We start from the raw sequence: 54,623 nt of genomic DNA, 5'->3' as shown, positions 1-54,623 counted from the left end.
GAGGGCGACGTCGCCGACGTGCACCCAGTCGCGCACGCACGTGCCGTCGGGCGTCGGGTAGTCGTCGCCGTTGATCTGCGGCGCCTCGCCGCGGGCGAGCGCGTCGAGCACCTTCGGCACGAGGTTGTGCGGGCTCGTGTCGCGGATGCGGTCGGTCGCCGAGCCGATGACGTTGAAGTAGCGCAGGGCCACGGCCTGCATCGTCGAGCCCTCGAGCTCGGCGCGGCGGCGCTCGTCGGCGAGCAGCAGCTCGCCCGCGAGCTTCGTCTCGCCGTACGGCGACTCGGGCGCGGGCGGCGTGGCCTCGGTGACGCGGTCGACGTCGGGCGTGCCGTAGACGCCGGCGCTCGACGAGAAGACGATGCGGTGCACGCCGTGCGCGCGCATCGCCTCGAGCAGCTCGATCGTGCCGCTGACGTTCTGCCGCCACGTGTGGAGCGGCCGGCGCACCGACTCCCCCGCGTACTTGTAGCCCGCGAGGTGCACGACGCCGTCGACGCCCGCGAGCGCCGCGTCGAGGTCGCCGCGGTCGAGGATCGAGCCGACGACGAGCCGCGCGCCGGCCGGCGCGAAGCCGCGCTGCCCGCTCGAGAGGTCGTCGAGCACCGTCACCTCGCGGCCGCTCGCGAGCAGCGCCTCGGCGACGTGGGCGCCGATGTACCCGGCGCCGCCGGTGACGAGCCAGTGCGTCATGCGTCCCTCCTCGCCCCGTCGGAGGGGTGCACGGTGAAGACGATGGGCCGGGCGTGGCCCGCGGCCTCGACGGCGTCCGCCGTGCTCGTCGCGATGCGCGCCGTCTCGGCGCGGTCGACGAGCGCGATGGCGGCGCCGCCGAAGCCGCCGCCGGTGAGCCTCGCGCCGAGCGCGCCGGCGGCGACCGCCGCGTCGACGGCCGCGTCGATCGCGGGCACGGAGTCCTCGAAGTCGTCGCGCTGGGAGGCGTGCCCCTCGGTGAGCACGGGGCCGATCTCGCGCGGCCGCCCGGCGCGCACGAGGTCGGCGACGCGGCGGGCGCGATCGGTGTCGGTGACGATGTGCTTGAGCCGCCGGTGCACGTGCGCGGGCATGCGGCCGGCCCACCGCTCGATGTCGTCGACGGCGATCTCGCGCAGCGTCGGCACGCCGGCGATGCGGGCGGCCTCCTCGCACTCGCGGCGGCGCTCGCCGTAGCCGCCGGTGGCGTGGTCGTGGCGCACGAGGGAGTCGATCACCAGGATCTCGAGCCCGGCCGCCTCAAAGCCGAGCGGCACCTGCTCGGCGGTGCCGTCGCGGAAGTCGAGCAGCACCGCGTGGTCGCGCTGCGCGAGCAGCACGGCCGACTGGTCGAGCGTGCCCGTGGGGGCTCCGACCACCTCGTTCTCGACCAGCTGCCCGAGCCGCACCATCTCGCGGCGGTCGAGGCCGAGGCCCCACAGCTCGTCGAGCGCGACGATCGTCGCCGACTCGAGCGCGGCCGACGACGAGACCCCGACGCCCACCGGCACGGTGCTCGACACGAGCGCCTCGAAGCCGCGGCCGGGCACGCCGAGCTCCCGTCGCAGCACGTGCGCCGCGCCGAGCACATAGCGGCTCCAGCCGGTCGAGGCGTGCGCGGTCTCGAGCGTCGACTCGATGACGCCCGGCACGACGCCGCGGTCGACGAAGTCGGTCGCGACGCGGATGCGGTCGTCGTCGCGCAGCCGCACGGCCACGCTCGTGCGGCGGTCGATCGCGAACGGCAGCGCGAGCCCGCCGTTGTAGTCGGTGTGCTCGCCGATGAGGTTGACGCGGCCCGGCGCCGACCAGATGCCGTCGGGCCCCGCGGTGCCGCCGAAGACCGCCTGCAGCTCGTCACGCATCCGTCGTCTCCTCCTGCGTGCGCGCGAGCGGCTCCACCGGGTGCTGCTCGTCGGCACGCGCGATCGCGTCGCGCAGGCGAGCCGCGCCGTCCTCCGGGCTGATGTCGCCCACCCACGCGCCCATCGCGGCCTCGCTGCCGGCGAGGAACTTCAGCTTGTCGGCCGCCCGGCGCGGGCTCGTCACGTGCCAGTGCAGCCGCACGTCGTCGCGGTGCTCGTGGACCGGCGCCTGCACCCAGGCGGCGATGTAGGGCAGCGGGGCGTCGTAGAGCGCGTCGAGCGCGCGCGCGATGCGCAGCGTCAGCGTCGCGAGCTCGTCGCGCTCCGCGCTGGTGGTCGCGGCGAGGTCGGGCACGTGGCGGTGCGCCATGAGCTGCACCTCGACCGGCCAGCGTGCCGCGAAGGGCACGAAGGCGGTGAAGCGCTCGCCGGCGATGAGCACGCGCGGGCCCTCACGCTCGGCGTCGAGCAGCTCGGCGAAGAGGCCGGGCCCGTGCTCGTCGACGGCGGCGCAGATGCGGCGGATGCGCGGGGGCACGAAGGGATAGGCGTAGACCTGGCCGTGCGGGTGCGGCAGCGTCACGCCGATCTCGACGCCGCGGTTCTCGAACGGGAAGACGTGCTCGACGCCCGGCACGACGCTGAGCGCGGCGGTGCGCGACGCCCACGCCTCGACGACCGTGCGGGCGCGGAGCGTCGGCTGGGTGCCGAACGAGCCCGCGTGGTCGGGGCTGAAGCTCACGACCTCGCAGCGGCCGACGGCGGGGCGGGTGGCGCCGATCGCGGTGAGCGCCTCGCGCTCGCCCTCGGTGGGCGCGGAGGCGCCGGGGAGGTCGAATGCGGTGCCGGGCCCGAACGAGGGCGACCGGTTCTCGAAGACGGCGACGTCGTAGTCGTCGGGGATCTCGCTCGGGTTGCCGGGCGACTGCGGCGCGAGCGGGTCGGCGTCGGCGGGCGGCAGGTGCACGCGGCCCTGCCGGGCGGTGGCGACGGTGATCCAGTCGCCGGCGAGCGCGTCGTACCGCATCGTCGGCGTCGCGGGGCGGGGGTCGAGCGCGCGCACGTCGAGGCGGCGCTCGCGGGCCGGCGTGCCCGGGTCGTCGAAGTAGACGATCTCGCGCCCGTCGGCGAGGCGCGCGCTGGTCTGTCGGATGCCGGTCACGCCTCGATCATGCCCGAACGCGTGCGCTCATGCGCGCTCCTGTGCGAAAGTGTTCGCATGGTCGAGGAACGCACACCCCGGCTGGCGCGCGGCGAGCGGCCCGAGTCCGGCCCGCTCGAGGCCGGGCTGCTCGACGTCGAGCGGCGCGAGCGCATCCTCGCCCACCTGGCCGGCGCCGGCACCGCCCGCGTCGCCGACCTCGCCTCGGCGCTCGGCGTCTCGCCCATGACCGTGCGGCGCGACGCCGACCGCCTCGACGCCGACGGCCGCATCGAGCGCGTGCGCGGCGGCGTGCGGCTGCGCAGGCCGCCCGTCACCGACGAGCCCGCGCCGCTCGCGAAGGCGGCGCTGCACCGCGACGAGAAGCAGCGCATCGCCCAGGCGGCGCTCGCGCTCGTGCGGCCCGGCACCGCGATCGGCATCGGCGGCGGCACGACCGCGCTCGCCCTCGCGCGGCTCGCCGCCGCGGTGCCCGGCGTCACGATCGTCACCAACTCGCTGCCCGTCGCGCTCGCGCTGCCCGACCGCGACGGCGTCGTGCTCACCGGCGGCGAGCGCACCCGCTCCGACGCGCTCGTCGGCCCGGTCGCCAACCGCGCCGCGGCGATGATCGGGCTCGACGCGCTCTTCCTCGGCGCGCACGGCATCGACGCCGAACGGGGCTGCACCTCCCCCACCCTCGCCGAGGCCGAGACGAACCGCGCCCTCATGGCCGCCGCCCGCACGACGGTCGCGCTCGTCGACGCCTCGAAGTGGGGCGTGCAGGCGCTCGCCTCGTTCGCGACCCTCGACGAGCTCGACGTGCTCGTCACCGACCGTGCCGTGCCCGAGGCATCCGCCCGCGCCGCCCGCCGCGCGGTCGGCCGCCTGATCGTCGCCTAGAGGCGCCCGAGCGCCTGCTGCAGGTCGGCGATCAGGTCGTCGGCCTCCTCGAGGCCCACCGAGAGCCGCAGGAGGTCGGCCGGCACCTCGAGCTCGGTGCCCCGCACCGACGCGTGCGTCATCTCGGAGGGGTAGCAGACGAGCGACTCGACGCCGCCGAGCGACTCCGCGAGCTGGAACAGCCGCGTGTGCCGCACGAGCTCGAGCGCCGCTTGCGCGCCGCCTGCGAGCTGCAGCGACACCATGCCGCCGAAGCCGCGCATCTGCCGCGCCGCGAGCGCGTGCTGCGGGTGGTCGGGCAGGCCCGGGTAGTGCACGGCCGAGACCGCCGGGTGGCCGACGAGCGACTCGGCGACGGCCTGCGCGTTGGTGCAGTGCCGCTCGACGCGCACCGCGAGCGTCTTGAGCGACCGCGAGGTGAGCCACGCGTCGAAGGGGCTGTTGACCGCGCCGACCGCGAACTGCTGGAAGCCGATGCGCTCGGCCAGCTCGGCGTCGCCCGTGATCGCGGCGCCGCCGACGAGGTCGGAGTGGCCGCCGATGTACTTCGTCGTCGAGTGCACGACGACGTCGGCGCCGAGCCCGAGCGGCTGCTGCAGGTAGGGCGTGGCGAACGTGTTGTCGGCGACGACGAGCGCGCCCGCGTCGTGGCCGAGCTCGGCGAGCGCCGGGAGGTCGGCCACCTTCATGAGCGGGTTCGACGGCGTCTCGACCCACAGCATCCGCGTGCTGGGCCGCATCGCGGCGCGCACCGCGTCGAGGTCGGAGGCGTCGGCGGTCGACAGCTCGATGCCCCAGCGCTCCCAGATCTTCGAGACGAGCCGGTGGGTGCCGCCGTAGACGTCGTTGCCCATGAGCACGTGGTCGCCGGGCTGCAGGGCGGCGCGCAGCACCGCGTCCTCGGCGGCGAGGCCTGAGCCGAACGCGAAGGCGTGCGTGCCGCCCTCGAGGCTCGCGAGCTGCAGCTGCAGCGCGTCGCGGCTGGGGTTGCCGCCGCGCGAGTACTCGTAGCCGTCGCGGAACCCGCCCACGCCGTCCTGCACGAACGTCGAGGTCATGAAGATGGGCGGGATGACGGCGCCCGTGCGCGGGTCGAAGTCCTGCCCGTCGTGGATGGCCCGGGTCGAGAACCCGTCGGTCGTCGATGCGGTCATCGTCATGCCTCCTTCGCGAGGTGGGTCAGCAGGTCGGTGCGCGTCACGACGCCCACCGGCTTCGCGCGGTCGAGCACGAGCAGCGCGTCGGCCTCCCGCAGGGCCGAGCGCAGCGCATCCACCGACTCCGTGATGCCGATGTGCGGCAGGCGCGGGCCGAGGTGCTGCGCGACGGTGTCGGCGAGCTCGGCGCGGTCGGCGAAGACGGCGTCGAGCAGCGAGCGCTCGTCGACCGAGCCCGCGACCTCGCCGACCACGACGGGCGGCTCGGCGGTGAGCACCGGCAGCTGGCTCACGCCGTACTCGCGCATGATCTCGATCGCGTCGTGCACGGTGTCGGCGGGGTGCGCGTGCACGAGGTCGGGCACGCCGCCCGCCTTGCCGGTGAGCACGTCGCCGACCGTCGTGCCGGCCTCGGGCGCGGCGAAGCCGTAGGAGCGCATCCAGGCGTCGGAGTAGACCTTCTGCAGGTAGCCGCGGCCCGAGTCGGGCAGCAGCACGACGACGACAGCGTCGGCGGGCAGCTCGCGGGCGACGCGCAGCGCGGCGACGACCGCCATGCCGCTCGAGCCGCCGACGAGCAGGCCCTCCTCGCGGGCGAGCCTGCGGGTCATCGCGAACGACTCGGCGTCGTTCACCGCGAGCACCCGGTCGACGACGCTCGGGTCGTAGTTGCCGGGCCACATGTCCTCGCCGACGCCCTCGACGAGGTACGGCCGGCCGGTGCCGCCGGAGTAGATCGAGCCCTCCGGGTCGGCGCCGATGGCCTCGACGCGGCCGTCGGAGGCGCGCTTGAGGTACCGGGCGGTGCCGGTGATCGTGCCGCCGGTGCCGACGCCGGCCACGAAGTGCGTGATGCGGCCGTCGGTGTCGCGCCAGATCTCGGGCCCGGTCGACGCCTCGTGGGCCGCGGGCGCGGCGGGGTTGAAGAACTGGTTGGGCTGGTAGGCGCCCTCGATCTCGTCGGTCAGGCGGTTCGCGACGCCGTAGTAGGACTCGGGGCTGTCGGGCGCGACGGCGGTGGGCGTCACGACGACCTCGGCGCCGTACGCGCGCAGCGTCGCGCGCTTGTCCTCGGACACCTTGTCGGGGCAGACGAAGACGCAGCGGTAGCCCTTCTGCTGCGCGACGAGCGCGAGCCCGACCCCGGTGTTGCCGCTCGTCGGCTCGACGATCGTGCCGCCGGGCCCGATGAGCCCCCGGCGCTCGGCGTCCTCGATCATCGCGAGCGCGATGCGGTCCTTCACCGACCCGCCCGGGTTGAGGAACTCGACCTTCGCGAGCACCGTCGCCGCGACGCCCTCGGTGACCTTCGAGAGCCTCACGAGCGGCGTGTCGCCGATCGTCTCGAGGATCGACTCCGCGTAGCGCATCCTGCCTCCTGCCTGACGCTCGAGCCTACCGTCGAGCGGGCGGGCGCCCGGTGGGCGAGGATGGGGCGGTGGACGCCAGACGGGAGCTCGTGATCGAGCGCGTGCTGCGCTGCGTCGAGCTCGTGCCGCCCGGCCGCGTCGCCTCGTACGGCGCCGTCGCCCGCATCTGCGGCATCGGTCCGCGGCAGGTCGGCTCGATCCTCCGCCACTACAGCGACGGCCTGCCGTGGTGGCGCATCACGAGCCACGCCGGCGACTTCGGCGGCGACCTGCTGCAGCGCGCGCTCCCCCACTGGCGCGAGGAGGGCATCCGCGTGAAGCCCAACGGGCTCGGCTGCCGCTACAGCGACTACGCGGCCGACATGGAGGAGCTCGAGCGGCGGTGGCGCGAGGCGACCGCCGACCTGCCGGGCCTCGACGAGGTCGACGCCGACGCATCCGCCTGACGTCGCCGGCACCGCCGGCGCGGCGCGTCAGACCCGCGAGGCCTGCTGCGCGAAGAGCGTCGCATAGGTGCCGCCGAGCGCGAGCAGCTCGTCGTGCGCGCCCTGCTCGACGATGCGGCCGGCGTCGATGACGAAGATGACGTCGGCGTGCCGGATGGTCGAGAGCCGGTGCGCGATCGCGAGCGTCGTGCGGCCGCGCGCCGCCTCGTCGAGCGCGCCCTGCACGACGCGCTCCGAGACGGTGTCGAGCGCGCTCGTGGCCTCGTCGAGCACGAGCACCGCCGGGTCCTTCAGCAGCACCCGCGCGATCGCGATGCGCTGCTTCTCGCCGCCCGAGAGCCGGTAGCCGCGCTCGCCCACGATCGTGTCGTAGCCGTCGGGGAACCGGTGGATGGTGTCGTAGATGCTCGCGGCGCGCGTGGCGGCGTCGAGCTCGACGTCGGTCGCGTCGGGCTTGGCGTAGCGCAGGTTCTCGGCGATGGACGCGTGGAACAGGTACGGCTCCTGGCTCACGATGCCGATGTGGTCGGTGAGGGCCGCCGGGTCGAGCTCGCGCACGTCGGTGCCCGCGAAGCGCACCGCTCCGCCGCTCGCCTCGTGCAGGCGCGGCAGCAGGTACCCGATCGTCGTCTTGCCCGCGCCCGAGGGACCGACGAAGGCCGCGAAGGTGCTCGGCTCGAGCCGGAACGAGACGCCGTCGAGCGTCGCCCGCTCGCCCTCGCGCGCATCCGGGTAGTGGAAGCGCACGTCGTCGAACTCCACCTCGCCGAGGCGCGAGCGGTCGAGCGGGCGCGGCGACGTCGGCGGCTCGATCGCCGGCTGCAGGTCGAGGTACTCGAAGATGCGGGCGAAGAGCGCGCCGGAGGTCTGCAGGTCGAGCCCCACGCGCAGCAGGCCCATGAGCGGCATGAGCAGCCGCGCCTGCACGGTCGTGAACGCGACGAGCGTGCCGGCCGTGACGCCGGTGTCGCCGCCGGCGATCAGGTAGCCGGCGAGCACGTAGACGACGGCGGGCAGGATCGAGATGAAGACCGACACGAGCGCGAAGAAAGTCTGGCCGCTCATCGTCAGCCGCACCTGCAGGTCGACCTGGCGCTCGTTCTCGGCGGCGTAGCGGCGCGACTCGTCGGCCTGCCGGCCGAACGCCTTCGCGAGCAGGATGCCTGACACCGACAGCGACTCCTGCGTGATCGCCGTCATCTCGCTCAGCGACTCCTGCGTCTGCGTCGCGATGCGGGCGCGCACCTGGCCGACGCGGCGCTGCAGCAGCACGAGCACGGGCGTGAGCAGCACCGCCATGACCGTCAGCTGCCACGAGAGGATGAGCATCGTCACGAGGCTCGCGATCACCGTGACGGTGTTGCCGACGACCGACGAGACGGTGTTGGAGAGCACGTTCGCGACGCCGCCGACGTCGTTCTGCAGCCGCGACTGGATGACGCCCGTCTTCGTGCGGGTGAAGAACGCGAGCTCCATGCTCTGCAGCCGGTCGAACAGCGAGTCGCGCAGCTGCCCCATGACGCGGTTGCCGACCTTCGACGTGATGAGCGTCTGCCAGATGCCGAGCAGGCTCGACGAGATCCACAGCGCCACCATCGTGCCGACGAGCATCCAGAGCAGCCGCAGATCGGGGCCGCCCTCGGGCGGGAACAGCGCCTCGTCGAAGACGCGCTGGGTCAGCAGCGGCGGGAACACCGCGATCGTCGCGACGATCAGCACGAGCACGATCGTCAGCACGATCTGCGGCCGGTGGGGGCGGAAGAGGCCCAGGATGCGCTTGCCGAGGTCGGGCACGCGGGGAGCGCTCGCGTTGGCGGCGCGCTGCGCCGACTCGTCGCGCATGCCGACCCCGCCCCGGCGACCGCCGCCCATGCCCATGCTCACGTGGCCACGGTATCCCGTCGCGCCTGCGCGGCAGCGCGCCGCAGGCGCATGACGAAGGGCCGCCCCCTCACGGGAGCGGCCCTTCGCGATGGTGCGGGGAACGCTACTTGAGCGTGACCGTCGCGCCGGCCTCCTCGAGGTCGGCCTTGGCCTTCTCGGCGTCCTCCTTCTTGGCGCCCTCGAGCACGGGGGCGGGAGCGCCGTCGACGAGCGCCTTGGCCTCGCCGAGGCCGAGGGACGTCAGCGAACGGACGACCTTGATGACCTGGATCTTCGCCGAGCCGGCGGACTCGAGGATGACGTCGAAGTCCGTCTTCTCCTCGACCTCCTCCGCAGCAGCAGCGGCAGCGGGGGCTGCAGCGGCGGCGACGGGAGCGGCGGCGGTGACCTCGAAGGTCTCCTCGAACTTCTTCACGAACTCGCTGAGCTCGATGAGGGTGAGCTCCTTGAACTGCTCGAGCAGCTCGTCAGTCGACAGCTTTGCCATCGTCTTCTCCTTGTTTCTGGTACCGACCGCTGCCTACTCGGCCGCGGACTCCTGCTTGACCCGCAGCGCGTCGACCGCGCGAGCGGCCTGGGCGAGCGGGGCGTTGAACATGTATGCAGCGCCGAACAGCGAGGCCTTGAAGGCACCTGCCAGCTTGGCCAGCAGCACCTCCCGCGACTCGAGGTCGGCGAGCTTGTTGACGTCGTCGGCCGTGAGCGGGTTCCCGTCGAAGAAACCGTTCTTGACCACGAGCGCCGGGTTCGCCTTGGCGAAGGCACGCAGCTCCTTCGCGACGGCGACAGGGTCGCCGTGCACGAATGCGATCGCGGACGGGCCGGCAAGCGACTCGTCGAACGCCGTGATGCCGGCGTTGTTGGCTGCGATCTTGGTGAGCGTGTTCTTCACCACGGCGTACGTCGCGTGCTCACTGATCGATCGGCGCAGCGTCTTCAGCTGGCCGACGGTGAGACCGCGGTACTCGGTCAGCAGAACGGCGTTCGAGGTCTCGAAGAGGTTCGAGAGCTCGGCGACCGCAGCTTCCTTGTTCGCCATGGTGCTCCTTGCGTCGTTGCCGGCTTCCCTGGCCCACTCATGCAAAAGAGCTCCGGCGCACGCGCACGGAGCTCTGGGATCTCGACGGATCTTTCAGCACCTGCGCGGGACGACGCTCCTCGAGCGAGCCTTCGGTCGGCACATCCCCTTGCGGGCACACGCCGACGACCAGCGGTCTTTGGTATGCGGCAAGACTACGGCACGACGGATGCGCGGCGCAAGCCGGCCCCGTCGGTCACGACGGCTGCCGGAGCTCCGCGCCCTCGGCGTCCGGCGCATCCGACCCCGCCGCCCGTCCCCACAGCGGCAGGCGCACGGTGAACGCTGTGCGCCCCGGCTCGCTCTCGAGCGCGATGGTGCCCCCGTGCGCGTCGACGAGCGCCTCGACGATCGCGAGCCCGAGCCCCGACGAGCCCGTCGCGCGCGAGCGCGAGGTGTCGCCGCGCGCGAAGCGCTGGAAGACCGTCTGCTGCAGCTCGTCGGGGATGCCGGGGCCCGCGTCGACGATCTCGACCACGGCCTCCTCCCCCTCGGTGCGCAGCGACACGTCGACGGGCGTGCCCTCGGGCGTGTGCACGCGGGCGTTCGCGAGCAGGTTCGCCACGACCTGCTGCAGCCGCAGCGGGTCGCCGGCGACCACCACGGGCTCCTCGGGCAGCTCGAGCGCGATCGGGTGGGAGCGGCCCGCGGCCTGCGCGTCGGCGACCGCCTCGATGACGAGCAGCGACAGGTCGACCTCGCCCCGCTCGAGCTCGCGGCCCTCGTCGAGCCGCGCCAGCAGCAGCAGGTCGTCGACGAGCGCCTGCATGCGCTGCGCGGCAGCCTCGATGCGCTCGAGCGACTCTCGGGTGTCGGGGCGCAGGTCGCCGTCGTGCTTGCGCGTGATCTCGGCGTAGCCGCGCACCGCGGCGAGCGGCGTGCGCAGCTCGTGCGAGGCGTCGGCGACGAACTGGCGCACGCGGCGCTCGCTCGCCGAGCGCGCCTCGAACGCCTGCTCGATGTGGTTGAGCATGCGGTTCATGCTCTCCTGCACGCGGCCGACCTCCGAGGCCGGCTCCTCGATGCGCACCCGGTTGGTCAGCTGCGCGGTGCCCGAGGCGAGCGGCAGCTGCGAGATGCGCTCGGTGGTGGCGATGACGGAGGTGAGCGGCCGCAGCGCGCGCCGGATGATCATGTCGCCGAGCAGCAGCACGATCGTGACCGCGGCGAACGCCGCGACCGCGATCACGAAGGCGAGCGCCGCGAGCGTCTGGTTGGTCTCGGACATCGACAGCCCGACGATCACCCGCGCCCCGCCGCCGACGTCGTGCGCGATCACGCGGTAGGAGCCGTAGGTCGGCAGCGACTCGTTGACGATGCCGTCGGAGCCGGTGCCGAGCACGACCCGCTCGTCGGCGGCCGAGAGCGCGAGCTGCTGCCCGATGCTCGTGAGGATGAACGCCTGGCGCAGGTCGCCGCCCTGCTCGATGGCGATGAGCGTGGCGGTCGGCGCCGTGCGCGGGTCGAGCGGCGCCTGCGTGCCGGTCGCGAGCGCGCGCTCGACGTCGGTCGCGGTGCGGCTCGCGATCTCGGTCAGCTGCTCGTCGACGCGCGTCTCGAGCACGACGCGCATCGTCATGACGCTCGCGATCGCCACCGCCGCGGTGAGCAGGGCGAACAGCGCCACGACGACCACCAGCAGCCGTCGGCGCAGCGACCACGACGACGGGTTCTGGATGCGTCGGGTCTGGGGCGTCGCGGCTGCGGGCTGGGTCACGGGTGCAGGAGGCGGGTGCGCTGCGGGCGCCGGCTCACTCAGCCGCGCGCAGCTGGTAGCCGACGCCGCGCACGGTGTGGATCATGGGCGGGCCGAGCGTGTCGATCTTCTTGCGCAGGTAGGAGATGTACAGCTCGACGACGCTCGCGCGCCCGCCGAAGTCGTACGACCAGACGCGGTCGAGGATCTGCGCCTTCGAGAGCACGCGGCGCGGGTTGCGCATGAGGTAGCGCAGCAGCTCGAACTCGGTGGCGGTGAGGTCGACCTGCTGGCCGCCGCGGCGCACCTCGTAGGAGTCCTCGTCCATCATGAGGTCGCCGACCCAGAGCACGCTCGACTCCTCGGCGGTCTGGGCGGTGCGGCGGATCAGGCCGCGGAGGCGCGCGACGACCTCCTCGAGCCCGAAGGGCTTCGTGACGTAGTCGTCGCCGCCGGCGGTGAGCCCGGCGACGCGGTCGTCGAGCGAGTCCTTGGCCGTGAGGAAGAGCACCGGCACGTCGAAGCCGGCCGAGCGCAGGCGCTGCAGCACGGTGAGGCCGTCGATGTCGGGGAGCATGATGTCGAGCACCACCGCGTCGGGGCGGAACTCGCGCACCGCCTGCAGCGCCTGCTGGCCGTTGGCGGCGGTCTTCACGTCCCAGCCCTCGTACTTGAGGCCCATGGCGACGAGGTCAGCGAGGCTCTGCTCGTCGTCGACGACGACGACGCGGATGGGCGAGCCATCCGGGCGGGTGAGGCGGGGCTGTGCCCGCAGCTGCTGCTGAGCGGTGTCGGTCATGCCATCCATTCCGCCAGAGTCTCCTGTGGGTCGATCCGACCTTATCCTTTGCGCTTCCTGTGCGCTTGCCCTCACGCGATCACGCCGCGTCGGGCAGCGCTCTCGTGAACACCCCGGTCTCGAGCCAGTGCCGGAGCCTCGCGACGGAGACGCGGGTGTACTCGCCCGACTGCGCGCGGAGGTCTGCGGTCGTGGTGACGAGCAGGCTGTTGGCGAGCAGCAGCTGGCGCGCGGCGACGAGCGCCTCGAAGTCGGCCCGCAGGATGTCCGGCAGCGGCGCCACCTCGGCGTAGCCCTCGAGCATCGCCTCCTCCTGCACCGGCTCGTCGGCGCGCAGGTAGAAGGCCGAGATCGCGAGGTCGAGCACGGGCAGCCCGAGGCCGGCATCGTCGAAGTCGAACACGGCGAGCCGCCCGCGATGCCACTTGAGGTTGCCGCCATGGAGGTCGGCGTGCAGCGGTCGCAGCTCGGCGCCCCGGTGCAGGCGCTCGAACACCTCCTCCGCGCGAGCCCGGGCATCGGCGAGCACGGCGCGGTCGACCGCGGAGAGCCCCGGCGCACGATCCAGCGCGTCCTCATCGCCGAAGAGCGGCCGGTCGAAGCGTGGCAGCTCGCCGCCGGGCGGCAGCGTCCATCCTCCGGCGTGCGCATGGAGCGCCGCCATCGTCCGCCCGAGCGCACGAGCGGCGTCCGCGGTGAGCGCGTCGGCGTCGTCGCCCTCGAGCCAGCTCGCGATCGTGACGAGCACCGGGCGGCCCAGCACCTGCGCATCCGACTCGACGAACCATGCGCCGTCCCGGGTGCGCAGCGGCACCGGCACCACGACGTCGGTCTGCTCGGCGATCGCGCGCACCCACGCCTGCTGCGCGATGGCGTTCGCCGGCGTGCTGCCGGAGTTCGTGCCGACCCGCACGGCGAACCGGCGCCCGCCGGCGTCGTCGACCGCGAAGGTGGTGTTGTAGGCGTGCAGCACCACCTCCATGCGCGCCACGTCGAGCCCGAACGCCTCCGCGGCCCGCAGCGCGATCGGCCGCAGCGCCTCGACCTGCTCGGCCTCGTCGCGCTCGTCGTAGCGGTCTGCCATGGGGTCATCCCACCACGTCGGGAGCCGGGCGCGCGGACGCGGCATGGCGGCGAGCCGGGTGGGCCCCGCGTGGGACGATGGAGCCATGCAGCTCCAGCTCGACATCTTCGGCGACGAGCCGTCGCTGTTGGGGCACACGAGCCGCATCGTCGCCCGCTCGAGCGACCGCATCGCGTGGCTGCGCGCCCGCTCGCGCGGCGTCACCGCGACCGACGCGGCGAGGCTCAGCACCTCGGCCGCCGTCGCCGCCGTCGCGCGCGAGAAGCTCGGCCTCCGCGGCTTCTCCGGCAACGCCTTCACCGACCACGGCCGCGCCCGCGAGCCGCACATCGCCCGCTGGGTGCACGACCACTTCTCGCTCGTGCCGTCGGATGCGCTCTTCCACTCCGTGCGCCAGCGCGACCACCTCGCGACGCCCGACTGCGTGAGCGACGACGGCACGGTGCTCGCCGAGATCAAGACGACCTCGAAGGCGTTCGACCGGGTGCCGAAGCAGTACCTGCGCCAGATCTGGTGGCAGCAGTACGTGCTCGGCGCCGAGCGCACCCTCTTCGTCTGGGAGCAGCACAGCCACTTCGTGCCCGTCGGCCCGCCCAGGCACGTCTGGGTCGAGCGCGACGAGGACGAGATCGCGATGCTCGTCGACCGCGCGGATCGGCTGCTCGAGCTCCTGCGCGGCTGATGCTGCTCGCGATCCACGGCCTCGGCTCCGACGCCGGCGCGATGCGCGCCTACCTCGAGGGAGCCGTGCCCGCGGGCGTGCGCGTGCTCGCGCCCGACCTGCGCGCGCACGGCGCGAGCACGCTGATCGGCGAGCCGGATCGCTTCGCGCTCGAGGCGCTCGCCGCGGAGGTGGCCGACGAGCTCGTGCGCGTCGGCGACGGCTCCCCCGTGACGATCGTCGGCGTCTCGCTCGGCGCGGCGCTCGCCGCGAGCATCGCGCGCTCCGGGCGGTTCCCGCTCGACCGCGTCGCGCTCATCCGCCCCGCCTTCACGACCGAGCCGCTGCCGCCGAACCTCGCGATCTTCCCGCTGCTCGGGCGGCTGCTCGAGGAGCACCGGCCGCAGCGGGCGCTCGACGAGCTGCACCGCTCGGGCGCCTGGCGCGCGGTCGCGCACGAGTCGCTCGCGCACGCGCGCGGCCTCGAGGCGCAGCTGACGCAGCCGCTCGCGGCCGAGCGGCGCATCCGCCTGCTCGAGATCCCGCGGAACATCGCCTACCGCCCGGGCGAGCTGCGCATCCCCGCGCCGACGGTCGTGCTCGCGAGCCCCCGCGACCCCGTGCATCCGCTGCACGTCGCCGAGGCGTGGCGCGACGAGCTGGGATGCCGGATGCTCGTCTCGCCCGCGCGGGACGACGGCGAGGCCGCGATGTACGCGTGGTTCCGGCAGCAGCTGGCGAGCTTCCTGGTGGGGATCGGCTAGTCCTCGAGGCGCGCGGCCGCCCCCACCGGCACCGCGCCGCCGCGGGACCGCGCGCGCACCGGCTCCGACGCATCCGCCGCCGCGTGCGGCAGCGTGTGCACGACCGTCACCGCGATCATCCACAGCACCCCGAGCCCCGCCGCGACGAACTCCATGGCCGAGCCGATGTCGGTGTTGCCGCGCGCGAGCGAGATGATGCCGCCGGTCGCGGCGATCACGCCGACCGCGAGCCCGCCCGCCGTCGAGAGCCGGGCGACCCAGCGGTCGCGCGCGGTGGCGAACTGCAGCATCGCGAGGCAGCCCGCGACGAACCCGAGCACCGCCGCGACGATGTGCACCCAGTCGCGCGGCTCGGCCTCCGAGCCGAGCAGCGACGGGCAGCCGGGCGAGCACGGCACGGCCGCGGCGACGAGGAAGAGCGTCGCCGCGACCACGAGCGCCGCCGACGGCGCCCACAGCCGCAGCACCGGCAGCCGGGTGCGCACGTCGCGCACCGACACGGCCACGAGCAGGATGCCGGCGATGACGAGCACGAACCCGGCCTGGAACTGCGCGGCCGAGCGCATGTGTTCGGCGCCGAGCTCGGAGATGTAGAGGTGGCGCTCGTAGATCGCGCGCGCGTCGCCGATGACGACCGCGCCCGCGACGAGGCTCGCGACGGCGAGGGCGGCGACGGCGACGTCGGCGGTCCGGGGGCGCTGGAGCACACGAGCACTGTAGCCGCGGCGGCCCTGCGGTCACATGTCGTCATCTCGACATCTGGGCGTCACACGCGTGCGCTAGCGTCGAGGCGACGTGGAGGGAAGTGCGATGCGCGCAGTGCTGGTGCGGGAGTTCGGGCCGACGGACCAGGTGGAGATCGGCGACATCGACGCTCCGCTCAAGCTCGGGACCGAGGTGCTCGTCGACGTCCACGCGGCCGGCATGAACCCGATCGACTACAAGACGGTCATCGGCAAGGGCGCCGCGAAGGCCGTCGAGCCGCTGCTGCCGTGGGTGCCGGGCGGCGACGTCGCCGGCATCGTCGCCGAGTCGCCCTACGAGGCGCACGACGTGCAGCCCGGCGACGCCGTGTACGGCATCGTCAACCACTGGCGCACCCGCGGGTCGTACGCCGAGCAGGCGATCGTGCCGAGCCTCGCGCTCGCCCCGAAGCCCGAGTCGCTCACCTTCGAGGAGGCGGCGGCGGTGCCGTGCGCGGCGCTCACCGCGTGGGACGCGGTCGTGCGCGTCGCGAAGGCGCGCGCGGGCCAGCGCATCCTCATCCACGCCGGCGCCGGCGGCGTCGGCCACTTCGCCGTGCAGTTCGCGAAGTACTTCGGCGCCCACGTCGCCACGACGGTCTCGACCCGCAACGTCGACTTCGCCAGGTCGCTCGGCGCCGACGAGGTCATCGACTACACGAGCGAGCGCTTCGAGGACGTGCTGCAGAAGGTCGACGTGGTCGTCGACCTCGTCGGCAACGTGGCCGACGAGACGGGCACGCGCTCGCTCGACGCGCTGAAGCACGGCGGGCTCTACCTCAACGTGCCGACCGGCTCCTGGCCCGACTACGCATCCGCCGCCGCCGAGCGCGGGATGCGCGCGTCGTCGGTGAAGGTCGAGGCAGACGGCTCGAACCTCGGCATCATCGGCCGCCTCATCGACGCCGGCGACGTGCGCGTCGAGGTGCAGCGCGTCTACCCGCTCGACCGCGTGCACGAGGCCTTCGGCGTGCTGCAGGGCGGGCACGTGCGGGGCAAGCTCGTGCTGCGGGTGCGCTGATCCAGCGAAGTTCCCGGCGGCAGTGCAAGATGGTCGGATGAGCGACGCGAAGAAGCCGCTGCTGGAGGTCTCCGGACTCAAGGTGGAGTTCACGACCCAGGACGGCACGGTCACGGCAGTGCACGAGGCGAGCCTCTCGCTCGCCGCGGGCGAGACGCTCGCGATCGTGGGCGAGTCGGGCTCGGGCAAGTCGACCACCGCGATGGCCGTGATCGGCCTGCTGTCGGGCAACGGCCGCGTCACGGCGGGCAGCATCCGGCTCGACGGCGAGGAGCTCGTCGGCGCGAGCGAGAGCGCCATGCGCAAGGTGCGCGGCCGCCGCATCGGGCTCGTGCCGCAGGACCCGATGTCGAACCTCAACCCGGTCGCGCGCATCGGCACGCAGGTCGCCGAGACGCTGCTCGCGCACGGGCTCGCCGACCGCCGCACCGTCGACCAGAAGGTCGTCGAGACGCTCGAGGCGGCCGGGCTGCCCGATGCCGCCGAGCGCGCGAAGTCGTACCCGCACGAGTTCTCGGGCGGCATGCGCCAGCGCGCGCTCATCGCCATCGGCCTCGCGTGCCGCCCGCAGCTGCTCATCGCCGACGAGCCCACGAGCGCGCTCGACGTGACCGTGCAGCGCACCATCCTCGACCAGCTGCAGCAGATGACCGAGGAGCTCGGCACCGCGGTGCTCCTCATCACGCACGACCTGGGGCTCGCCGCCGAGCGCGCCCAGCGCGTCGTCGTCATGCACCGCGGCCGCGTCGTCGAGCAGGGCCCGGCGAAGCAGATCCTCGAGGCGCCGCAGCACCCGTACACGCAGTCGCTCGTGAAGGCGGCGCCGTCGGTCGCGATGGCGCGGCTGCGGCCCGAGGACTTCGCGAGCCACGGCGGGGCGGATGCCTCGGAGGCGCCCGACACGATCGTCGAGTTCGAGCACGTGACCAAGGAGTTCCACGTGCGCGGCCGGCGCGAGCCCTTCAAGGCCGTCGACGACGTGTCGCTCTCGGTGCCGCGCGGGAAGACCGTCTCCATCGTCGGCGAGTCCGGCTCCGGCAAGACGACGACGGCGCGGATGCTGCTGAAGGCGTTCGAGCCGACGAGCGGCACGGTGCGCTTCGAGGGCAAGGACGTCTTCGCGCTCTCCCGCGACGAGCAGAAGGAGTTCCGCCAGCGCGTGCAGCCGGTGTTCCAGGACCCGTACTCGTCGCTCAACCCGATGTTCACGATCGAGCGCATCGTCGAGGAGCCGCTGTCGTTCTACGGCAAGGGGTCGAAGCTCGAGCGCCAGCGCCGCGTGCGCGAGCTGCTCGACCAGGTGGCCCTGCCGGCCGACATGGCGCGCCGCTACCCGTCGGAGCTCTCCGGCGGTCAGCGCCAGCGCGTCGCGATCGCCCGCGCGCTCGCCCTCTCCCCCGACGTGATCGTCTGCGACGAGCCGGTGTCGGCGCTCGACGTGCTCGTGCAGGACCAGATCCTGCGGCTGCTCGGCGACCTGCAGCGCGACCTCGGGCTCAGCTACCTCTTCATCTCGCACGACCTCGCCGTCGTGCGGCTCATCAGCGACTACGTCGCGGTGATGCAGAACGGCAGGCTCGTCGAGGCGGCCACGAGCGAGGAGATCTTCACGAACCCGCGCGACCCGTACACGCGGAGGCTCCTCGCCTCGATCCCCGGCAACGAGCTGCAGATCGCGAGCTGAGCCCCCGCAGCGGGCGCTGGCAGACCGGGGGCCGGGACGGCCCCCGGAGTTGGGCCGCTCAGCGCTTGCGGGTGCGGGGGTCCATCGCCTCGCGCAGCGCCTCGCCGAGGAGCGTGAAGCCGAGCGCGGCGATCATGATGCAGATGCCGGGCAGGAACGCGAGCCACGGCGCGATCGCGAGCTCCGCCTGCGCGTAGGTGAGCATGCGGCCCCATTCGGCCGTCTCGGGCCGCCCGCCGCCGAGGCCGAGGAACGACAGCGCCGCCGCGTCGATGACCGCGGTCGCGAGCGTGAGCGTCGCCTGCACGATCACCGGGCCCACCGAGTTCGGCAGCAGGTGCGTCATCGTGATGCGACCGGTGCCGAGGCCCAGGGTGCGGGCGGCGAGCACGTAGTCGGACCCGCGCTGCTGCAGCATCGACGAGCGCAGCAGGCGCGCGAAGATCGGCACCTGCGCGACGCCGATGGCGATCATCACCGCGAGCGGCGTGCGGCCGAGCACCGCGGCGATCGAGACCGCGAGCAGCAGGTGCGGCACCGACAGCAGGATGTCGACCACCCGCATGATGAGGGTGTCGACCCATCCGCCGAACGCGCCCGCCAGGGCGCCCAGCACCATGCCGCCGAGCAGGCCGAAGAAGGTCGAGGCCACGCCGATGAGCAGCGACGCCTGCGCGCCCCAGATGAGCTTCGAGAGCACGTCGCCGCCGAAGCGGTCGATGCCGAGCGGGAAGTCGGGCACCTCGCCCGGGCCGGGCAGGTAGGTCGGCAGCCGGAGGCCCGCGCCCGGGGTCGCGAGCTCGGGGTAGGGCGCGAGCACCGGCGCGAGCAGCGCGACGAGCACGAACAGGCTGACGACGACCGCGCCGATCCAGGCGGCGGGGTTGCGGCGCAGCCGCCGCAGCACGTCGCCCCAGAAGCTCCCGGAGCGGCGGGGCTGCCCGGCGTCGCCCTCGGGGACGGGGACGGTCGGGATCGCTTCGGCGGCGCTCACTGGATCCTCACTCTCGGGTCGATGAACGAGTAGGAGATGTCGACGAGCAGGTTGATGAGCGCGTACGACACGGCGATGAAGAGCACGAAGCCCTGCAGCACCGGGAAGTCCCGGGCGAAGATCGCGTCGGCGAGGAAGGCGCCGATGCCGGGGAAGGCGAAGACGGTCTCGGTGAGCACCGCGCCCGAGATGAGCAGGCCGGCCTGCAGGCCGATCGTCGTGACGACGGGGAGCATCGCGTTCCGCAGCACGAAGCGGTTGCGGATGACCTGCTTCGAGACGCCCTTCGCGCGGCCGGTGCGCACGTAGTCGGCGTTCACGACCTCGAGCACGGATGCGCGGGTGATGCGCACGATGATCGCGAGCGGGATCGTGGCGAGCGCGATCGCCGGCAGCAGCAGGTGCACGATCGCGTTGAGCGCCGCGTCGAGCTCGCCGGTGAGGATGCCGTCGAGCACGTAGAAGTTCGTCGCATGCGTCGCATCGACGCCTCTGCTCTGCCTGCCGGTGGAGGGCAGCCAGCCCAGCTGCACGGCGAAGACCCACTTGAGCATGAAGGCGAGGAAGAAGACCGGGATCGTGATGCCGATGAGGCTGCCCGTCACCGACAGGTGGTCGAGGAGCCTGCCGTGGTTGCGCGCGGCCCAGTAGCCGAGCGGGATGCCGATGCCGACGGCGAGGATGAGCGCCATCACCGCGAGCTCGACCGTCGCGGGGAAGCGGTTGGCGAACTCCTCGAGCACGGGCCGGCGCGTCTCGATCGAGTTGCCGAAGTCGCCCTGCAGCAGGCGGCCGAGCCAGGTGATGTACTGCTCGGGCAGCGGCCGGTTGAAGCCGTACGCCTCGTTGATGCGCTCGATCGCCTCGGGCGTCGCGCGCTCGCCGAGCAGCGCCGCGGCGGGCCCGCCGGGCAGCGCCCGCACCCAGAAGAACAGCAGCACGGTCAGGCCGAACAGGGTCGGGATCAGCAGCAGCAGGCGTCTGCCGATGGTTCTCAGCACGTGGGTCTCTCCGGGTGGGCGGTCAGGGGTCTGGCATGCGGCGCGGATGCGCGCCGTGCGTGGCGGATGCCGCGGGCCGAGACCGGCCCGCGGCATCCGGGTGATCGATGCAGGCTACTCGCTCAGCTCGATCATGTTGAACACCTCGTCGTTGACGGGGCTCGCCGGGTAGGAGGTGACCCGCGGGTCGAACGCCAGCGACGGCGCCGGGTGCGCGAGCGGCACGCCGGGCACGAACTGGGCGATCTGCTCGTTGATCTCCTCGTAGGCGGCGCCGGCCTCCTCGGGGTCGGGCAGCTGGCGGGCCTCGCTCAGCGCCGAGAACAGCTCCTCGTTCTCGAAGCCCCACTCGTTGGAGTAGCCGTTGAAGAAGACGCCGACGAAGTTGTCGGTGTCGTTGTAGTCACCGGTCCAGCCGAGCAGGTGGATGCCGTGGTCGTCGGTGCCGCGCATGCGGTCGAGGTAGTCGGTCCACTCGTCCGAGACGGGCTCGACGGTGATGCCGACCTCCTGCAGCTGCGAGGAGAGCGTCGTGAAGATGTCCTCCGGGTTCGGCATGTACGGCCGCGAGATGTTGACCGGGTAGTTGAACTGCAGCGTCAGCCCGTCCTCGAAGCCGGCCTCGGCGAGCAGCTCCTGCGCGCGCTCGGGGTCGTACTCGTAGTCGGTCACGCCGTCGTTGTAGCCGTTCACGACATCCGGGATGAACTGCGACGCGACCTCGGTGCCCTCGGGGAGCACCTGCGTCACGAGCGCCTCGCGGTCGATCGCGTGGGCGATCGCCTGGCGCACCCGGATGTCCTGCAGCTCGGGCACCGTCTGGTTGAAGCCGAGGTAGAGGATCGTGAACGGGTCGCGCTGCATCACGTTGAAGCCGGCCTCCTCGAGGGCGGCGGTGTCGGCCGGCGCGACGAGGTCGTAGCCGTCGACGTCGCCCGACTCGAGCGCCTGGCGGCGAGCGGTCGGGTCGTCGATGATGCGGAAGACGATCTCCTGCACCTGGCCCTGCTCGCCCCAGTAGTCGGGGTTGGCCGCGAGCACGACCTCCTCGCCGGGCGACCACGACTCGAACACGAACGGGCCGGTGCCCGTCGGGTGCGCCTCGCCGTACTCGCTGTACTCGGGGGCCTCCTCGGAGCCGCCCACCTCGTCGGCGCCGTACTCCTCCATCGCGGTCGGGCTCTGCATCGCGAACGCCGGGAGCGAGAGGGATGCGATGAAGCCCGAGAAGGGGCGCGTCAGGTTGATCGTCGCGGTCGTCTCGTCGTCGGCGGTGCACGACTCGTAGAGCGCGTCGTCGTCGCCGGCGAAGCCGCCGTAGAGCGAGCCGTAGTAGTACGAGAGGCTCTCGGTCGCGGTGAGGCCGGTCCAGTTGTACCAGCGGTCGAAGTTGGCGCAGACGGCCTCGGCGTCGAACGGGGTGCCGTCGTGGAACATCACGTCGCTCTTCAGTGTGAACGTGTACGACGTGCCGTCCTCGCTCGGCTCCCAGCTCTCGGCGAGCAGCGGGGCGGGGTCGGCGGTGCCCGGCTCGACGCCGACGAGGCCCTCGAAGATCTGGCGGGAGACGCGGAACGTCTCGCCGTCGGACGCGAACGCCGGGTCGAGGCCCGACGGGTCGGACGACGCGGCGAACACGAACGTCGAGTCGACGTCGCTCGGCGCGGCGGTGTCGCCGCCGTCGGTGCCGGAGTCGCGCTCGCTCTGGATGCATCCGGTGAGCACGAGCGTCAGGGCTGCGCCACCTGCGAGGCCTGCGAGCAGGCGTCGCTTCGGGGATGGGATCACGGTGCTGGACCTTTCCTCTTGGGACTGTTCGCACACCGCGCGGCTCGGCCGTGAGCGTGCGTAGGGACAACCTAGCCGCTCATAGGCGCCGCCGATGTCACGGGCGCATCACGATCCGGTTTCGCGCATCCCGGCCGGCGCCCCCGCAGACGACGAGAGCCCCGCCGAAGCGCGCGCTGGAGCTGAGGGTGGAGGCGCTTTCGCGCCTCCACTGCGACGCCAGCGCCGGCGCCCGTCTCGGGCGCCGGATACGACGAGAGCCCCGCCGAAGCGGGGCTCTCGAGGATGCGATCGGTCAGATCGAGGTGACGTCGACCGGGACGCCGGGGCCGAACGTCGTCGAGACGGTGGCCTTCTGGATGTAGCGGCCCTTCGACGACGACGGCTTGAGGCGGACGACCTCGTCGAGCGCTGCCGTGATGTTGTCGGTCAGCTGCTCCTGAGAGAACGAGGCCTTGCCGACGATGAAGTGCACGTTGGCGTGCTTGTCGACGCGGAACTCGATGCGGCCGCCCTTGATGTCGGTCACGGCCTGCGCCACGTTCGGCGTGACGGTGCCCGTCTTCGGGTTCGGCATCAGGCCGCGCGGGCCGAGCACCTTGCCGAGGCGGCCGACCTTGCCCATGAGCTCGGGGCTCGCGACGGCGGCGTCGAACTGCGTCCAGCCCGCGGCCACCTTCTCGATGAGCTCGTCGGAGCCGACCTCGTCGGCGCCGGCGGCGATGGCGGCCTCGGCGGCCGGACCCTGCGCGAAGACGATGACGCGAGCGGTCTTGCCGGTGCCGTGAGGAAGAGAAACGGTACCGCGGACCATCTGGTCTGCCTTGCGGGGGTCGACGCCGAGCTTGAGCGCGACCTCGACGGTGGAGTCGGTCTTGCTCGAGCCGGTCTCGCGGGCGAGCGCGACGGCCTCGGCGGGGGTGTACTGCTTGTCAGCCTCGATCTTCGCGGCTGCGGCCCGGTAGGCCTTGGACTTCTGTGCCATGTTCTTCTCCTGTTCCAGAGTTCGCGGTGCGCGCCTGGCAGGCGCTCCCACTGGTGAGCCGAGCGGCTCGGTCGAGGTCAGCCCTCGACGGTGATGCCCATGGAGCGGGCGGTGCCGGCGACGATCTTCTTCGCGCCCTCGATGTCGTTCGCGTTGAGGTCGGGCAGCTTCTGCTGCGCGATCTCCTCGACCTGCGCCATCGTGAGCTTGCCGACCTTCGTCGTGTGCGGGACGCCGGAGCCCTTCTTGACGCCTGCGGCCTTCTTGATGAGCTCTGCGGCCGGCGGGGTCTTGAGCACGAAGTCGAACGAGCGGTCCTCGTAGACGGTGATCTCGACCGGGATGACGTTGCCGCGCTGGTTCTCCGTCGCAGCGTTGTACGCCTTGCAGAACTCCATGATGTTGACGCCGTGCTGGCCGAGCGCCGGACCGACCGGCGGCGCGGGGTTGGCGGCGCCGGCCTGGATCTGCAGCTTGATCAGACCCGTGACCTTCTTCTTGGGTGCCATGTCTCTTCCTTCTTGGTGTGTCGCGGCCGCGCGTCCACCGACGCGCGGGACCGCATCCAGCCCTCTTGAGAGGGACTAGAGCTTGCTGACCTGACCGAAGCCGAGCTCGACCGGAGTCTCGCGCTCGAACAGGCTGACGAGCACGGTGAGCTTGCGGCTCGCCGGCTGGATCTCGCTGATCGTGCCGGGGAAGCCCGCGAACGAGCCCTCGGTGATCGTGATGGTCTCGCCCACCTCGAAGTCGACCTCGACCGCGACCTGGCTGGGCTGCTGCGAGGGCGCCGACTTCTGCTGCTCGGCGAGCTGCTCGTCGGCGATCGGCTTCAGCATCGTGAAGGCCTCGTCGAAGCGCAGCGGGGCGGGGTTGTGGGCGTTGCCGACGAAGCCGGTGACGCCGGGCGTGTGGCGGACGACCGACCAGGTGTCCTCGTCGAGCTCCATGCGCACGAGCACGTAGCCGGGGACGCGCACGCGGTTGACGCGCTTCGCCTGGCCGTTCTTCGTCTCGAGCACGTCCTCCGTGGGGACCTGGATCTCGTAGATGCCGTCGACCTGCATGTTCTCGGCACGCGAGGCGATGTTGGCCTTGACCTTCTTCTCGTAGCCGGCGTACGAGTGGATGACGTACCAGCGGCCGGGCTTCAGGCGCAGCTCGCGCTTGAACTCCTCGTACGGGTCGGCCTCCGGCTCGGCCGGCTTCTCGTCGGCAGGGACGAGGTCGTCGAGCGCCTTGTTCAGCTCGATGTCGAGGTCGTTGACGTCAGACACAGTCCACCTTCTCCTTCACGTCTCGGTCGGGCTCAGCCCGCGAGGCCGAACGGCGGGATGTCACCGAAGATCCACCCGGCCAGGCCGTAGAACACGGTGTCGAAGGCGACCACCAGCAGCATCATCAGCACGACGAACACCAGCACGACGAGCGTGTAGCGGACCAGCTCCTTGCGGGTCGGGGTGACGACCTTGCGGAGCTCGACCAGGACTTCCTTGAGGAAGGTCCACAGGCGCACGAACGGGTTGCGAGACGCACCCTCGCGCGTGCGGGGTGCCTCCTCGATCGCGTTCTCAGCCACGGTGACCCTTCGTTCGTTCGGCCCGGCGAATGCCGAGGCCCATCAGGCGCCCTCACGGGCGCCTCGAGCAGGGCGGACAGGACTCGAACCTGCAACCTGCGGTTTTGGAGACCGCTGCGCTACCAATTGCGCCACCGCCCTGGGCGGGTGGAGTGCCATGCGCGCCGGCCCCGGCAAGGGCATGCGACATCATGGCGGTCGTCAACCACCAAGGGAACAGCATACGGGGACGGGGCGCGTGCTGTCCACTTCGCCGCCCGGCGCACGCGCGCCGCCGTAGGCTTGGTGCCGTGAACCGCATCGCCGCGCGCATCGCCGCCATCAACGAATCCGCGACCCTGAAGGTCGACGCGAAGGCCAAGGCACTCAAGGCCGCCGGCCGCGACGTGATCTCCTACGCCGCGGGCGAGCCCGACTTCGCCACGCCCCCGAACATCGTCGAGGCCGCGCAGCGCGCGCTCGCCGACCCGAGGAACTACCGGTACACGCCGGCCCCCGGCCTGCCGGAGCTGCGCGAGGCGATCGCCGCGAAGACCGCGCGCGACTCGGGCCTCGAGGTCGAGGCGAGCCAGACACTCGTCACGAACGGCGGCAAGCAGTCGGTCTACCAGGCGTTCCAGACGATCCTCGACCCGGGCGACGAGGTGCTCGTGCCGACCCCGTACTGGACGACGTACCCCGAGGCGATCGCCCTCACCGGCGGCGTGCAGGTCGACGTCTTCGCCGGCGCCGACCAGGGCTACCTCGTCACCGTCGACCAGCTCGAGGCCGCCCGCACGGGCCGCACCAAGGCGCTGCTCATGGTGAGCCCCTCGAACCCGACCGGCGCCGTCTACCCGCCCGAGCGCATCGGCGAGATCGCCGAGTGGGCCGACGCCAACGGGCTGTGGGTCATCAGCGACGAGATCTACCAGAACCTCGTCTACGACGCCGAGCGCGCCGTCTCGGTCGTCGAGGCCGTGCCCTCGCTCGCCGACCGCACGATCCTCGTGAACGGCGTCGCGAAGACCTACGCCATGACCGGCTGGCGCGTGGGCTGGATGGTCGGCCCGGCCGACGTCATCAAGGCCGCCGGCAACCTGCAGTCGCACCTGACGAGCAACGTCAACAACGTCGCGCAGCGCGGCGCCCTCGAGGCGCTCACCGGCCCGCAGGACGCGGTCGCCGACATGCTCGCCGCCTTCGACCGCCGCCGCCAGACGATCGTCCGCGAGCTCTCGCGCATCCCCGGCGTCTCGGTGCCGACGCCGAAGGGCGCGTTCTACGCGTACGCGGATGTCTCGGGGCTGCTGGGCAGGGAGTGGGGCGGCACGACGCCCACGACGAGCCTCGAGCTCGCCGACCTCATGCTCGAGCAGGCGGATGTCGCCGCGGTCCCGGGCGAGGCGTTCGGGCCCTCCGGCTACCTGCGCTTCTCGTACGCGCTCGGCGACGACGCGCTGCTCGAGGGCGTGCAGCGGCTGCAGCGGCTCTTCGGCGCCTGACCCGGCGCCTCGCGCCCGGCCGCCCGACGTCCGGCGCCGCTCCGCCGATGGGGGGGATGACGGCGCGCCCGAACAGGGCCAGCCTGGAGCCATGCAGCACGCACCAGCGGTCGTCGCGGACGGCCTGACCAAGCGCTACGGCGCGCGCACCGTCGTCGACGACGTCTCGTTCGAGATCGCCGAGGGCGAGGCCTTCGCGCTGCTCGGCCCGAACGGCGCCGGCAAGTCGACGACCGTCGAGATGCTCGAGGGCTTCCGCGTGCCCACCTCCGGCACCGCGCGCGTGCTCGGCGCCGACCCGCAGCGCGCCGACCGCGACTGGCGCAGCCGCATCGGCGTCGTGCTGCAGCCGACCGGGCAGGCGGGTGCGCTCACGGTGCGCGAGATGCTCACCCACCTCGCGCGCGTGTTCCCGAACGCCCGCGACGTCGACGAGACGATCGAGGCGGTGGGGCTCGCCGAGCACGCGTCGCGGCGCATCGGAAGCCGCTCGGGCGGCCAGCAGCGCCGCGTCGACGTGGCGCTCGGCATCATCGGCCGGCCCGAGGTGCTCTTCCTCGACGAGCCCACCACCGGCTTCGACCCGCAGGCCCGCCGCGCCTTCTGGCAGCTCATCCGCGACGTCGCCGCCGACGGCACCACGATCCTGCTCACGACCCACTACCTCGAGGAGGCCGAGCAGCTCGCGCATCGCGCCGGCATCATCGCCGACGGCCGGCTGCTCGCGCTCGACGAGGTCGACCGCATCGGCGGCGCCGAGTCGCGCACCCCCGTCGTGCGGTGGACGGATGCGTCGGGCCGCCACGAGGTGCGCACGCGCGAGCCGGCGTCGGTGGTGCGGTCGCTCCCCGGCGAGCCGACCGACCTCGAGGTCATCCGCCCCTCGCTCGAGGACGTCTACCTGAGCCTCATCGGCGCCGTCGAGGCCGAGGAGGCCGCAGCATGACCGCCACCGCTCCCGCTCCGCCGCGCCGGGGCATCCGCCCCGGTCACGTGCTGCGGTGCGCCGCCGACCGCGTGCGCATCGAGCTGCTGCAGTACTTCCGCCGCAGCGACGCGCTCGTCTTCACGTTCCTGTTCCCGGTGCTGCTCTTCGCGATCTTCGCGAGCGCGTTCGGCGCCCTGCCGCCGATGATCGAGCTCGAGGGCCAGCAGGTGACGCAGCCGCAGTACTACCTGCCCGCCATGCTCGCCGCGGGCGTGTTCCTCTCGGGCGTGCAGAACCTCGGCATCGAGATCGCGGTCGAGCGCAACGACGGCACGCTGCAGCGGCTCGCCGCGACGCCGCTGCCCGTGCTGTCGTACTTCCTCGGCAAGCTCGGGCAGCTGCTCGTGACGTCGCTCGCGCAGGCGGGGCTGCTGCTCGCGGTCGCGGTGGGCGTGTTCGGCATCGAGCTGCCGACGGAGCCGGAGCGCTGGCTGACGCTCGCCTGGGTCTTCTTCGCCGCGCTCATCTGCTTCGCGGTGCTGGGCGTCGTGATCGCCCAGATCCCGCGCACCGTCAACAGCGCATCCGCCGTGGTGATCCCGCTCGCGCTGCTGCTGCAGTTCATCTCGGGCATCTACCTCGCCTTCCCGGCGCTGCCGGAGTGGCTGCAGACGATCGCGAACCTCTTCCCGCTCGCGTGGGTCGGGCACGGCATGCGCTACGCGCTGCTGCCCGACATCGGCCGGTACATGGAGGTCGGCGAGGCGTGGAACCTGCCGATGGTCGCGCTCGTGCTCGGCATCTGGGCGGTCGTCGGCACGGTCGTCGCGGCCGTCACCTTCCGCTGGATCCGGCGCAGCTGAGCCCGCCCCGGCCGCAGGCTAGATGTGCTGCGCGTACGACTTGTAGCGCTGCAGCAGGGCCGCCCAGTCGAGGTGGCCCGCGCGGTCGCCCGCGTTGCTCTCGTTCCAGCCGTGGTGCGAGAAGCGCACGTGCGTGCCGCCGTGCGGCAGGTCGGCGAACTCGACGGTGACGGTCGTGTGGTCGCCCTCGTGGAACAGGTGGAACGTGTGCTCGAAGCGCTCGCCCGGGACGGCATCCGTGACCGTGCCCCACTCGCGCTCGCGCCCGTCGCGGTTGCGCTCGACGATGCGGCCGCCGACGTGCGGGTCGACCTCGATGTGGTCGAGGCCGGAGCCGCTCGTGGTCCAGCCCGCGTGCCACCAGTCGGTCATGCCGTGCACGTAGGCGTCCCAGGCTCTGGCCCGGCTCACCGCCACGTCGAGCTCGTGCTCGATCGGTGCCGTGCCGTGCCCTGCCGCGGGCTGCGCGACGTCGTGCTCATCCATGCTGTCCCCCACCGTGTCGACTCTCGACTCTCGCACGTGGCGGGCGGTCGATCAAGCGAGCGGGACGAAGCGCTCCTCGCCGTCGAGCTCCTCGAACAGGGTCAGCGTGAGGTCGGCGGGCGCCTCGAGCCGCGCGTTCAGCGAGCGCCACGGCGTCTCGACGGGCTCCGCCACGACGGTGGCGCCGGCGCCCTCGAGCCGCCGGGTGGCGCCCTGCGCGTCGGCGACCTCGAAGGCGACGCGGATGCGGGGGCTCGGCCGGCCGCCGGCCTCGATGCGGTCGATCATGCGCTTCTGCGCGGAGTTGGCGAGCTCGAGCGTGGCCCTGCCCGCGTCGAGGATCGCGACGCGCGCGTCGCCGTCGCCCTCGAAGGCGGCGAGCTCGGGCAGGCCGAGCGCGTCGCGGTAGAACGCGAGCGCGGCTTCGAAGTCCTCGGCCTCGACGACGAGGCGCAGCTGCACGGGTGCATCGGTCATGCCGGGTGCAACGCCCTCGGGCGAGCGCCATTCCGCCGTCAGAGCGTCAGCCCCACCATCACGGGCTCGGGCACGAGGTGCACGCCGAACTGGTTCTCGACGCGCGCCTGCACGAAGCGGGCGAGCTCGGCGATCTCCTCGCCGGTCGCGCCGCCGCGGTTCGTGAGCGCGAGCGTGTGCTTCGACGAGATCGCCGCGCGCGATCCGGGAAGCGAGAAGCCGCGCGAGATGCCGGAGTGCTCGATGAGCCAGGCGGCCGAGAGCTTCACGCGCGGCACGGGCCGCTCGAGCGACGGCACAAGCGTGTCGGCGTCGAGCGGCAGCACGGTGGCCTGCGGCTCGGGCGAGACCGACCAGCTCGGTAGCTCCTTCGGCAGCTGCGAGGCGAAGCGGGCCGAGACGATGGGGTTGGTGAAGAACGAGCCGGCGCTCACGGAGTCGGGGTCCTCCGAGAGCACCATGCCCTTCGAGCCGCGGAGCGCCAGCACCGAGTCACGCACGTCGGTGAGCGGCACGCGCGTGCCGAGCTCGACGCCGAGCGCCGTCGCGAGCTGCTGGTAGGCCACCGGCTGGCTGCGGCCGTCGGGCGAGCGGCGCAGGCGCAGGTCGACCGACAGCACGACGCCCTGCAGGATGCCGCGCTTGATGGCGGAGTCGCGGTAGCCGAGCCGCAGCTCGGAGGCCGGCACCTCGCGCACCTCGAGCGTCTCCGCCTCGAGCAGCTCGATGCCGACGAGCGTCGACGCGATCTCCTGCCCGTAGGCGCCGATGTTCTGGATCGGGGCTGCGCCCGTCGACCCGGGGATGCCGCTCAGCGCCTCGATGCCGGTGAGGCCGTCTGCGACCGCGCGCGCGACGACCTCGTCCCACGGCTCCCCCGCCTCGATGCGCAGCACGACCGAGTCGTCGACGGGCGGCTCCTCGCCGGCCGGGCGGTGCGGCGTCGGTGCCGCGGGCAGCGTGCGGATGCCGCGGGTCGCGACCCGGAGCACGGTGCCCTCGAAGGGCTCGGACGACGCGACCGTGTTGGAGCCGCCGCCGAGCAGCAGCAGCGGCTCGTGGTCGTCGGCGAGCGCCTCGGCGTAGGCCGCCGCGACCTCCTCGCGCGTCGCCGCGTCGATCCAGCGCTGCGCCTCGCCGCCGACCCGCATCGTGGTCGCCTCGGCGAGCGTGCGGCTGCTCATCGGTCCGTCGCCACGACGACCTGCGCCTTGCCGAGCACCGTGCGGCCCTCGGCCGTCACCGTGAGGTCGATGCGCGCCGTGCCCTCGCCGAGCTGGCCGACCGCGGCGACGACGTGCAGCTGCGCGCCCGCCTCCGGGTCGACGACCACCGGCCGGGTGAAGCGCACCTGGTAGTCGAGGATGCGCGCGGGGCCGGCCCAGTCGACGACCGGCTGCACCGCCGCGCCCATCGTCAGCATCCCGTGCGCGAGCACGCCGGGCAGCCCGACGGCGGCGGCGACGTCGTCGCGGTAGTGGATGGGGTTGAAGTCGCCGGAGGCGCCCGCGTAGCGCACGAGCGAGTCGCGGGTGAGGTGCAGGTCGCGCTCGGCGACGACCTGCCCGATCTCGAGCTGCTCCATCGTCACTCCCCCCGCACCACGAGCGTCGACGTGGCCGTGACCACGTGCCGGCCCCGCGCATCCGTGATGACGCTCTCGCTCGTCACCATGTCGTTGCCGCCGAGCGACTTGACGCTCGTGACGGTGAGCTGCGCCGAGAGCTCGTCGCCGGCCACGATCGGCCGCGACGCGGTGAAGCGCTGGTCACCGTGCACGACGCGCGTGAAGTCGACGCCGGCGCTGTCGTCGTCGAGCAGCTGCCGCAGGGTGAGCTCCTGGATGACGATCGGGAACGTGGGCGGCGCGACGACGTCGGCGTGGCCGGCGGCGCGGGCGGCCTCGACGTCGAGGTGCTCGGGGTGCGCGGCCTGCACGGCGCGCGCGAACTCGCGCACCTTCTCGCGGCCGACCAGGTAGGGGGCCGTGGGCGGATACTGCCTGCCCTGGATCTCGGGGTTCACTGGCACCCGGCCAGTCTAGGCAGAGCGGCGCTCCTCCCAGAGGGCGGCGACGTGGCTCGCGTCGGTGCCGCAGCAGCCGCCGATCACCGACAGGCCGGGCAGGCGCTCGCGGAGCGCGTCGTGCCCGCGCCGCAGCTCGTCGATGTCGCCGGCGTCGAGGCGGGTCGCGCGGTCGAGCTCGGCGTGGGTGCGGGTCGACGCGTTGCACCGCACGCTCGCGATGCGTCCGAGCCAGGCGCCGCCCTCCCCCAGCCCGCGGAGGACGTGCTGCGGATGCGCGCAGTTGACCATGTAGTGCACGGTGTCGGTCTCGGCGTCGACGAGCTCGATCGCCTCGCGCAGCGGCATGCCGCCGCGGAGCCGGCCGTCCTCCTCCACGGTGAAGCCGATGACCGCCGGCAGCCCGTGGAAGAAGGCGGCGCGGGCGATGCCGATCGCCTCGCCGGGGTCGGAGAGCGTGAAGCCGGTCACGAGGTGCGCGCCGCCCTCGGCGAAGGCGCCGATCTGCGGCTCGTGGTACGTGTGCGCGTCGTCGGGGTCGACGGGCGGGATGTCGGCGTACGCGTCGGCGCGCGGGCCGATCGCGCCGCTGACGAGCACGTCGCGGATGTCGGCGTAGCGCTCGCGCAGCGCCAGCAGGTGGTGCACCGCCAGCACGTTGACGTCGTAGAGCGCGCGCCGGTCGTCGCCGAGCCTCGCGCCCCAGTCGGCGCTCGCCCGCCAGGTGGGCGTCTCGAGCAGGAGCCCGGCCCCGTGGGCCCGTGCCACCGCGGCGTAGCCGTCGTAGTAGTCGTCGAGCACCGCGCGCCCGCGCTCGGTGCGCAGCAGCGGGTAGGCGGCGAACTCACGCAGCCGCTCGCCGCGGTTGTAGATGAGGTCGGTCTCGAGCCCGCCGTCGGTGACGAACGGATGCGCCGGGCTCGGCCAGGCGAGGCCGGCGCGCACGGGCACGCGGTGGTGGTGGTGCGAGGGCTTCGCGGCGATGGTGGGAGCCATGGACCGGGGCGCGAGCTCGGCCATCGGGGGCCTCCTCGGTCGAGAGGTGCGAGCGGGCTCGCCCGCGGGTAGCAGACTACTCGGTCTGGTACGGTCCGTCCATGCCTCGGGACGGCTCCTCCAACCGCCAGCGCATCCTCGACGCCGCCGAGCGGCTCGTGCTGCGCCGCGGCTTCTCCGGCACCGCGCTCGACGAGGTGATCGGCGCGGCCGGCACCAGCAAGGGCGCGTTCTTCCACCACTTCCCGTCGAAGCGGGAGCTCGCGCGCACGCTGCTCGACCGCCACGCCGACCACCTCGTCGCCCTGCTGCTGCGCGCCCACGACCGCACCGCATCCGTCGACGATCCCGTGGAGCGCGTGGACGCGTTCCTCGCGGAGCTCGAGCGCGCCGCAGCGCGCCCGGGCTCGCTCGCCGCGTCGGCGCTCGCCGAGCACGAGCTGCTGGGCGCCGCGGCGGTCGCGCCCGTGCAGCGCGCCGCCCAGGCTTCTCGCGCGGTCGTGCTCGGGCTGCTGCGCGCGGCGGCGGCCGCACGCCCAGCGGCGCACCTCGATGCGGAGGCGTGGGCCGACCACGTGTTCGTGACCCTCGAGGGCGCGCAGCTCCTGGCGCGCGCCACCGGCGGCACGGAGCACCTGCGCGAGCAGCTCGGTGTGCTGCGCACCGCCGTCGCCGCGGTGCTCGCGAGCGGGCCGTCGGCGCCCGGGGGCGTCGCGGAGCAGCTCAGCGCGCGAAGAGCGAGCGGGCGAGCGGCGCCGTGAGCGCCGCGACCGTCACCGCCATGAGCGCGCCCGCCACGACGTAGAGCGCGACCACGAGCAGCACCGGGCTCGACTCGTCCACGAACGGCGACGGCGCCGCGGTCCACAGGATGGCCACGAGCCAGGCGCCCATGCTGATCGGCACCCACCGGCCCGCGCCGGGGCGGCGCAGCACGAGCCACTGCGCGACCGGGATGGTCGCGAGCAGCACGACGCCGCCCACGACCAGCAGCACGACCGTCCACGGCCCCTCCGGCAGCCCCACCGTGCTCGGCAGCATGCCGAGCAGCCACGCGAGCGACGCCGCCGCCGCGGTCGCGCCGACCCAGGCGGCCCGTCGCGGCCGGTCGCGCTCCATCGCCGCGTGCTGGCCGGTCGCGAGCGCCGCGCCCTCGACCGCGCCCGCGGCGACGAGCAGCACCAGCCGCTCGGCGTCGCCGAGGCGCAGCGCCTCGGCGAGCACGCCCGCGGCGGCCGCGACCGCGAAGCCGCAGGCCTCGCCGATCGAGACCCAGGCGATCCACCGTCGCACGAAGCGCGAGCGCATGCCCCGAGGCTAGCCAGCGAGCGGCGCCGGGGACAGCGAAGGGGACCGGGCCGATGGCCCGATCCCCTTCCGACTGGCGGTAGCGAGGGCGGGGTTCGAACCCGCGACCTCACGATTATGAGTCGTGCGCTCTCACCAACTGAGCTACCCCGCCAGGACGCCCACCCAAGCACGAAGCATCAAGCGAACGCGAGCCCCGAGCGAGGATTGAACTCGCGACCCCTTCCTTACCATGGAAGTGCTCTACCACTGAGCTATCGGGGCGCTGCCTCGTAGGCAACCGGAAAATCATAGCACCGCGCGCGGGCCCCTCGACACCTGCCGGGGCGGGGCCGGCGCCGGTCAGTCCTCGTGCAGCGTGTCCTTGCTCCAGGCGGCGGTGAGCGTCGGCGCGGCCGGCTCGCCGTGCGCGAGCGCGGCGTCCTGCGAGGCGTTCTCGTCGAGCAGCGCCAGCAGCTCCCGCTCCTCCTCGTCGTCGGTGCGCGGCACCTCGACACCCGGGAGCGACCACGCGGCGAACGAGGGCCCGGAGCCGGTGAGGCGCAGGCCGCCGAAGCCGAAGGTGCTCGCTCCGCCGTCGCCGAACAGCGGCGCCGGCTCGCCCTCGAGGCTCAGCACGCCCTCCTCGACGACCACGTCGTAGAAGCCGCGCGCGGCGACGCACAGCACGCTCGACTCGGCGCTCTCGCGCACCCAGACGAGCACCTCCTCGCCCACGTGGACCCAGCGCATCCCCCCGCCCCGCAGCGCCGGCTGGTCGGCGCGCAGCGCGAGCAGCTCGCGGTGCAGGGCGATCGTGCCGGCGTGCTCGTCGAGCGTCGCCCAGGGCATCGGGGTGCGGGAGTCCTCGCCGTTGACGCCGGTGAGGCCCAGCTCGTCGCCGGCCCACACCACCGGGATGCCCGGCAGCGACACCGCCATGCCGAGCGCAACGGGCACGGCACCGGGGAGCGCGTTCGTCGCGAAGCGGGGCGTGTCGTGCGTGTCGAGCGCGTTCATGTTGTGCAGCCGCGTGCGCCACGGGATGCCCGCGACGAAGCGCTGGTGCTGCGCGTGCAGGTCGACGCCGGTGTACGACGGGATCACCGAGCGCGCCATGCCGAGGCCCCCGAACGCCGCGGAGCCCGGCACCGACAGCCAGCCCCACACGGGCCGCGTGAAGTTGGCGTAGGTCATCGCGCCGTGCCACGCGTCGCCCTGGAAGTCGTCGGTCGCGTCGTTCGTCGACTCGCCGAGCAGCAGGGTGTCGGGGTTGATGTCGAGCATCGTGCGCCGGATGATCTGGCGCACCTCGGCGTTGAGGTCGTCGCCCTCGTAGCGGCCGGTCATGTTGGCCACATCGATGCGCCACCCGTCGAGCGAGAACGGCGGGCGCAGCCACCGCCCCACCACCGAGTCGGGGCCCTCGATGAAGCGGTCGCGCAGCTCCTGGCTGTTCCAGTTGAGCTTCGGCAGCGAGGCGTGGCCGAGCCACGAGGCGTAGGTGCCGCCCTCATGGAAGTAGTAGAACTCCCGCTCCGGCGCATCCTCCGACGCCGCGGCGGCGCGGAACCACGCGTGGGTGTCGCCCGTGTGGTTGCTGGTGAGGTCGCCCATCACCTTCAGGCCGCGCGCGTGGGCCGCCTCGACGAGCGAGACGAGCGCCTCGTCGCCGCCGAGCAGCGGGTCGACGACGTCGAAGGTGGATGCGTTGTACCGGTGGTTGGAGTCGCCCGGGAAGACGGGGGTCAGGTACAGCACCGTCGCGCCCAGGTCGACGAGGTGGTCGAGGTGCGCCTCGACGCCCGGCAGGTCGCCGCCGTAGAGCTGCTCGGAGACGCCCGGGCCGGAGCCGACCACCGGGTCGTCCCAGGCCGCCGCGACCGCCCACGCGGGCGTGGGGTGCTCGTCGGCCTGCGCCGAGCGCGCGAACCGGTCGGGAAACACCTGGTAGAGCACCGCATCCGTCGCCCACGCCGGCGGCGGCTCGTGCGCGACGAGCGCGAAGTCGGCGTCGTCGCGCGTCTCGATGCGGTGCACGCCCTCCTGGTTGATCCAGTCGGTCTGCCCCGACTGCCAGTGCACGAGCCAGCGGTAGCGGTGCACGGGGTTCGCGACCCGGATCTCGGCCTCCCACCAGTGGTAGGCGCCCGCGGTCCCGATGTGCACGGCCTTGTTGAAGAACGGCTCGCGGTCGGGGTTCGACCGCACGAGCACCTCGAGCGGCTCGTCGTGGGCGATCGGGATGCGCAGGCGCACCCGCACCGTGTCGCCGAGCGAGGGCGTCAGGGTCGAGACGTGGAGGGCGGAGCCGTCGTGGTGGGGCTGGAGCACCCGACCACGCTAGGGCACGCGTCGAGCTTCCCGAAACCGCGGGGTCTCGGCCCGGAGCCGCGGGGTTCGGGGAAGCTCGACCGGGCTCAGAGGTCGCGCCCCGAGTCGGCGGGCTCCTCGCCCTGGAAGCGGACGATGTTCACGATCGCCGCGGCGAGACCGCCCCACAGGACGACCATGGCCGCGACCATCATCACGATCGCTCCGGCGGTCATCGGATCACCTCCTCGTCGTGCTCCGGCGCCTCGAGCGGCGTCGTCGCCTTCCACTTCGGGATCGAGAGCAGGATGCCGGCCACGAGCGCGGCGCCCGCGACTCCCCACCCGAACACGCCGAGCATCCACGCCGGGAACCCGCCGTAGGGCTCGCCGATCGCGGTCACGAGCTCGAGCACGAGCATGATCGCGAGCAGCACCGGCGTGACGAACGTGACGAGCACGACCCACCAGCGGCCGAGGCGCACCGAGCCGTAGCGGCTCATGTGGTCGGCGAACCACGGCACGCGCCGCACCGCCCACGCCACGGCCAGCATGGCGACGAGCGCGACGAGCAGGATGCCGAAGCGGTTGATGAAGTAGTCGGCGATGTCGAGCACGAGGATGCCGCTCGTGGTCGTGAAGAGCAGGATGCTGATGGCCGCCATCGGCACGGTCACGGCGAGCGTCGCGGCGATGCGGCTCATCTCGAGCTTGTCGCGCACGGCCGAGATGACGACCTCGAGGATGCTCACGAGCGACGTGAAGCCGGCGAGCACGAGCGAGACGAAGAAGAGCACGCCGAGCAGCGCCCCGAACGGGGCCTCGGAGATGATCGCCGGGAAGGCGATGAAGGCGAGGCCGATGCCGCCGGCCACCACGTCGGCGACCGCCGCGCCCGATGCCTGTGCGAGGAAGCCGAGCGCCGCGAACACGCCGATGCCGGCGAGCAGCTCGAAGCCGGAGTTGGCGAAGCCGACGACGAAGCCGGAGCCCGTCATGTCGATCTTGCGGCCCACGTACGAGGCGTAGGTGATCATGATGCCGAAGCCGACCGAGAGCGAGAAGAAGATCTGGCCGAAGGCGCTCGCCCAGACGGCCGGATCGAGCAGCGCCGCCCAGTTGGGCTCGAAGAGGGTCTGGAGGCCGTCGATCGCGCCCGGGAGCGTGAGCGCCTGCACGACGAGCGCGCCGAAGGCGATCAGCAGCACCGGGATGAAGATGACCGCGGTCGCGCCGATGCCCTTCTGGACGCCGAGCGCCATGACCGCGATGGCCACCGCCCAGATGATGACCATCGGGATGAGCACGGCCGGCACGAAGTCGAGCGTGACGCCCGTCTCGGCGGCCTGCAGGAAGTCGGCGAAGAAGAAGGTCTCGGGGTCGTCGCCCCACGCCTGCGTGAACGAGAAGCCGACGTACTGCACCGACCAGGCGAGGATCGCCGCGTAGTAGACCGAGATGACGACGCAGATGGCGACCTGCCACCAGCCGATGAACTCGAGCCGCCGCGACAGCCGCGCGAACGACAGCGGCGCCGAGCCGCGCTGCGAGTGGCCGATCGCGTAGTCGAGCAGGAGCAGCGGGATGCCGGCCACGAGCAGCGCCACGAGGTAGGGCAGGATGAACGCTCCGCCGCCGCCCTCGTAGGCCACGTAGGGGAAGCGCCAGATGTTGCCGAGCCCGACGGCGGAGCCGATCGCGGCCATGATGAAGACCGTCTTGTTCGAGAACCGGCCTCGGTCGATCGGCGCACGCGTCTGGGACATGCCCCTACCGTGCCACACCGCGGCGCGCCGCGGCACGCCCTACTTGACGGCGCCCGCGGTGAGGCCGCTGACGATGTACTTCTGCAGCCAGAGGAAGAGCACCATCACGGGGATGGCCGCGAGCACCGCGCCGGCCGCGAAGACCGGGTAGTTGGTGCTCGTCTCCTCCGAGACGTAGCGGAACAGGCCCACCGCGAGCGTCAGCTTGTCAGGGCTCGTGAGGATGACCGACGACAGCACGAAGTCGCTCGTCGTGCCGATGAACGACAGCAGGCCGATGACGGCGAGGATGGGCGCCACGAGCCGCAGGATGATCGTGAAGAAGATGCGGGCGTGGCCGGCCCCGTCGAGCTTCGCCGCCTCGTCGATCGACGCGGGCACGGTGTTGAAGAAGCCGTACATCAGGTAGGTGTTCACGCCCAGCGCGCCGCCCAGGTAGACCATGATCAGGCCGATGAGCGAGTCGAGGCCGATCGCGGGGAACACCTCGCCGATGCCGCGCATGAGCAGGTAGATCGCGACCACCGCGAGCAGCTGCGGGAACATCTGCACGATGATGAGCGCGAGGAGGCCCGGCCGCCTGCCGGTGAAGCGCATCCGGCTGAACGCGTAGGCGGCGAGCGCACCGAGGAACACCGTGCCGATCGACGTCGCGATGCCGACGATCATGGTGTTCGCGAACCAGGCGCCGTAGGGCCGGCGAGGGTCGCTGAAGAGGTCGACGTAGTTCTGCACCGACAGCTCGCGGAACAGCACGTTCGAGCCGGTGAGGGTGCCGCCGGGGTTGAGGGAGGCGCTCAGCACGTAGACGAGCGGGAAGGTCGCGAAGATGACCACCGCGATGCCGACGAGGTGCCGCCAGCCGAGCTCGCGCATCCACTTGCCGAACCGCATGCGGGGCTGCGGGACGGGGGTGCGCTCCTTCGGCGGGGCGACCGGGTTCGAGTCGATGCTCATCAGTTGAGATCCTCCAGCGCCTTGGTGCGACGGAACGCGATCGCGGAGACGGTCGCGACGACGATGAAGATGATGATCGAGAGCGCGGCCGCGAGGCCGTAGTCGCGGGTGCCGCCCTCGAACGCGGTCTTGTAGACGAGGGTGATGAGCAGGTCGGTGTGCCCGACGTTCTCCTCGATGCCCTGCATGCGCGGGCCGCCGCGCGTGAGCATGTAGATGGTGTTGAAGTTGTTGAAGTTGAACGCGAACGACGAGATCAGCAGCGGCGCCGTCGAGACGAGCAGCAGCGGGAACTTGATGCGGCCGAACACCTGCCAGCCCGTCGCGCCGTCGACCGCGGCCGCCTCGGTGAGCTCCTCCGGGATCGACTGCAGCGCGCCGAGGCAGATGAGGAACATGTAGGGGAAGCCGAGCCAGACGTTCACGACGATCATCGAGACCTTCGCGAGCCACGGATCGGTGAGCCACGGGATGTCGGCGGAGCCGAAGATGGCGTTGTTGACGAAGCCGAACTCGGTGTTGAGCAGGCCCAGCCACACGAGCGCGCCGAGGAACGACGGGAACGCGTACGGGAGGATCGACAGCACCCGGTAGACCTGCTTCGACCTCATGCGCGGGTCGTTGAGCGCGATCGCGAGGAAGAGGCCGAGGAAGAACGAGATGCCGACCGACAGGATCGCGAACGCGAACGTCCAGGCCATCACCGACAGCAGCGCACCGCCGTAGCGGGGGTTCTCGAACGGGTAGAGGAAGTTCTGGCCGCCGACGAAGATCTGCCAGCCGGTGCCGAGCTGCTGGCCGTCGGCGGACTCGAAGGCGCCGTTGCCCCGATCCTCGTAGACCGTGCCGGTGAGCGTGTCGGTCATGGTGCCGGCGGCCTCGTCGTAGACGAAGGTCGACTCGAAGACGTAGGCGTTCACCGCGTCGGTGGTGCGCAGGAAGCCGTCGGCGAGGTCGTCGGAGAGCGGCACCTGCAGCGCGGCGATCTCCTGCTGGCGCTGCAGGATGTCCTGCATGGCGAGGCTCGTCCAGCCCTCGACGGCGACGGCGCGCTCGCCCTCGAGCGTGACGGCGCCCGGGTCGACGGGCTCGAGCGGCTCCTCCTGGGTGCCGACGAGCACCTCGCCCTCGGGGGAGGTCGCGAGCAGGCCGAGTCCGCCCAGGCCGTCGACGACGGTGACGCGGTAGGCGGGCGAGCCCTCCACTCGCTGCGTGTTCTGCAGCACGATCGATGCGACGGCGTCCTCCTTGGTGGAGTTGTGGCCGTCGCCGTAGTTCGTGAAGGCGATGATCATCGAGTAGACGATCACGAAGATCTGGAAGATGCCGAGGAAGATGAGGCCCGGCGTGAGGTACTTCGCGGGCAGCAGGCCCGGGCTGAGGTAGATCCAGTTGACCAGCAGCGTGACGATGAGCACGATGCCGGCGACCGCGTAGTCGCCCTTGAAGAAGAGCGCCGACATCGCGAACACGGCGACGGCGTCGACGAGCGAGAGCAGCACGATCTTCACGGCGAGCACGCGCATGCTCGGCGGCTGGTGGTGGATGCCCCGCTTCGGGGCCTTCGCGGGCGCCTTCGGGGCGGACTTCGTCGTCACACGGATCTCCTCTGCGCCCCGGATGGGCGCGGCCGATGGGATGGGACGGCGGCCGGCCCCAGCAGGGCCGGCCGCCGCCATGAGGGGATCAGCCCTCCAGGCTGCCCTGGATCTTCTCCGCCATCGCGGTCCACAGCGCGGCGGGGTCGCCGCCCTGCTGCGCGATGATCTGCGCCTCGGTGGTGCCCCAGTCGGCCCACAGCGCGTCCATCTCGGGGATGTTCGGCATCGGGACGCCCTCGGCGCCGACGGCGCCGAACGCTGCGACGTCCTCGTTCGACTGCGCGGCCTCGAAGGCCGACGACAGCGCGGGGGCGCGCTGGCCCGACTCGAAGATGGCCGTCTGGGCCTCCTCGCCGGCGACGTACTCGGTGATGAACTGCGCCGCGACGATCGGGTTGTTGGCGTAGGCCGAGACCATGAAGCCCTGCACGCCGACGAACGGCGTGGCGGGCTGCCCGCCGGCCGAGGGGATCTCGCTCACCGCGTACTCGATGCCCGCGTCCTGGAAGGTGCTGAGGTTCCACGGACCGGTGATCGTGTACGGCGAGGCGCCGTTCGCGAACTGCTCCTTGGCGATGTCCTGCGAGATGTTCGGGTTGATGATGCCCTGCGCGCCCCACTCGCCGAGCGCGGTCGCGAACGCGACGTTGCCCTCGTTGCCGAGCTGCAGGTCGTCGGCGTTGTACGAGCCGTCCTCGTTGATGCCGAAGACGGGGCCGCCGAACGACGCCTGCATCGGGTACAGGTGGTACGGGTCGGCGTTGTTCGGGTCGATGCCGACGAGCAGCGGGAACTCCGCCTCGCCGGACTCCACCGCGGCCTGGCCGGTCGCGACGAGGTCGTCCCACGACGCGGGCGCCTCGGGCGCGAGGGCCGTGTTGCGCACGAGCGCGATGTTCTCGATCGAGACGGGCACGCCGTAGACGGAGCCCTCGTAGGTCATGGCCTGGATCGAGACCTCCTCGAAGTCGCCGGCGATCTCGCCGAGCTCGACCGGGGAGATGACGCCGTTCTGGACGAGCTTGCCGATCCAGTCGTGGGCGCCGAGGACCACGTCGGGGCCCTCGCCGGAGGGCGCCTGGGTCGTCAGGTCGTCGCGGATGGTGCCGAAGTCCTTGATGACGACCTCGACGGTCGTGCCGGTCTCCTCCTCGAACGTCGAGACGACGCCCTCGAGCGCCGCGGCGCGGTTCTCGTCCATCCAGACGACGAGCTCGCCGCCGCCCTGGGGCGCCGGGCTCTCGCTGCCGCCCTCCGTGGGGGCGGGGGTGCCGCCGCCGGCGCAGGCCGCGAGCGTGAGCGCGAGCGCTCCGACCCCGGCCGCCTTCATGAGGCCGCTGTGCTTCATGGTGCCTTCTTTCGCTTGTGGGGCTCCGTCGCCGACGGCCATCGTCGGCAGTGCCCGGCTCATCGTGGCCGACGTCACCCGGTCATGCAAGCCGAGGGCGGCGCGCTCGGCGCAATCGTTGGCAAGTCGTGACCTTCGCCACCCGGGTGAGCCCGAGGGCGCCCTCCCCTAGCCTTGGTGCCATGACCGACGCTCAGACGCAGTCCGCAGCGCTCCAGGCCGCCCCCGGCGGCGAGTGGTGGCGCTCCGCAGTCATCTATCAGATCTACCCGCGCAGCTTCGCCGACGCATCCGGCGACGGTGTCGGCGACCTCGCCGGCATCGCGTCCCGCCTGCCGGCGGTCGCCGAGCTCGGGGTCGACGCCGTGTGGCTCAGCCCCTTCTACCGCTCCCCCCAGCGCGACGCCGGCTACGACGTCGCCGACTACATGGACGTCGACCCGCTGTTCGGCACGCTCGACGACTTCGACCGGATGCTCGAGACGGCCCACAGGCTCGGCCTGCGGGTGATCGTCGACCTGGTGCCCAACCACTCCTCGAACGAGCACGTGTGGTTCCAGGAGGCGCTCCGCTCGGCGCCCGGCAGCGAGGCCCGCTCGCGCTACATCTTCCGCGACGGCAAGGGCGAGCAGGGCGAGCTGCCGCCCAACAACTGGCAGAGCGTCTTCGGCGGCCCCGCCTGGACGCGCGTGCCGGACGGCCAGTGGTACCTGCACCTGTTCGACACCTCGCAGCCCGACTTCGACTGGGACAACCCGGTCGTCGGCGACATGTTCGTCGAGGTGCTGCGCTTCTGGCTCGACCGGGGCGTCGACGGCTTCCGCGTCGACGTGGCGCACGGCAACGCGAAGGCGGAGGGCCTGCCCGACGTCGACGCGGAGCTCATCGCCGCCGGCTCGATGGACTCACCGTTCTTCGGCCAGGAGCACGTGCACGAGATCTACCGCCGCTGGCGCCTGGTGCTCGAGGAGTACGAGGGCGACCGCGTGCTGTGCGCCGAGGCGTGGGTGAGCCCGCTCGAGAAGATGGCGCGGTTCGTGCGCCCCGACGAGATGCACCAAGCCTTCAACTTCGTCTACCTCGAGACGCCGTGGGACGCGACCCTGCTGCGCCAGGTGATCGACGACTCGATCCGCGCCTTCGGCGAGGTCGGGGCCCCGCCCACCTGGGTGCTCTCGAACCACGACACGATCCGGCACCGCACGCGCCTCGCACTCGTGCCCCCGCCGCCCCACGGCGCCGGCATCGGCCCGACCTCGAAGTCGAAGGCCGACCCGGTCGTCTCGCTGCGCCGCGGCCGCGCCGCGACCGCGCTCATGCTGGCGCTGCCCGGCGGCGCCTACCTGTACCAGGGCGAGGAGCTCGGGCTGCCCGAGGTCACCGCGATCGAGCCGCACCAGCGGCAGGACCCGACGTTCGCGCGCACGCAGGGCGAGCTGTGGGGCCGCGACGGGTGCCGCGTGCCGATCCCGTGGGAGGCCGACGCGCCCGCGTACGGCTTCAGCGGCACGGGCGAGACGTGGCTCCCCCAGCCGCCGCTGTGGGCGCAGCTCGCGCGCGACGCGCAGGAGGGCGTCGCCGGCTCGACGCTCGAGATGTACCGGCGCGCCCTCGCGCTGCGGCAGGAGCTGCAGCTCGGCTCGGGCGCGCTCGAGTGGCTCGACGTGGGCCCGACCGCGCTCGCGTTCCGGAACGGAGGGGTGACCGTGGTGGCGAACCTCGGGCACGACGCCGTCGACGTGCCGCGCGGCGAGATCCTGCTGTCGTCGTCGCCGCTCGACTCCGCCTCGCTCTCGGCCGACGACGTCGTGTGGGTGCGCACCGGCTGACGCGCCGGCGACGACGAAGGGCCCCGCCGCTCGGCGGGGCCCTTCGTCGCGCGGATGCGTCAGTAGCCGCGGTACTCGAGGTCCATCTCGCGCGTCTGCAACCAGAGCATCGGATCGAACGAAACGTACTCCCTGTTCTTCAGCTCGAGGTGCAGGTGCGGGCCCGTCGAGCGCCCGGAGCTGCCGACCTGGCCGACGACGGTCGTGATGTCGACGACCTGGCCGACCTCGACCTGGATCGAGCCGGGCAGCATGTGCGCGTACCAGGACTGCACGAACTGGCCGTCGATGTTGTGGTCGATGAAGACGACGTAGCCCCCGCCACCAGGGTTGTTGCCCTGCCATACGGCTGATACCACGCCGTTCGCGATCGGGCGGATCTCCGTTCCCAGCGGTAGGGGGATGTCAGTCCCCCCATGGAATCCGCCGGGACGGTTGCCGAAGCCGCTCGACACGGGAAGCTGAGCCAACGAGGGGAATGGCGACTGAGCCACGCTGGTCTGCAGCATGCTCCACGTACGTGGGAAAGCTGGGTCGCCGCCGTAGGACGCGCCCGTCGGCTCTGCATCGGCGACGGCCTGGAATGCCGCAAGCTCACCCGCCGACATACGCGCCTCGGCAATCTCGTCAGTGACGACGATGTCGTCTCGCGAGAAGTACGACGTGGAGTCCGCTTCGTTGCCCGCCAGCGTCTGCTGCCCAGCGTCGATCTGAGCGATCTCAGCCGAGAGCTCCTCCGGGGATTGCACCGCCTGCGCGGGCAGCGAGGTCACGACGACCAGCGAGCCAATGAACAAGAGCGCGCCGCCGGCGGTGATCTTCCGCGCGATGCCGCGCAGGCTCGAGGTGCGGCGCGGCGGCGGCGCGATCGCGACGGTCTGCCGCACGACGCGGGGTGCGAGCGCGCGCGGCTGGCGCACGCCCGGCACCTGGTCGCCGCCGTTGCCGAGCGACGGGGCGTCGACGGTGATGAGCGGCTCGGTGAAGGTCGGCTCGGCGATCTGCACGGGCAGCTCGTGGGCGACGCGCGTGGCCGCCTCGCGCATGGCGCGACGGGTCGTGTAGAGCGGAGCGGAGCCTTCGACGACCATGACGCGCTCGGCGGCGCGCGCCTCGCTCGCGGTGAGCGCGATCGACTCGGCCGCGCGCTGCTGCTCGCGCAGCTGGCGTCGGGTGAGCCCCTGCTCGGCGGGTCGCCTGACGTCCTCAGCAGACGAGCGGAGTGCTCGTCGGGTGGGGTTGGTCACGCGGGGGCCGTCCTAGAGGTCGTGGTCACAGGGTTCGCGAAGCGCTGGATCCAGCGGAATGGCAGCCCTGCCGTCACCGATCGTGGCATGAACCGGACGTCAGGTGCAAAGGCACGCTGGGAATGCTCTCGTCGCACGCTCCGACCACCAAATGTAACGGATCGATAACGGCGAGACAAGGGCGTGTCCGATCGTCACATCTCGTCGGGGCGCATGTCTGCGAGCAGCACGGCCAGCTCGTCGGCGACCTGAGCGTGTCCCGCCAACAGGAACGCGGTGCTCGCCGGCGCCCCCTGCCATCCGCGCACGACTCCGCCGGCCTCTTCGACGAGCAGGGCGCCGGCCGCCATGTCCCACGGCTGCAGCCCGATCTCGTAGTAGGCGTTCAGCCTCCCGCTGGCCACCCAGGCCAGGTCGAGCGAGGCCGAGCCTCCCCGGCGGATGTCGCGCACCGAGCCGATCAGGCGCTGCACGACGGCCGCCTGCCGCTGCCGGCGGCCCGCGTCGTAACCGAAGCCGGTCGCGACGAGCGCGACCTCGGCGGGCACCGCATCCGCCACCCGGATCTCGCGGCCGTCGCGGCGGGCGCCGCCGCCGCGGAGCGCCTCGTAGCGCTCGCCCGTCGCGGCGTTGACGACGGCGGCGGAGACGGCGCGCCAGGTGGTCGGGTCGGGCTCGCCCTCGACGAGCGCGATCGAGACCGCGTACGCGGGGATGTCGTAGAAGTAGTTGACGGTGCCGTCGATCGGGTCGATGACCCACGTGAGGCCCGACGTGCCCGCGACGCTCGTGCCCTCCTCGCCGAGGATGCCGTCGTCGGGGCGCGCGGTGCGGATGCGGTCGACCACGAGCCGCTCGACCTCGCGGTCGGCCTCGGTGACGATGTCGACGAGGCTCGACTTGCTCGCGGCCACCGCGACGCCCTCGGCCCGGCGCGTGCGCGCGAGCTCGGCCGCCTCGACGGCGAGCCCGACGTTCAGTTCGTGGAGCTCGCGCATGCCTCGAACCTACCGAACGCGACGGAGGTCGCGCGGAGGTCGCAGGCGCTCCTGTGGGCCATGTATCCTTGACGACGGCCTGCACGGCCTCGGCGAGTTACCCAAGCGGCCAAAGGGATCTGACTGTAAATCAGCTGTCATCGACTTCGGGGGTTCGAATCCCTCACTCGCCACATTGTGATGACGCGGGACATCGTTGATAGATGTTCCGCGTCATCGTTGTTGTTGGGGAAGCCCCGGCCATCGGCCGGGGCTTCTCTGTTGGTTGCGCCAGTAGAGCCGGTCCGGGTCGACGGTGTGGGTGGCGAGGACTTCGCCGGTGTGGCTGTCGGTGACCGTGACCGTGTGCCGGTCGGCGAGGATGAGCACGGTGAATCGCCCCGGTTCTGGTGGAGGGTCTGATTCCCCGAGAGGATGATGGCCATGCCAGCACCAAAGAAGTACCCGCAGGAGTTGCGGGAGCGGGCCATGCGGCTCGTGCAGGAGGCGCGACTTCGACACGCCTCATCGTCGATGTGAACGATGTCCCGACTCAGATGTGAACGATGTCGTGAACCAGCACACCTCACTCGCCACATCCGGAAGCCCCGCCCTCGAGGCGGGGCTTCGTCGTTCCCCGCGGCCTCTCCCGAGCGGCGCCGCTCGGCGAGGGATGGGGCGGAGGGGCGGGGACGCCTAGGATCGGGGCATGGCAGATTCCTCGTTCGATGTGGTCAGCAAGGTCGACAAGATGGAGGCCGACAACGCCGTCAACCAGGCGCGCAAGGAGGTCGAGCAGCGCTACGACTTCAAGGGCGTCGGGGCGGATGTCGCGTGGAGCGGCGAGAAGCTGCTGCTGAAGGCCTCCAGCGAGGAGCGCGTCAAGGCGGTGCTCGACGTCGTGCAGTCGAAGTTCATCAAGCGCGGCATCGACCTGAAGATGCTCGACCAGGGCGACCCCTACCCCTCGGGCAAGGAGTTCCGCATCGAGATCGGCCTGAAGGACGGCATCTCGAGCGAGGACGCCAAGAAGGTCACGAAGCTCGTCCGCGAGCAGGGCCCCAAGACCGTCAAGACGCAGATCCAGGGCGACGAGGTGCGCGTCACCTCGAAGAGCCGCGACGACCTGCAGGCGACGATCCAGCTGCTCAAGGGCGCCGACCTCGACATCGACCTGCAGTTCGTCAACTTCCGCTGACGCCGGGCTGAGCGAACCAGGTGGACCCGACCGTCGCGCAGGTCCTCGGCGCGCTCTTCATCGCACTCGACATCGGGCTGCGCCTGCTCGCGCTCGTCGTCGTCCCCTACGAGCGGCGGCCCGCCTCGGCGATCGCGTGGCTGCTCATCATCATGATCCAGCCCATCCTCGGCTGGATCCTGTTCGGCCTGCTCGGCAACAACCGCCTCTCGCGGGGGCGGCGCGAGAAGATGGCCGCCATCCAGGAGCTCATCGGCGAGAGCACGCTCGACATCGACGACGCGCCCGCGCCCCGCGACCGGCCGGAGTGGCTCGGCGGCATCCTGCAGCTCAACCGCTCCCTGTCGTCGATGCCGCACCTCGGCCCGGCCGAGGCGATCGTGTGGGACGAGTTCGACGCGCAGCTCGAGGCGATGGCGCGGCGCATCGACGAGGCCGAGTCGTTCGTGCACGTCGAGTTCTACCTGCTCGTCGCCTCCGAGCGCACCGAGGTGTTCTTCGCCGCGCTCGAGCGCGCGACCGCGCGCGGCGTCACCGTGCGGGTGCTCGTCGACCACCTCACGAGCCGCCGCTACCCGCGCCGCAAGCAGACCATCGCGAGGCTCGAGGCGATGGGCGCCGAGTGGCGCGACATGCTGCCGCTGCGCCCCCTCCGCCGGCAGTGGCAGCGGCCCGACCTGCGCAACCACCGCAAGCTCGTCGTCATCGACGGCGCCGTTGGCTTCACGGGCTCGCTCAACCTCGTCGACCCCTCCTACCTGCTGCGCAAGAACCTCCGCCGCGGCCTGCAGTGGCGCGACACCTGGCTCGAGTTCTCGGGGCCTCCCGTGCGCGCCCTCGACGTGCTGTTCTGGTCGGACTGGTGGGCCGAGACGAACGAGCTCGCCGAGCTCGCGACCAGCGCGACGACGCCCGACGGCGACCTCAACGCATCCGTCGTGCCCTCCGGCCCCGGCTTCGAGGGCGAGATCAACCTGCGCATCTTCGTCGAGCTCGTGCACGCGGCGCAGGAGCGCATCACGATCGTGAGCCCCTACTTCGTGCCCGACGAGACGATGCGCTACGCGATCACGTCGGCGGCGATGCGCGGCGTCGACGTCGAGCTCTTCGCGAGCGAGATCGGCGACCAGTTCTGGACGTACCACGCGCAGCGCTCCTACTACGAGGAGCTGCTGCGGGCGGGCGTGCGCATCACCCTCTTCGCGAAGCCGACGGTGCTGCACTCGAAGTTCATGACCTTCGACGACCAGGTCTCGGTGATCGGCTCGTCGAACATCGACATGCGCTCGTTCGGCCTGAACTTCGAGGTCTCGATGCTCGTCGAGGGCCACGGGATGGTGGCGCAGCTCGAGGGGATCGCCGAGGCGTACCGCCAGCAGTCGACCGAGCTCACGCTCGAGGCGTGGATGGCCCGGCACCGGGTGGCGCAGATGTTCGACAGCATCGCGCGCCTGAGCTCGGCGCTGCAGTAGCCGCTCAGCCGAGCAGCATCGCGAGCGCCACCCCCAGCGCGAAGGCGATCACGACGGCGCGCAGCAGCCACGACGGCACCCGCCGCGACAGCCACCCGCCGGCGATGCCGCCGAGCAGCGAGCCGCCGAGCATCACGACCACGACGTCCCACTCGACGAGCGGCGAGAAGGCGAGGATGAGCGCGCCCGTGCCGTTGATGACGCCCGCGACGACGTTCTTCAGCGCGTTGTGGTGCTGCAGCGAGTCGTGGATCAGGAGGCCGAGCATCGCGAGCATCATCACGCCGATGCCGGCGCCGAAGTAGGAGCCGTAGACGCCGATGAGCACGAACGCGACCTTCGCCGCCCAGCCGCCCGTCGCATCCACGTCGTAGGCGTCGTCCGCCGAGCGCCCGAGCCGGGCGGCGATGAGCGGCTGCACGGCGAACAGCGCGGCCGCCGCGAGCACGAGCCAGGGCACGATCGCGGTGAACGCGTCGGAGGGCGTGAGCAGCAGCAGCACCGCGCCGACCGCGCCGCCGACCGCCGCGTTCACGAGGAACCGGCGACGCTGGCGGCGCAGCTCCTGCCGGTAGCTCCACGCGCCGCCGAGCGTGCCGAGCAGCAGGCCGATCGACGACGTCATGTTCGCCGCGAGCGGGCTCATGCCTGCCGCGAGCATCGCCGGGAAGGTGATGAGCGTGCCGCCGCCGGCCGCCGCGTTGATCGCGCCCGCGCCGACGGCGGCGAGCGCGATCAGCAGCAGCCCGGCGGGCTCCAAGTCAGCGCTCGTCGCGCGAGACGGCGATCATCTCGTCGCGCGGCACCATCTTGACGCGGGCGCGGCCATGCGGGGCGCCGAGCGCCATCTCGTGCTCGTCGAGGCGGATCCAGCCGGCGATGTCGGTCCAGGCGACGCCGCGCTCGGCGAGCAGCCGCGGCACGGCATCCGCGTCGTACGGCTCGGGCGTCCACCACGAGTGCTCGTCCGAGAGCAGCTGCTCGATGGTCTCCTTCGCGTCGGACTTCGTGTGGCCGATGAGGCCCACCGGTCCGCGCTTGATCCAGCCTGTCGCGTACATGCCGGGCACGGGGCGCGAGCCGTCCTGCACGCGGCCGGCGATGTTCGGGATGACGCCGCGGCGCTCGTCGAAGGGCACCTCCGGCAGCGGGGACGAGAAGTAGCCGACTGCGCGGTAGACGGCCTGCACGGGGATCTCCCGGTGCTCGCCGGTGCCCTCGAGGCCGTGCTCGGTCGGGCGCGTGCGCTCGACGCGCAGGGCCTCGACCCGCCCGTCGCCGAGCACCGCCTCCGGCCGCGACCAGAAGTGCAGGTGCAGGCGGCGGGAGGCGTGGCCGACCTCGCGCTGGCGCCACTGGTCGAGCACGCGCGAGATGACGAGGATCTGCTTGTTCTGCTTCTGCTGCTCCTCGTCCGGGTCGACGCCGAAGTCCTCGTCGTGGAGGATCATGTCGACGTCGCGCAGCTCGCCGAGCTCGCGCAGCTCGAGCGGCGTGAACTTCACGCCGAGCGGGCCGCGGCGGCCGAAGACGTGCACGTCGGTGACCGGGGATGCCTCGAGGCCGGCGACGACGTTGGCGGGCACCTCGGTGGGCAGCAGGTCCTCCGGGTGCTTCACCAGCATGCGGGCGACGTCGAGCGCGACGTTGCCGTTGCCGATGACGGCGATCTCCTTCGCCTCGAGCGGCCACTCGCGGGGCACGTCGGGGTGGCCGTCGTACCAGGAGACGAAGTCGGCGGCGCCGTAGGAGCCGGGCAGGTCGATGCCGGGGATCTCGAGCGGGGCGTCCTTCGTGGCGCCGGTGGCGAAGATCACGCCGTGGTAGAGCCGCTCGAGGTCGGCCACGTGGATGTCCTCGCCGAAGCGCACGTTGCCGAACAGGCGCACGACGCCCGACTCGAGCACCTCGCGGAGCGCCGCGATGATGCCCTTGATGCGCGGGTGGTCGGGCGCGACGCCGTAGCGGACGAGCCCGTAGGGCGCGGGCAGGTGCTCGAACAGGTCGATGAGCACGTCGCCGCCGGCCTCGGCGACCGACTTCTTCAGGATGTCGGCGGCGTAGATGCCGGCGGGGCCGGCGCCGACCACGGCGATGCGGAGCGGAGCGCTCACGGTCCTCCTCGGGATGCGGGGCGGCCGCGCCGCCCGGTCTGGTGCGAAGTCAGCGGGTGCGCGAGACGACGTGCTCGGCGAAGGCCTCGAGCGCGCGCCGCACGGTGCCCGAGGGCAGCGACGCGAGCGCCTGCAGCGCCTCGCGCTGCCAGCGCTCCGCCTCGGCCACGGTGTCGTCGACCACCGGGTGCTGAGCGAGCTCGGCGACGGCGGCGGCGAGGTCGTCGTCGTCGGCCGGCTCGCGCAGGCGCGCGAGCAGGGCCGCGGATGCGTCGTCGTCGCGTCGGGCGAGCAGCAGCACCGGGAGGGTGGCGACGCCCGCGCGCACGTCGTTGCCCTGGTCCTTGCCGGTCTCGGGGTCGGCGGAGAGGTCGATCACGTCGTCGACGAGCTGGAAGGCGACGCCGATGCGCTCGCCGAACTCGCGCAGCGGAGCGCGGTGCGCGGCGTCGGCGCCGCTCACGACGACGCCGAGCTCCGCCGCGGCGGCGATGAGCGAGCCGGTCTTGTCGGAGAGCACCTGCAGGTAGTGGTCGACCGGGTCGGCGTCGCCGGGGCCGAGCGTCTCGTGCAGCTGGCCGAGGCACAGCCGCTCGAAGGTGCGCGCCTGCAGCTCGGCGACCTCCGAGCCGAGGGGCGCGGCGATCTGGCCGGCGCGCGCGAACAGCAGGTCGCCGGCGAGGATGGCGACGCTGTTGCCCCACACCGTGTGCGCCGAGGGCACGCCGCGGCGGGTGTCGGCCTCGTCCATCACGTCGTCGTGGTACAGGCTCGCGAGGTGCGTGATCTCGACGAGCTCTGCCGCCGAGAGCACGCGGTCGTCGATGCCGGAGCCGAGGTGGGCGGCGAGCAGCAGCAGCAGCGGCCGGGCGCGCTTGCCGCCGGCCTCGAGCAGGTAGCGGGTGGCCGCGTCGGCGACGGGGTCGGCGACGCGCACGTGCGCGTCGAGCCGGCCCTCGAGGTCGTCGAGCCCGCGCTCGACCGCGTCGACGACGCGGCAGTCGGCGGGCGACGCGAACCGCGGCCCCCTGAGCCCGAAGGCCTCGGCGATGGTCGGCATCAGGAGCCCTGCTCCTCCGGCTGCGCGTGGCGCGCGAGGCGCATGGCAGCGGTCTGCTCGCTCGGCTTGCGCCCGCGGTGCAGCGCGACGACGCCGAGCGTGAGGTTGCGGTGGGCGACGCGGATGAAGCCGGCGGTGCGGATCCACTGCGAGAGCGTCTGCTGGTCGGGCCACGAGGCGATCGACTCGACGAGGTAGCGGTAGGCCTCGGGGTTGCTGCTGGCGGCCTTGGCGAGGCCCGGCAGCACCGTGCGCAGGTACAGCTCGTAGCTCTTGCGCACGACGTTCACGGGCGGCTGGGAGAACTCGCACACGATGACGCGCCCGCCGGGCTTCAGCACCCGGTGGAACTCGCTGAGCGCGGCGCGCGGCTGCTGCACGTTGCGCAGCCCGAACGAGATGGTGACGGCGTCGAAGGTGTCGTCGTCGAACGGCAGCTCCTCGGCCGAGCCGTGCACGAACTCGATGTCGGGGTGGCGCCTGCGGCCCTCCTCGAGCATGCCGTGGCTGATGTCGAGGGCGGTGACGAGCGCGCCCGCCTTCGCCGTCGGCGCCGACGAGGCGCCGGTGCCGGCGGCGACGTCGAGGATGCGCTCGCCCGGCTTCGGGGCGACGGCGCGCTGCATGTGGATGCGCCACAAGCGGTCGTTGCCGCCCGACAGCAGCGAGTTCAGCAGGTCGTAGCGCTTCGCCGTCGCGTCGAACATGCCCGCGACCTGGTCCGGGTCCTTCTGCATGTCTGCTCGGCTCACGTGCTCCATCCTAGGCGTCCCCGCCTGCCCGCTCCCCTGCCGCCGCCCAGGCTCCGCGGGCATAGGCTGGCAGGCATGCCAGGCCTGCGGGTGCGCACCGAGCGCGCGGAGCTCGGGCGCCTGCTGGAGCACGCCGACCCGCGCGCGCCGCTCGCGATCCGGCGCGGCGTCGACGGCATCGTCGGCCGCGGCGAGGCGCTCCGGCTCGAGTTCTCGGGCCCGTCCCGGCTGTCGGACGCGGCGGATGCGTGGCGTCGGGTCGCGCAGGACGCGGTCGTCGACGACGCGGTCGGCGTGCCCGGCACGGGGCTCGTCGCCTTCGGCGCCTTCGCGTTCGACGACGACTCGGCGGCGACGAGCGTGCTCATCGTGCCGCAGGTGGTGGTGGGGCGCCGCGGCGACGACGAGTGGATCACCTGGATCGGCGACGAGGGCCGCCTGCACCCGACAGCGGTCGACGAGGTGCGCGTGGAGCTGGCCGACGGCGCGATCGACGCCGAGCGCTACCGGGCCGTCGTGGCCGAGGCGACCGAGCGCATCCGCTCGGGCGAGGCCGAGAAGCTCGTGGTCGCGCGCGACCGCGTGGGGCAGCTGCCGCCCGACGGCGACGTGCGCTCGGTCGCGGTCGGGCTCGTGCAGCGCTACCCCGATGCCGTCACGTACGCGGTCGACGGGCTCGTCGGCGCGAGCCCGGAGACGCTCGTGGCGGCGCACCGCGGGCACTTCTTCTCGCGGGTGCTCGCGGGCACCGCGGCGCGCGGGGCGACGCCGGCGCGCGATGCGGAGATCGCCGAGGCGCTCGCGTCGGGCGACAAGGACCTGCGCGAGCACCGGTTCGCGGCCGACTCGGCGATGGCGGTGCTGCGCGAGCTCGCGCCCGACGCGCGGGCGTCGGAGCCGTTCCCGCTGCGGCTGCCGAACCTCTGGCACCTCGCGACCGACATCACCGGCACGCTCGGCGAGGGGCGCTCGACGCTCGACGTGCTCGCGCTGCTGCACCCGACCGCGGCGGTCGCCGGCACGCCGCGCGCGGCGTCGCTGCGCATCATCCGCGAGCTCGAGGGCGTCGACCGCGGCCGCTACGCGGGCCCGGTCGGCTGGGTCGACGGCGACGGCGGCGGCGAATGGGTGATCGCGCTGCGCGGCGCCGAGATCGCGCCCGACGGCGCGATCCGCGCGTTCGCGGGCGCCGGCATCGTCGCGGGCTCCGATCCCGCGGCCGAGCTCGCCGAGACCGCTGTGAAGCTGCGGCCGATCACCGACGCGCTCGCCGACCCGCTGCCGTAGCCGGAGGCGGCGCCCTACTCGGTCGCCGCCTTCGCCTGCTTCTTGTCCTTCTTGGCCTGCTTCTCCTTGGCCTTGCCCTTCGCCTTCGCCTCGGCCTTCGCCTCCTCGGTCGGCGGCGTACCGCCGAGGGCGATCAGCTTCTCGCGCTCGACCGCGACGTCGAAGTCGGCCTCGGGCCACTGCGGGTCGATGCCCTCGAGCGCCTCGACGAGCAGCTCCTGCACCGCGAGCCGCGCGTACCACTTGCGGTCGGCGGGCACCACGTTCCACGGCGCCGCGGCGCGCGCGGTGCGGTTGATGGCGATCTGGTACGCCTCCATGTAGTCGGGGAAGCGGGTGCGCTCCTCGACGTCGTTGGGGTTGTACTTCCAGTGCTTGTCGGGGCGGTCGAGACGCTCGAGCAGGCGGGCGCCCTGCTCCTCGAACGAGACGTGCAGCATCACCTTGACCACCGCGATGCCGCGCTCCACGAGCCCCCGCTCGAACTCGACGATCTTCCCGTAGCGCTCCTGGATCACGTCGGGCGCCGAGAAGCCGCGCACGCGGTGGATCAGCACGTCCTCGTAGTGGGAGCGGTCGAAGACGGCGATCTGGCCGGCCGTCGGCAGCGCCGGCTCGAAGCGCCACAGGAAGTCGTGGCGCTTCTCGGCGTCGGTGGGCGCCTTGAACGACGTGATCTTCACGCCCTGCGGGTCGACCTGGCCGAGCACGTGGCGCATGATGCCGCCCTTGCCGGCGGTGTCCATCCCCTGCACGACGAGCAGCACCGAGCGCTCGTCGCCCGCCTTGCTCGCGGCGTACAGCCGCTCCTGCAGCTGCGAGAGGTGGTCGGCGCCGGCCGCGAGCGCCGCCCGCCCCGCGAGCTTGTCGCCGTCGAAGCCGGGCGTGGATGCGGGATCCACCTCGTCGAGGCGGACGGAGCGGGTGATGCGGAGCGCGTCGGTGATCGCTGTCATGGGCCAGAGACTAGCTGTACTTCCCCGGGAGGTTGTGAACGCTCGGGTTGAGTGAAGGCCTCCGTGGAGGATGTGGGTTACCAAGCTCACTCTTCCAAACGGAGGCCTTCATGGTTCACGCTAATGCTCCTTTGACTGCGGTTGGGAGGGAGCGGCTGGCTCGGCTGATCGTCGAGCAGGGCTGGCCGGTCCGGCGCGCGGCGGAGCGGTTCCAGGTGTCTCCGGCGACAGCGTCGCGGTGGTCGCGCCGGTTCCGCGATGGCGAGCCGATGACGGACCGCTCGTCCCGGCCGGGCTCGTCGCCGGGCCGGACGCCGATGCGCCTGGAGCATCGGATCGTGAGCCTGCGGTTCTCGCGCCGCTGGGGTCCGCACCGCATCGGCTACCACTTGGGCGTTCCGCGCTCGACCGTCGGTCGGGTGCTGCACCGCTACCGGATGCCGCCGCTGGCGCATCTGGATCAGGCGACCGGGCTGCCGGCCCGGCGGCCGACACCGATCCGCTACGAGGCGACCGCGCCGGGCCAGCTGGTCCACGTCGACATCAAGAAGCTCGGCCGCATCCCGGATGGAGGCGGCTGGCGCA

54 protein-coding genes, 4 tRNA genes and 1 pseudogene (1 of these 59 running past the window's edge) are annotated in these 54,623 nt (G+C 72.4%); 16 read left to right on the top strand and 43 right to left on the bottom strand.

Going from position 1 to position 54,623, the window contains the following annotated elements:
• The 3 genes in view from galE to galT are tightly spaced (each overlapping or abutting the next) and all read right to left on the bottom strand, a layout consistent with a single transcriptional unit that may run on beyond the window.
• Window positions 1-693, bottom strand: partial view of a UDP-glucose 4-epimerase GalE gene (galE, locus tag FQ330_RS13030; protein ID WP_146358156.1) — the 5' portion only. 279 nt of this gene lie to the left of the window's left edge; 693 of the gene's 972 nt are visible here — the first part of the coding sequence; it begins with the start codon at window positions 691-693; its stop codon lies beyond the left edge, outside the window.
• A complete protein-coding gene (gene galK / locus FQ330_RS13025; protein ID WP_146358154.1) occupies window positions 690-1,838 on the bottom strand; it encodes a galactokinase in 1,149 nt (382 codons plus the stop codon). Before galK ends, galE begins: the two co-directional genes overlap by 4 nt.
• Window positions 1,831-3,000, bottom strand: a complete 1,170-nt coding sequence (gene galT, locus FQ330_RS13020; RefSeq protein WP_146358152.1) for a galactose-1-phosphate uridylyltransferase — start codon at window positions 2,998-3,000, stop codon at window positions 1,831-1,833. The genes galK and galT overlap by 8 nt, the downstream gene beginning before the upstream one ends.
• A gap of 57 nt (window positions 3,001-3,057) precedes the next feature.
• On the opposite strand from galT, the gene FQ330_RS13015 reads away from it, so the two are divergent.
• Window positions 3,058-3,882 (top strand): DeoR/GlpR family DNA-binding transcription regulator, encoded by an 825-nt coding sequence (locus FQ330_RS13015; RefSeq protein ID WP_146358150.1) that lies wholly within the window; start codon window positions 3,058-3,060, stop codon window positions 3,880-3,882.
• On the opposite strand, the gene FQ330_RS13010 is transcribed toward FQ330_RS13015, so the two are convergent.
• Window positions 3,879-5,036 carry a cystathionine gamma-synthase gene (locus FQ330_RS13010; protein ID WP_146358184.1) on the bottom strand — a complete coding sequence of 386 codons (1,158 nt, stop codon included), beginning with the start codon at window positions 5,034-5,036 and terminating at the stop codon, window positions 3,879-3,881. The genes FQ330_RS13015 and FQ330_RS13010 overlap by 4 nt on opposite strands.
• 2 nt (window positions 5,037-5,038) lie before the next feature.
• Window positions 5,039-6,409 (bottom strand): cystathionine beta-synthase, encoded by a 1,371-nt coding sequence (locus tag FQ330_RS13005; RefSeq protein WP_146358148.1) that lies wholly within the window; start codon window positions 6,407-6,409, stop codon window positions 5,039-5,041.
• Window positions 6,410-6,477: 68 nt separating this feature from the next.
• Between FQ330_RS13005 and FQ330_RS13000 the strand changes: the two genes are divergently transcribed.
• On the top strand, window positions 6,478-6,855 hold the full coding sequence (locus FQ330_RS13000) for an MGMT family protein (protein WP_146358146.1): 378 nt from the start codon (window positions 6,478-6,480) through the stop codon (window positions 6,853-6,855).
• A gap of 27 nt (window positions 6,856-6,882) precedes the next feature.
• On the opposite strand, the gene FQ330_RS12995 is transcribed toward FQ330_RS13000, so the two are convergent.
• The 6 genes from FQ330_RS12995 to FQ330_RS12970 all read right to left on the bottom strand — a co-directional run bounded on the left by FQ330_RS12995 (window position 6,883) and on the right by FQ330_RS12970 (window position 13,396).
• Complete coding sequence (locus FQ330_RS12995; RefSeq protein ID WP_225792879.1) at window positions 6,883-8,733, bottom strand: ABC transporter ATP-binding protein; 1,851 nt, start codon at window positions 8,731-8,733, stop codon at window positions 6,883-6,885.
• A gap of 109 nt (window positions 8,734-8,842) precedes the next feature.
• The gene (gene rplL / locus FQ330_RS12990; protein ID WP_128188363.1) at window positions 8,843-9,226 is read right to left on the bottom strand and encodes a 50S ribosomal protein L7/L12; all 384 of its coding nucleotides are present in this window, start codon (window positions 9,224-9,226) and stop codon (window positions 8,843-8,845) included.
• 33 nt (window positions 9,227-9,259) lie between these two features.
• Window positions 9,260-9,778: a 50S ribosomal protein L10 gene (gene rplJ, locus FQ330_RS12985; RefSeq protein ID WP_128188364.1), complete on the bottom strand. Its 519-nt coding sequence runs from the start codon at window positions 9,776-9,778 to the stop codon at window positions 9,260-9,262.
• A gap of 235 nt (window positions 9,779-10,013) precedes the next feature.
• Window positions 10,014-11,534: a sensor histidine kinase gene (locus FQ330_RS12980; RefSeq protein ID WP_146358144.1), complete on the bottom strand. Its 1,521-nt coding sequence runs from the start codon at window positions 11,532-11,534 to the stop codon at window positions 10,014-10,016.
• Window positions 11,535-11,568: 34 nt separating this feature from the next.
• A complete protein-coding gene (locus tag FQ330_RS12975) occupies window positions 11,569-12,312 on the bottom strand; it encodes a response regulator transcription factor (protein ID WP_164877027.1) in 744 nt (247 codons plus the stop codon).
• Between the two features lie 79 nt (window positions 12,313-12,391).
• The gene (locus FQ330_RS12970) at window positions 12,392-13,396 is read right to left on the bottom strand and encodes a phosphotransferase enzyme family protein (protein ID WP_164877028.1); all 1,005 of its coding nucleotides are present in this window, start codon (window positions 13,394-13,396) and stop codon (window positions 12,392-12,394) included.
• Window positions 13,397-13,481: 85 nt separating this feature from the next.
• On the opposite strand from FQ330_RS12970, the gene FQ330_RS12965 reads away from it, so the two are divergent.
• Together FQ330_RS12965 and FQ330_RS12960 are read left to right on the top strand one after the other, a co-directional pair.
• Window positions 13,482-14,078, top strand: coding sequence for a YqaJ viral recombinase family protein (locus FQ330_RS12965; RefSeq protein WP_146358142.1), 597 nt, complete (start codon window positions 13,482-13,484; stop codon window positions 14,076-14,078).
• Window positions 14,078-14,821 (top strand): alpha/beta fold hydrolase, encoded by a 744-nt coding sequence (locus tag FQ330_RS12960; RefSeq protein ID WP_146358140.1) that lies wholly within the window; start codon window positions 14,078-14,080, stop codon window positions 14,819-14,821. Before FQ330_RS12965 ends, FQ330_RS12960 begins: the two co-directional genes overlap by 1 nt.
• On the opposite strand, the gene FQ330_RS12955 is transcribed toward FQ330_RS12960, so the two are convergent.
• Entirely contained in the window at window positions 14,818-15,528 is a 711-nt protein-coding gene (locus tag FQ330_RS12955) for a DUF998 domain-containing protein (RefSeq protein ID WP_146358138.1), read from the bottom strand. The two genes, FQ330_RS12960 and FQ330_RS12955, sit on opposite strands and share 4 nt — an antisense overlap.
• Before the next feature lie 103 nt (window positions 15,529-15,631).
• Here FQ330_RS12955 and FQ330_RS12950 point away from each other — a divergent pair, with 103 nt between their 5' ends.
• Window positions 15,632-16,585 carry an NADP-dependent oxidoreductase gene (locus FQ330_RS12950; protein ID WP_146358136.1) on the top strand — a complete coding sequence of 318 codons (954 nt, stop codon included), beginning with the start codon at window positions 15,632-15,634 and terminating at the stop codon, window positions 16,583-16,585.
• 37 nt (window positions 16,586-16,622) lie between these two features.
• A complete protein-coding gene (locus FQ330_RS12945) occupies window positions 16,623-18,269 on the top strand; it encodes an ABC transporter ATP-binding protein (protein ID WP_146358134.1) in 1,647 nt (548 codons plus the stop codon).
• Between the two features lie 58 nt (window positions 18,270-18,327).
• On the opposite strand, the gene FQ330_RS12940 is transcribed toward FQ330_RS12945, so the two are convergent.
• From FQ330_RS12940 to FQ330_RS12905, 8 genes and pseudogenes are all read right to left on the bottom strand, one after another.
• Entirely contained in the window at window positions 18,328-19,245 is a 918-nt protein-coding gene (locus FQ330_RS12940) for an ABC transporter permease (RefSeq protein WP_225792878.1), read from the bottom strand.
• Between the two features lie 14 nt (window positions 19,246-19,259).
• Entirely contained in the window at window positions 19,260-20,264 is a 1,005-nt protein-coding gene (locus tag FQ330_RS12935) for an ABC transporter permease (protein ID WP_128188374.1), read from the bottom strand.
• 114 nt (window positions 20,265-20,378) lie between these two features.
• Window positions 20,379-22,052: an ABC transporter substrate-binding protein gene (locus FQ330_RS12930; RefSeq protein ID WP_146358130.1), complete on the bottom strand. Its 1,674-nt coding sequence runs from the start codon at window positions 22,050-22,052 to the stop codon at window positions 20,379-20,381.
• A gap of 295 nt (window positions 22,053-22,347) precedes the next feature.
• Window positions 22,348-23,037: a 50S ribosomal protein L1 gene (gene rplA / locus FQ330_RS12925; RefSeq protein WP_128188376.1), complete on the bottom strand. Its 690-nt coding sequence runs from the start codon at window positions 23,035-23,037 to the stop codon at window positions 22,348-22,350.
• Window positions 23,038-23,114: 77 nt separating this feature from the next.
• Window positions 23,115-23,546, bottom strand: a complete 432-nt coding sequence (gene rplK / locus FQ330_RS12920) for a 50S ribosomal protein L11 (RefSeq protein ID WP_128188377.1) — start codon at window positions 23,544-23,546, stop codon at window positions 23,115-23,117.
• Window positions 23,547-23,621: 75 nt separating this feature from the next.
• Window positions 23,622-24,227 (bottom strand): annotated as a pseudogene (nusG, locus tag FQ330_RS12915) (transcription termination/antitermination protein NusG); the annotation flags it as partial.
• Window positions 24,228-24,346: 119 nt separating this feature from the next.
• On the bottom strand, window positions 24,347-24,616 hold the full coding sequence (gene secE / locus FQ330_RS12910; RefSeq protein WP_128188379.1) for a preprotein translocase subunit SecE: 270 nt from the start codon (window positions 24,614-24,616) through the stop codon (window positions 24,347-24,349).
• A 68-nt stretch (window positions 24,617-24,684) separates the two neighbouring features.
• Window positions 24,685-24,757 (bottom strand) — tRNA-Trp (locus FQ330_RS12905).
• Between the two features lie 149 nt (window positions 24,758-24,906).
• Between FQ330_RS12905 and FQ330_RS12900 the strand changes: the two genes are divergently transcribed.
• From FQ330_RS12900 to FQ330_RS12890, 3 genes are all read left to right on the top strand, one after another.
• Window positions 24,907-26,100 (top strand): pyridoxal phosphate-dependent aminotransferase, encoded by a 1,194-nt coding sequence (locus tag FQ330_RS12900; protein ID WP_225792874.1) that lies wholly within the window; start codon window positions 24,907-24,909, stop codon window positions 26,098-26,100.
• Between the two features lie 91 nt (window positions 26,101-26,191).
• A complete protein-coding gene (locus tag FQ330_RS12895) occupies window positions 26,192-27,046 on the top strand; it encodes an ABC transporter ATP-binding protein (RefSeq protein ID WP_146358124.1) in 855 nt (284 codons plus the stop codon).
• Window positions 27,043-27,891: an ABC transporter permease gene (locus tag FQ330_RS12890; RefSeq protein WP_146358122.1), complete on the top strand. Its 849-nt coding sequence runs from the start codon at window positions 27,043-27,045 to the stop codon at window positions 27,889-27,891. The genes FQ330_RS12895 and FQ330_RS12890 overlap by 4 nt, the downstream gene beginning before the upstream one ends.
• 18 nt (window positions 27,892-27,909) lie before the next feature.
• On the opposite strand, the gene FQ330_RS12885 is transcribed toward FQ330_RS12890, so the two are convergent.
• Genes FQ330_RS12885 through FQ330_RS12860 form a run of 6 tightly spaced genes read right to left on the bottom strand, consistent with a single transcriptional unit; the run spans window position 27,910 to window position 31,899 of the window.
• Window positions 27,910-28,377: an SRPBCC domain-containing protein gene (locus FQ330_RS12885; RefSeq protein WP_146358120.1), complete on the bottom strand. Its 468-nt coding sequence runs from the start codon at window positions 28,375-28,377 to the stop codon at window positions 27,910-27,912.
• Between the two features lie 51 nt (window positions 28,378-28,428).
• The gene (locus FQ330_RS12880) at window positions 28,429-28,854 is read right to left on the bottom strand and encodes a VOC family protein (RefSeq protein WP_146358118.1); all 426 of its coding nucleotides are present in this window, start codon (window positions 28,852-28,854) and stop codon (window positions 28,429-28,431) included.
• 38 nt (window positions 28,855-28,892) lie between these two features.
• A complete protein-coding gene (locus tag FQ330_RS12875) occupies window positions 28,893-30,038 on the bottom strand; it encodes a UDP-N-acetylmuramate dehydrogenase (RefSeq protein WP_146358116.1) in 1,146 nt (381 codons plus the stop codon).
• Window positions 30,035-30,439 (bottom strand): MaoC/PaaZ C-terminal domain-containing protein, encoded by a 405-nt coding sequence (locus tag FQ330_RS12870; protein WP_146358114.1) that lies wholly within the window; start codon window positions 30,437-30,439, stop codon window positions 30,035-30,037. The genes FQ330_RS12875 and FQ330_RS12870 overlap by 4 nt, the downstream gene beginning before the upstream one ends.
• Before the next feature lie 2 nt (window positions 30,440-30,441).
• Window positions 30,442-30,885 (bottom strand): MaoC family dehydratase N-terminal domain-containing protein, encoded by a 444-nt coding sequence (locus FQ330_RS12865; protein ID WP_146358112.1) that lies wholly within the window; start codon window positions 30,883-30,885, stop codon window positions 30,442-30,444.
• A gap of 9 nt (window positions 30,886-30,894) precedes the next feature.
• Window positions 30,895-31,899 carry a homocysteine S-methyltransferase family protein gene (locus FQ330_RS12860; protein WP_225792873.1) on the bottom strand — a complete coding sequence of 335 codons (1,005 nt, stop codon included), beginning with the start codon at window positions 31,897-31,899 and terminating at the stop codon, window positions 30,895-30,897.
• A 77-nt stretch (window positions 31,900-31,976) separates the two neighbouring features.
• Between FQ330_RS12860 and FQ330_RS12855 the strand changes: the two genes are divergently transcribed.
• A complete protein-coding gene (locus FQ330_RS12855; protein WP_128188388.1) occupies window positions 31,977-32,636 on the top strand; it encodes a TetR/AcrR family transcriptional regulator in 660 nt (219 codons plus the stop codon).
• On the opposite strand, the gene FQ330_RS12850 is transcribed toward FQ330_RS12855, so the two are convergent.
• The 9 genes from FQ330_RS12850 to FQ330_RS12810 all read right to left on the bottom strand — a co-directional run bounded on the left by FQ330_RS12850 (window position 32,599) and on the right by FQ330_RS12810 (window position 41,146).
• On the bottom strand, window positions 32,599-33,183 hold the full coding sequence (locus FQ330_RS12850; RefSeq protein WP_146358110.1) for a hypothetical protein: 585 nt from the start codon (window positions 33,181-33,183) through the stop codon (window positions 32,599-32,601). The genes FQ330_RS12855 and FQ330_RS12850 overlap by 38 nt on opposite strands.
• 80 nt (window positions 33,184-33,263) lie before the next feature.
• A tRNA-Met gene (locus FQ330_RS12845) sits at window positions 33,264-33,337 on the bottom strand.
• A 38-nt stretch (window positions 33,338-33,375) separates the two neighbouring features.
• Window positions 33,376-33,447, bottom strand: a tRNA-Thr gene (locus FQ330_RS12840).
• 78 nt (window positions 33,448-33,525) lie between these two features.
• Window positions 33,526-35,496: a glycoside hydrolase family 13 protein gene (locus tag FQ330_RS12835; RefSeq protein ID WP_128188390.1), complete on the bottom strand. Its 1,971-nt coding sequence runs from the start codon at window positions 35,494-35,496 to the stop codon at window positions 33,526-33,528.
• An 86-nt stretch (window positions 35,497-35,582) separates the two neighbouring features.
• The gene (locus FQ330_RS12830; RefSeq protein WP_146358108.1) at window positions 35,583-35,711 is read right to left on the bottom strand and encodes a methionine/alanine import family NSS transporter small subunit; all 129 of its coding nucleotides are present in this window, start codon (window positions 35,709-35,711) and stop codon (window positions 35,583-35,585) included.
• A complete protein-coding gene (locus tag FQ330_RS12825) occupies window positions 35,708-37,240 on the bottom strand; it encodes a sodium-dependent transporter (RefSeq protein WP_128188392.1) in 1,533 nt (510 codons plus the stop codon). The genes FQ330_RS12830 and FQ330_RS12825 overlap by 4 nt, the downstream gene beginning before the upstream one ends.
• A 39-nt stretch (window positions 37,241-37,279) precedes the next feature.
• On the bottom strand, window positions 37,280-38,197 hold the full coding sequence (locus FQ330_RS12820; protein WP_146358106.1) for a sugar ABC transporter permease: 918 nt from the start codon (window positions 38,195-38,197) through the stop codon (window positions 37,280-37,282).
• Window positions 38,197-39,795: an ABC transporter permease subunit gene (locus tag FQ330_RS12815; RefSeq protein WP_225792872.1), complete on the bottom strand. Its 1,599-nt coding sequence runs from the start codon at window positions 39,793-39,795 to the stop codon at window positions 38,197-38,199. The genes FQ330_RS12820 and FQ330_RS12815 overlap by 1 nt, the downstream gene beginning before the upstream one ends.
• Before the next feature lie 88 nt (window positions 39,796-39,883).
• Window positions 39,884-41,146 carry a sugar ABC transporter substrate-binding protein gene (locus FQ330_RS12810; protein WP_146358104.1) on the bottom strand — a complete coding sequence of 421 codons (1,263 nt, stop codon included), beginning with the start codon at window positions 41,144-41,146 and terminating at the stop codon, window positions 39,884-39,886.
• Between the two features lie 182 nt (window positions 41,147-41,328).
• On the opposite strand from FQ330_RS12810, the gene FQ330_RS12805 reads away from it, so the two are divergent.
• Window positions 41,329-42,975, top strand: a complete 1,647-nt coding sequence (locus tag FQ330_RS12805) for a glycoside hydrolase family 13 protein (protein WP_146358102.1) — start codon at window positions 41,329-41,331, stop codon at window positions 42,973-42,975.
• Window positions 42,976-43,034: 59 nt separating this feature from the next.
• On the opposite strand, the gene FQ330_RS12800 is transcribed toward FQ330_RS12805, so the two are convergent.
• Together FQ330_RS12800 and FQ330_RS12795 are read right to left on the bottom strand one after the other, a co-directional pair.
• The gene (locus tag FQ330_RS12800; protein WP_146358100.1) at window positions 43,035-44,066 is read right to left on the bottom strand and encodes a M23 family metallopeptidase; all 1,032 of its coding nucleotides are present in this window, start codon (window positions 44,064-44,066) and stop codon (window positions 43,035-43,037) included.
• A gap of 350 nt (window positions 44,067-44,416) precedes the next feature.
• Window positions 44,417-45,220 (bottom strand): inositol monophosphatase family protein, encoded by an 804-nt coding sequence (locus FQ330_RS12795; RefSeq protein ID WP_128188397.1) that lies wholly within the window; start codon window positions 45,218-45,220, stop codon window positions 44,417-44,419.
• A 91-nt stretch (window positions 45,221-45,311) separates the two neighbouring features.
• Between FQ330_RS12795 and FQ330_RS12790 the strand changes: the two genes are divergently transcribed.
• Window positions 45,312-45,393: transfer RNA gene (locus tag FQ330_RS12790), tRNA-Tyr, on the top strand.
• 40 nt (window positions 45,394-45,433) lie between these two features.
• Here the strand turns inward: FQ330_RS12790 and FQ330_RS13405 are convergent.
• Window positions 45,434-45,589, bottom strand: coding sequence for a hypothetical protein (locus FQ330_RS13405; RefSeq protein ID WP_192575953.1), 156 nt, complete (start codon window positions 45,587-45,589; stop codon window positions 45,434-45,436).
• A 319-nt stretch (window positions 45,590-45,908) separates the two neighbouring features.
• Between FQ330_RS13405 and FQ330_RS12785 the strand changes: the two genes are divergently transcribed.
• Together FQ330_RS12785 and FQ330_RS12780 are read left to right on the top strand one after the other, a co-directional pair.
• A complete protein-coding gene (locus FQ330_RS12785) occupies window positions 45,909-46,397 on the top strand; it encodes a YajQ family cyclic di-GMP-binding protein (RefSeq protein WP_128188398.1) in 489 nt (162 codons plus the stop codon).
• Between the two features lie 20 nt (window positions 46,398-46,417).
• A complete protein-coding gene (locus FQ330_RS12780; protein ID WP_146358098.1) occupies window positions 46,418-47,869 on the top strand; it encodes a phospholipase D-like domain-containing protein in 1,452 nt (483 codons plus the stop codon).
• A gap of 4 nt (window positions 47,870-47,873) precedes the next feature.
• Here FQ330_RS12780 and FQ330_RS12775 read toward each other — a convergent pair whose 3' ends face one another.
• Genes FQ330_RS12775 through FQ330_RS12760 form a run of 4 tightly spaced genes read right to left on the bottom strand, consistent with a single transcriptional unit; the run spans window position 47,874 to window position 51,804 of the window.
• Window positions 47,874-48,629: a sulfite exporter TauE/SafE family protein gene (locus tag FQ330_RS12775; protein ID WP_146358096.1), complete on the bottom strand. Its 756-nt coding sequence runs from the start codon at window positions 48,627-48,629 to the stop codon at window positions 47,874-47,876.
• Window position 48,630: 1 nt separating this feature from the next.
• Entirely contained in the window at window positions 48,631-49,983 is a 1,353-nt protein-coding gene (locus FQ330_RS12770) for an FAD-dependent oxidoreductase (protein WP_146358094.1), read from the bottom strand.
• Between the two features lie 49 nt (window positions 49,984-50,032).
• Window positions 50,033-51,043: a polyprenyl synthetase family protein gene (locus tag FQ330_RS12765; RefSeq protein ID WP_146358092.1), complete on the bottom strand. Its 1,011-nt coding sequence runs from the start codon at window positions 51,041-51,043 to the stop codon at window positions 50,033-50,035.
• Window positions 51,043-51,804, bottom strand: coding sequence for a class I SAM-dependent methyltransferase (locus FQ330_RS12760; protein WP_404799858.1), 762 nt, complete (start codon window positions 51,802-51,804; stop codon window positions 51,043-51,045). The genes FQ330_RS12765 and FQ330_RS12760 overlap by 1 nt, the downstream gene beginning before the upstream one ends.
• Before the next feature lie 66 nt (window positions 51,805-51,870).
• Here FQ330_RS12760 and FQ330_RS12755 point away from each other — a divergent pair, with 66 nt between their 5' ends.
• A complete protein-coding gene (locus FQ330_RS12755) occupies window positions 51,871-53,082 on the top strand; it encodes an isochorismate synthase (RefSeq protein WP_146358090.1) in 1,212 nt (403 codons plus the stop codon).
• Between the two features lie 14 nt (window positions 53,083-53,096).
• On the opposite strand, the gene FQ330_RS12750 is transcribed toward FQ330_RS12755, so the two are convergent.
• Window positions 53,097-54,038 carry a PPK2 family polyphosphate kinase gene (locus FQ330_RS12750; RefSeq protein ID WP_146358088.1) on the bottom strand — a complete coding sequence of 314 codons (942 nt, stop codon included), beginning with the start codon at window positions 54,036-54,038 and terminating at the stop codon, window positions 53,097-53,099.
• Between the two features lie 110 nt (window positions 54,039-54,148).
• Between FQ330_RS12750 and FQ330_RS12745 the strand changes: the two genes are divergently transcribed.
• Window positions 54,149-54,623, top strand: a 475-nt coding sequence (locus tag FQ330_RS12745; RefSeq protein WP_146358086.1) for a helix-turn-helix domain-containing protein, incomplete at its 3' end; no start/stop codon positions are given.

The sequence above is a fragment of the Agrococcus sediminis genome (assembly GCF_007923295.1).
Lineage (GTDB): Bacteria > Actinomycetota > Actinomycetes > Actinomycetales > Microbacteriaceae > Agrococcus > Agrococcus sediminis.
The sequence above is the reverse complement of the archived record's forward strand: the minus strand, read 5'-3'. Positions and strand labels throughout refer to the sequence as shown.

What these genes read in the sequence shown, in the direction of transcription:
- FQ330_RS12755 (WP_146358090.1), top strand. Translation starts at nt 51,871, where the DNA reads ATGCCAGGCCTGCGGGTGCGCACCGAGCGCGCGGAGCTCGGGCGCCTG.
- FQ330_RS12800 (WP_146358100.1), bottom strand. Translation starts at nt 44,066, where the DNA reads ATGGTCGTCGAAGGCTCCGCTCCGCTCTACACGACCCGTCGCGCCATG.
- FQ330_RS12830 (WP_146358108.1), bottom strand. Translation starts at nt 35,711, where the DNA reads ATGACCGCCGGAGCGATCGTGATGATGGTCGCGGCCATGGTCGTCCTG.
- FQ330_RS12970 (WP_164877028.1), bottom strand. Translation starts at nt 13,396, where the DNA reads ATGGCAGACCGCTACGACGAGCGCGACGAGGCCGAGCAGGTCGAGGCG.
- FQ330_RS12765 (WP_146358092.1), bottom strand. Translation starts at nt 51,043, where the DNA reads ATGCCGACCATCGCCGAGGCCTTCGGGCTCAGGGGGCCGCGGTTCGCG.
- FQ330_RS12885 (WP_146358120.1), bottom strand. Translation starts at nt 28,377, where the DNA reads ATGGATGAGCACGACGTCGCGCAGCCCGCGGCAGGGCACGGCACGGCA.
- FQ330_RS13005 (WP_146358148.1), bottom strand. Translation starts at nt 6,409, where the DNA reads ATGCGCTACGCGGAGTCGATCCTCGAGACGATCGGCGACACGCCGCTC.
- FQ330_RS12805 (WP_146358102.1), top strand. Translation starts at nt 41,329, where the DNA reads ATGACCGACGCTCAGACGCAGTCCGCAGCGCTCCAGGCCGCCCCCGGC.
- FQ330_RS12950 (WP_146358136.1), top strand. Translation starts at nt 15,632, where the DNA reads ATGCGCGCAGTGCTGGTGCGGGAGTTCGGGCCGACGGACCAGGTGGAG.
- FQ330_RS12760 (WP_404799858.1), bottom strand. Translation starts at nt 51,804, where the DNA reads ATGGAGCACGTGAGCCGAGCAGACATGCAGAAGGACCCGGACCAGGTC.
- FQ330_RS12860 (WP_225792873.1), bottom strand. Translation starts at nt 31,899, where the DNA reads ATGGCCGAGCTCGCGCCCCGGTCCATGGCTCCCACCATCGCCGCGAAG.
- rplA (WP_128188376.1), bottom strand. Translation starts at nt 23,037, where the DNA reads ATGGCACAGAAGTCCAAGGCCTACCGGGCCGCAGCCGCGAAGATCGAG.
- FQ330_RS12810 (WP_146358104.1), bottom strand. Translation starts at nt 41,146, where the DNA reads ATGAAGCACAGCGGCCTCATGAAGGCGGCCGGGGTCGGAGCGCTCGCG.
- FQ330_RS12785 (WP_128188398.1), top strand. Translation starts at nt 45,909, where the DNA reads ATGGCAGATTCCTCGTTCGATGTGGTCAGCAAGGTCGACAAGATGGAG.
- FQ330_RS12960 (WP_146358140.1), top strand. Translation starts at nt 14,078, where the DNA reads ATGCTGCTCGCGATCCACGGCCTCGGCTCCGACGCCGGCGCGATGCGC.
- FQ330_RS12975 (WP_164877027.1), bottom strand. Translation starts at nt 12,312, where the DNA reads ATGACCGACACCGCTCAGCAGCAGCTGCGGGCACAGCCCCGCCTCACC.
- galK (WP_146358154.1), bottom strand. Translation starts at nt 1,838, where the DNA reads ATGCGTGACGAGCTGCAGGCGGTCTTCGGCGGCACCGCGGGGCCCGAC.
- rplJ (WP_128188364.1), bottom strand. Translation starts at nt 9,778, where the DNA reads ATGGCGAACAAGGAAGCTGCGGTCGCCGAGCTCTCGAACCTCTTCGAG.
- FQ330_RS12995 (WP_225792879.1), bottom strand. Translation starts at nt 8,733, where the DNA reads ATGGGCATGGGCGGCGGTCGCCGGGGCGGGGTCGGCATGCGCGACGAG.
- FQ330_RS12850 (WP_146358110.1), bottom strand. Translation starts at nt 33,183, where the DNA reads ATGCGCTCGCGCTTCGTGCGACGGTGGATCGCCTGGGTCTCGATCGGC.
- FQ330_RS12945 (WP_146358134.1), top strand. Translation starts at nt 16,623, where the DNA reads ATGAGCGACGCGAAGAAGCCGCTGCTGGAGGTCTCCGGACTCAAGGTG.
- FQ330_RS12795 (WP_128188397.1), bottom strand. Translation starts at nt 45,220, where the DNA reads ATGCGCGAGCTCCACGAACTGAACGTCGGGCTCGCCGTCGAGGCGGCC.
- FQ330_RS12875 (WP_146358116.1), bottom strand. Translation starts at nt 30,038, where the DNA reads ATGAGCAGCCGCACGCTCGCCGAGGCGACCACGATGCGGGTCGGCGGC.
- FQ330_RS12890 (WP_146358122.1), top strand. Translation starts at nt 27,043, where the DNA reads ATGACCGCCACCGCTCCCGCTCCGCCGCGCCGGGGCATCCGCCCCGGT.
- FQ330_RS12870 (WP_146358114.1), bottom strand. Translation starts at nt 30,439, where the DNA reads ATGGAGCAGCTCGAGATCGGGCAGGTCGTCGCCGAGCGCGACCTGCAC.
- FQ330_RS12825 (WP_128188392.1), bottom strand. Translation starts at nt 37,240, where the DNA reads ATGTCCCAGACGCGTGCGCCGATCGACCGAGGCCGGTTCTCGAACAAG.
- FQ330_RS12895 (WP_146358124.1), top strand. Translation starts at nt 26,192, where the DNA reads ATGCAGCACGCACCAGCGGTCGTCGCGGACGGCCTGACCAAGCGCTAC.
- rplL (WP_128188363.1), bottom strand. Translation starts at nt 9,226, where the DNA reads ATGGCAAAGCTGTCGACTGACGAGCTGCTCGAGCAGTTCAAGGAGCTC.
- FQ330_RS12965 (WP_146358142.1), top strand. Translation starts at nt 13,482, where the DNA reads ATGCAGCTCCAGCTCGACATCTTCGGCGACGAGCCGTCGCTGTTGGGG.
- FQ330_RS12750 (WP_146358088.1), bottom strand. Translation starts at nt 54,038, where the DNA reads ATGACAGCGATCACCGACGCGCTCCGCATCACCCGCTCCGTCCGCCTC.
- FQ330_RS12820 (WP_146358106.1), bottom strand. Translation starts at nt 38,197, where the DNA reads ATGAGCATCGACTCGAACCCGGTCGCCCCGCCGAAGGAGCGCACCCCC.
- FQ330_RS13015 (WP_146358150.1), top strand. Translation starts at nt 3,058, where the DNA reads ATGGTCGAGGAACGCACACCCCGGCTGGCGCGCGGCGAGCGGCCCGAG.
- FQ330_RS12880 (WP_146358118.1), bottom strand. Translation starts at nt 28,854, where the DNA reads ATGACCGATGCACCCGTGCAGCTGCGCCTCGTCGTCGAGGCCGAGGAC.
- FQ330_RS12855 (WP_128188388.1), top strand. Translation starts at nt 31,977, where the DNA reads ATGCCTCGGGACGGCTCCTCCAACCGCCAGCGCATCCTCGACGCCGCC.
- rplK (WP_128188377.1), bottom strand. Translation starts at nt 23,546, where the DNA reads ATGGCACCCAAGAAGAAGGTCACGGGTCTGATCAAGCTGCAGATCCAG.
- FQ330_RS13010 (WP_146358184.1), bottom strand. Translation starts at nt 5,036, where the DNA reads ATGACCGCATCGACGACCGACGGGTTCTCGACCCGGGCCATCCACGAC.